At 62.2% G+C, this 56,973-nt stretch carries 55 protein-coding genes and 1 riboswitch (1 of these 56 running past the window's edge); of the genes, 36 read left to right on the plus strand and 19 right to left on the minus strand.

The features are described 5' to 3' along the window. The first annotated feature begins 213 nt into the window (after positions 1-213). Entirely contained in the window at positions 214-957 is a 744-nt protein-coding gene (locus tag M1D88_RS17250) for an ANTAR domain-containing protein (protein WP_458111960.1), read from the plus strand. Positions 958-978: 21 nt separating this feature from the next. Here M1D88_RS17250 and M1D88_RS17255 read toward each other — a convergent pair whose 3' ends face one another. Together M1D88_RS17255 and M1D88_RS17260 are read right to left on the minus strand one after the other, a co-directional pair. Beyond that, positions 979-1,530 carry a hypothetical protein gene (locus M1D88_RS17255; RefSeq protein ID WP_458111961.1) on the minus strand — a complete coding sequence of 184 codons (552 nt, stop codon included), beginning with the start codon at positions 1,528-1,530 and terminating at the stop codon, positions 979-981. Continuing rightward, on the minus strand, positions 1,527-2,756 hold the full coding sequence (locus M1D88_RS17260; RefSeq protein WP_458111962.1) for a serine/threonine-protein kinase: 1,230 nt from the start codon (positions 2,754-2,756) through the stop codon (positions 1,527-1,529). Before M1D88_RS17260 ends, M1D88_RS17255 begins: the two co-directional genes overlap by 4 nt. Positions 2,757-2,904: 148 nt before the next feature. Between M1D88_RS17260 and M1D88_RS17265 the strand changes: the two genes are divergently transcribed. After that, positions 2,905-4,011, plus strand: coding sequence for a S1C family serine protease (locus M1D88_RS17265; RefSeq protein ID WP_458111963.1), 1,107 nt, complete (start codon positions 2,905-2,907; stop codon positions 4,009-4,011). Between the two features lie 53 nt (positions 4,012-4,064). Here the strand turns inward: M1D88_RS17265 and M1D88_RS17270 are convergent, their stop codons facing one another. The 5 genes from M1D88_RS17270 to M1D88_RS17290 form a co-directional block, all read right to left on the minus strand. Further along, positions 4,065-4,847, minus strand: coding sequence for a response regulator transcription factor (locus tag M1D88_RS17270; protein WP_458111964.1), 783 nt, complete (start codon positions 4,845-4,847; stop codon positions 4,065-4,067). 213 nt (positions 4,848-5,060) lie between these two features. Next, complete coding sequence (locus M1D88_RS17275; protein WP_458111965.1) at positions 5,061-5,279, minus strand: hypothetical protein; 219 nt, start codon at positions 5,277-5,279, stop codon at positions 5,061-5,063. Positions 5,280-5,371: 92 nt separating this feature from the next. Next, positions 5,372-6,052 (minus strand): response regulator, encoded by a 681-nt coding sequence (locus tag M1D88_RS17280; RefSeq protein ID WP_458111966.1) that lies wholly within the window; start codon positions 6,050-6,052, stop codon positions 5,372-5,374. Next, complete coding sequence (locus M1D88_RS17285) at positions 6,045-7,436, minus strand: sensor histidine kinase (RefSeq protein ID WP_458111967.1); 1,392 nt, start codon at positions 7,434-7,436, stop codon at positions 6,045-6,047. The genes M1D88_RS17280 and M1D88_RS17285 overlap by 8 nt, the downstream gene beginning before the upstream one ends. 119 nt (positions 7,437-7,555) lie before the next feature. Beyond that, complete coding sequence (locus M1D88_RS17290) at positions 7,556-9,322, minus strand: S8 family serine peptidase (protein WP_458111968.1); 1,767 nt, start codon at positions 9,320-9,322, stop codon at positions 7,556-7,558. A 365-nt stretch (positions 9,323-9,687) separates the two neighbouring features. Here M1D88_RS17290 and M1D88_RS17295 point away from each other — a divergent pair, with 365 nt between their 5' ends. The 8 genes from M1D88_RS17295 to M1D88_RS17330 all read left to right on the plus strand — a co-directional run bounded on the left by M1D88_RS17295 (position 9,688) and on the right by M1D88_RS17330 (position 18,210). Further along, positions 9,688-11,343, plus strand: a complete 1,656-nt coding sequence (locus M1D88_RS17295) for a glycoside hydrolase family 13 protein (RefSeq protein WP_458111969.1) — start codon at positions 9,688-9,690, stop codon at positions 11,341-11,343. Between the two features lie 116 nt (positions 11,344-11,459). After that, on the plus strand, positions 11,460-12,488 hold the full coding sequence (locus tag M1D88_RS17300) for a LacI family DNA-binding transcriptional regulator (protein ID WP_458111970.1): 1,029 nt from the start codon (positions 11,460-11,462) through the stop codon (positions 12,486-12,488). An 86-nt stretch (positions 12,489-12,574) separates the two neighbouring features. After that, positions 12,575-13,810 (plus strand): sugar ABC transporter substrate-binding protein, encoded by a 1,236-nt coding sequence (locus tag M1D88_RS17305; protein WP_458111971.1) that lies wholly within the window; start codon positions 12,575-12,577, stop codon positions 13,808-13,810. A gap of 9 nt (positions 13,811-13,819) precedes the next feature. Next, entirely contained in the window at positions 13,820-14,800 is a 981-nt protein-coding gene (locus M1D88_RS17310; RefSeq protein ID WP_458111972.1) for a carbohydrate ABC transporter permease, read from the plus strand. 7 nt (positions 14,801-14,807) lie between these two features. Beyond that, positions 14,808-15,638, plus strand: coding sequence for a carbohydrate ABC transporter permease (locus tag M1D88_RS17315; RefSeq protein WP_458114564.1), 831 nt, complete (start codon positions 14,808-14,810; stop codon positions 15,636-15,638). A gap of 45 nt (positions 15,639-15,683) precedes the next feature. Continuing rightward, positions 15,684-16,475, plus strand: a complete 792-nt coding sequence (locus M1D88_RS17320) for a ThuA domain-containing protein (protein ID WP_458111973.1) — start codon at positions 15,684-15,686, stop codon at positions 16,473-16,475. Beyond that, complete coding sequence (locus M1D88_RS17325) at positions 16,472-17,617, plus strand: Gfo/Idh/MocA family protein (RefSeq protein ID WP_458111974.1); 1,146 nt, start codon at positions 16,472-16,474, stop codon at positions 17,615-17,617. The genes M1D88_RS17320 and M1D88_RS17325 overlap by 4 nt, the downstream gene beginning before the upstream one ends. A gap of 194 nt (positions 17,618-17,811) precedes the next feature. Beyond that, the gene (locus tag M1D88_RS17330; RefSeq protein ID WP_458111975.1) at positions 17,812-18,210 is read left to right on the plus strand and encodes a hypothetical protein; all 399 of its coding nucleotides are present in this window, start codon (positions 17,812-17,814) and stop codon (positions 18,208-18,210) included. A gap of 46 nt (positions 18,211-18,256) precedes the next feature. Here the strand turns inward: M1D88_RS17330 and M1D88_RS17335 are convergent, their stop codons facing one another. Continuing rightward, a complete protein-coding gene (locus tag M1D88_RS17335) occupies positions 18,257-20,410 on the minus strand; it encodes a transglycosylase domain-containing protein (protein WP_458111976.1) in 2,154 nt (717 codons plus the stop codon). Between the two features lie 188 nt (positions 20,411-20,598). Between M1D88_RS17335 and M1D88_RS17340 the strand changes: the two genes are divergently transcribed. From M1D88_RS17340 to M1D88_RS17355, 4 genes are all read left to right on the plus strand, one after another. Continuing rightward, on the plus strand, positions 20,599-21,363 hold the full coding sequence (locus M1D88_RS17340) for a phosphatase PAP2 family protein (protein WP_458111977.1): 765 nt from the start codon (positions 20,599-20,601) through the stop codon (positions 21,361-21,363). After that, on the plus strand, positions 21,323-21,517 hold the full coding sequence (locus M1D88_RS17345; RefSeq protein WP_458111978.1) for a hypothetical protein: 195 nt from the start codon (positions 21,323-21,325) through the stop codon (positions 21,515-21,517). The genes M1D88_RS17340 and M1D88_RS17345 overlap by 41 nt, the downstream gene beginning before the upstream one ends. Before the next feature lie 320 nt (positions 21,518-21,837). After that, the gene (locus tag M1D88_RS17350; RefSeq protein WP_458111979.1) at positions 21,838-22,557 is read left to right on the plus strand and encodes a GAF and ANTAR domain-containing protein; all 720 of its coding nucleotides are present in this window, start codon (positions 21,838-21,840) and stop codon (positions 22,555-22,557) included. 11 nt (positions 22,558-22,568) lie between these two features. Continuing rightward, positions 22,569-22,880 carry a hypothetical protein gene (locus M1D88_RS17355; RefSeq protein WP_458111980.1) on the plus strand — a complete coding sequence of 104 codons (312 nt, stop codon included), beginning with the start codon at positions 22,569-22,571 and terminating at the stop codon, positions 22,878-22,880. A 16-nt stretch (positions 22,881-22,896) separates the two neighbouring features. On the opposite strand, the gene M1D88_RS17360 is transcribed toward M1D88_RS17355, so the two are convergent. The 3 genes from M1D88_RS17360 to M1D88_RS17370 form a co-directional block, all read right to left on the minus strand. Further along, entirely contained in the window at positions 22,897-23,331 is a 435-nt protein-coding gene (locus M1D88_RS17360; protein ID WP_458111981.1) for a hypothetical protein, read from the minus strand. 132 nt (positions 23,332-23,463) lie between these two features. After that, positions 23,464-24,210, minus strand: coding sequence for a GAF and ANTAR domain-containing protein (locus tag M1D88_RS17365; RefSeq protein WP_458111982.1), 747 nt, complete (start codon positions 24,208-24,210; stop codon positions 23,464-23,466). Between the two features lie 151 nt (positions 24,211-24,361). Further along, on the minus strand, positions 24,362-25,153 hold the full coding sequence (locus M1D88_RS17370; RefSeq protein WP_458111983.1) for a ZIP family metal transporter: 792 nt from the start codon (positions 25,151-25,153) through the stop codon (positions 24,362-24,364). Between the two features lie 232 nt (positions 25,154-25,385). Between M1D88_RS17370 and M1D88_RS17375 the strand changes: the two genes are divergently transcribed. The 5 genes from M1D88_RS17375 to M1D88_RS17395 all read left to right on the plus strand — a co-directional run bounded on the left by M1D88_RS17375 (position 25,386) and on the right by M1D88_RS17395 (position 33,149). Beyond that, positions 25,386-28,946, plus strand: a complete 3,561-nt coding sequence (locus M1D88_RS17375; RefSeq protein ID WP_458111984.1) for a discoidin domain-containing protein — start codon at positions 25,386-25,388, stop codon at positions 28,944-28,946. Between the two features lie 158 nt (positions 28,947-29,104). Beyond that, the gene (locus tag M1D88_RS17380; RefSeq protein ID WP_458111985.1) at positions 29,105-30,190 is read left to right on the plus strand and encodes a LacI family DNA-binding transcriptional regulator; all 1,086 of its coding nucleotides are present in this window, start codon (positions 29,105-29,107) and stop codon (positions 30,188-30,190) included. 141 nt (positions 30,191-30,331) lie between these two features. Next, positions 30,332-31,477, plus strand: coding sequence for a Gfo/Idh/MocA family protein (locus M1D88_RS17385; RefSeq protein ID WP_458111986.1), 1,146 nt, complete (start codon positions 30,332-30,334; stop codon positions 31,475-31,477). After that, positions 31,474-32,409 (plus strand): DUF6807 domain-containing protein, encoded by a 936-nt coding sequence (locus M1D88_RS17390; RefSeq protein WP_458111987.1) that lies wholly within the window; start codon positions 31,474-31,476, stop codon positions 32,407-32,409. The genes M1D88_RS17385 and M1D88_RS17390 overlap by 4 nt, the downstream gene beginning before the upstream one ends. Continuing rightward, positions 32,406-33,149, plus strand: coding sequence for a cupin domain-containing protein (locus M1D88_RS17395; protein WP_458111988.1), 744 nt, complete (start codon positions 32,406-32,408; stop codon positions 33,147-33,149). The genes M1D88_RS17390 and M1D88_RS17395 overlap by 4 nt, the downstream gene beginning before the upstream one ends. A gap of 14 nt (positions 33,150-33,163) precedes the next feature. On the opposite strand, the gene M1D88_RS17400 is transcribed toward M1D88_RS17395, so the two are convergent. Further along, positions 33,164-34,336, minus strand: coding sequence for a pyridoxal phosphate-dependent aminotransferase (locus M1D88_RS17400; RefSeq protein WP_458111989.1), 1,173 nt, complete (start codon positions 34,334-34,336; stop codon positions 33,164-33,166). 50 nt (positions 34,337-34,386) lie between these two features. Next, positions 34,387-34,566 (minus strand): hypothetical protein, encoded by a 180-nt coding sequence (locus tag M1D88_RS17405; protein ID WP_458111990.1) that lies wholly within the window; start codon positions 34,564-34,566, stop codon positions 34,387-34,389. Between the two features lie 292 nt (positions 34,567-34,858). Here M1D88_RS17405 and M1D88_RS17410 point away from each other — a divergent pair, with 292 nt between their 5' ends. From M1D88_RS17410 to M1D88_RS17425, 4 genes are read left to right on the plus strand one after another with little or no spacing between them, the layout of a single operon-like run. Continuing rightward, positions 34,859-35,098 carry a hypothetical protein gene (locus M1D88_RS17410; protein ID WP_458111991.1) on the plus strand — a complete coding sequence of 80 codons (240 nt, stop codon included), beginning with the start codon at positions 34,859-34,861 and terminating at the stop codon, positions 35,096-35,098. Positions 35,099-35,125: 27 nt separating this feature from the next. After that, entirely contained in the window at positions 35,126-35,920 is a 795-nt protein-coding gene (locus M1D88_RS17415; RefSeq protein WP_458111992.1) for an ABC transporter permease, read from the plus strand. Then, complete coding sequence (locus M1D88_RS17420; RefSeq protein WP_458111993.1) at positions 35,913-36,746, plus strand: ABC transporter permease; 834 nt, start codon at positions 35,913-35,915, stop codon at positions 36,744-36,746. The genes M1D88_RS17415 and M1D88_RS17420 overlap by 8 nt, the downstream gene beginning before the upstream one ends. Further along, positions 36,747-37,730 (plus strand): ABC transporter ATP-binding protein, encoded by a 984-nt coding sequence (locus tag M1D88_RS17425; RefSeq protein WP_458111994.1) that lies wholly within the window; start codon positions 36,747-36,749, stop codon positions 37,728-37,730. It begins immediately after the preceding gene. A 24-nt stretch (positions 37,731-37,754) separates the two neighbouring features. On the opposite strand, the gene M1D88_RS17430 is transcribed toward M1D88_RS17425, so the two are convergent. Next, on the minus strand, positions 37,755-37,934 hold the full coding sequence (locus M1D88_RS17430) for a hypothetical protein (protein ID WP_458111995.1): 180 nt from the start codon (positions 37,932-37,934) through the stop codon (positions 37,755-37,757). Positions 37,935-38,104: 170 nt separating this feature from the next. Here M1D88_RS17430 and M1D88_RS17435 point away from each other — a divergent pair, with 170 nt between their 5' ends. The 3 genes from M1D88_RS17435 (at position 38,105) to M1D88_RS17445 (ending at position 40,379) form a co-directional block, all read left to right on the plus strand. Continuing rightward, positions 38,105-39,508 carry a dihydrolipoyl dehydrogenase family protein gene (locus M1D88_RS17435; protein WP_458111996.1) on the plus strand — a complete coding sequence of 468 codons (1,404 nt, stop codon included), beginning with the start codon at positions 38,105-38,107 and terminating at the stop codon, positions 39,506-39,508. 80 nt (positions 39,509-39,588) lie between these two features. Continuing rightward, the gene (locus tag M1D88_RS17440; RefSeq protein WP_458111997.1) at positions 39,589-40,065 is read left to right on the plus strand and encodes an SRPBCC family protein; all 477 of its coding nucleotides are present in this window, start codon (positions 39,589-39,591) and stop codon (positions 40,063-40,065) included. After that, positions 40,062-40,379, plus strand: coding sequence for an ArsR/SmtB family transcription factor (locus tag M1D88_RS17445; RefSeq protein ID WP_458111998.1), 318 nt, complete (start codon positions 40,062-40,064; stop codon positions 40,377-40,379). The genes M1D88_RS17440 and M1D88_RS17445 overlap by 4 nt, the downstream gene beginning before the upstream one ends. A 16-nt stretch (positions 40,380-40,395) precedes the next feature. Here M1D88_RS17445 and M1D88_RS17450 read toward each other — a convergent pair whose 3' ends face one another. Then, positions 40,396-41,502 (minus strand): LacI family DNA-binding transcriptional regulator, encoded by a 1,107-nt coding sequence (locus tag M1D88_RS17450; RefSeq protein ID WP_458111999.1) that lies wholly within the window; start codon positions 41,500-41,502, stop codon positions 40,396-40,398. 185 nt (positions 41,503-41,687) lie between these two features. On the opposite strand from M1D88_RS17450, the gene M1D88_RS17455 reads away from it, so the two are divergent. The 6 genes from M1D88_RS17455 to M1D88_RS17480 all read left to right on the plus strand — a co-directional run bounded on the left by M1D88_RS17455 (position 41,688) and on the right by M1D88_RS17480 (position 47,747). Further along, positions 41,688-42,557, plus strand: coding sequence for an ABC transporter substrate-binding protein (locus M1D88_RS17455; RefSeq protein WP_458112000.1), 870 nt, complete (start codon positions 41,688-41,690; stop codon positions 42,555-42,557). Between the two features lie 65 nt (positions 42,558-42,622). Then, positions 42,623-43,411 (plus strand): amino acid ABC transporter permease, encoded by a 789-nt coding sequence (locus tag M1D88_RS17460; protein ID WP_458112001.1) that lies wholly within the window; start codon positions 42,623-42,625, stop codon positions 43,409-43,411. Beyond that, complete coding sequence (locus M1D88_RS17465; RefSeq protein ID WP_458112002.1) at positions 43,408-44,178, plus strand: amino acid ABC transporter ATP-binding protein; 771 nt, start codon at positions 43,408-43,410, stop codon at positions 44,176-44,178. The genes M1D88_RS17460 and M1D88_RS17465 overlap by 4 nt, the downstream gene beginning before the upstream one ends. Beyond that, complete coding sequence (locus M1D88_RS17470; RefSeq protein WP_458112003.1) at positions 44,178-45,251, plus strand: Gfo/Idh/MocA family protein; 1,074 nt, start codon at positions 44,178-44,180, stop codon at positions 45,249-45,251. Before M1D88_RS17465 ends, M1D88_RS17470 begins: the two co-directional genes overlap by 1 nt. Positions 45,252-45,336: 85 nt before the next feature. Beyond that, entirely contained in the window at positions 45,337-46,461 is a 1,125-nt protein-coding gene (locus M1D88_RS17475; RefSeq protein WP_458112004.1) for an NAD(P)/FAD-dependent oxidoreductase, read from the plus strand. Between the two features lie 320 nt (positions 46,462-46,781). After that, positions 46,782-47,747, plus strand: coding sequence for a serine hydrolase (locus M1D88_RS17480; RefSeq protein WP_458112005.1), 966 nt, complete (start codon positions 46,782-46,784; stop codon positions 47,745-47,747). A gap of 53 nt (positions 47,748-47,800) precedes the next feature. On the opposite strand, the gene M1D88_RS17485 is transcribed toward M1D88_RS17480, so the two are convergent. Further along, entirely contained in the window at positions 47,801-48,745 is a 945-nt protein-coding gene (locus M1D88_RS17485; protein WP_458112006.1) for a phosphotransferase, read from the minus strand. A gap of 110 nt (positions 48,746-48,855) precedes the next feature. Here M1D88_RS17485 and M1D88_RS17490 point away from each other — a divergent pair, with 110 nt between their 5' ends. Beyond that, positions 48,856-49,104: an SCO4226 family nickel-binding protein gene (locus M1D88_RS17490; RefSeq protein ID WP_309107770.1), complete on the plus strand. Its 249-nt coding sequence runs from the start codon at positions 48,856-48,858 to the stop codon at positions 49,102-49,104. A 94-nt stretch (positions 49,105-49,198) separates the two neighbouring features. On the opposite strand, the gene M1D88_RS17495 is transcribed toward M1D88_RS17490, so the two are convergent. After that, on the minus strand, positions 49,199-50,038 hold the full coding sequence (locus M1D88_RS17495) for a LysM peptidoglycan-binding domain-containing protein (RefSeq protein ID WP_458112007.1): 840 nt from the start codon (positions 50,036-50,038) through the stop codon (positions 49,199-49,201). Positions 50,039-50,042: 4 nt separating this feature from the next. Then, a riboswitch (cyclic di-AMP (ydaO/yuaA leader) is annotated at positions 50,043-50,244 on the minus strand. A gap of 108 nt (positions 50,245-50,352) precedes the next feature. Further along, complete coding sequence (locus M1D88_RS17500; RefSeq protein WP_458112008.1) at positions 50,353-51,285, minus strand: threonine/serine dehydratase; 933 nt, start codon at positions 51,283-51,285, stop codon at positions 50,353-50,355. 707 nt (positions 51,286-51,992) lie between these two features. On the opposite strand from M1D88_RS17500, the gene M1D88_RS17505 reads away from it, so the two are divergent. From M1D88_RS17505 to M1D88_RS17515, 3 genes are read left to right on the plus strand one after another with little or no spacing between them, the layout of a single operon-like run. Beyond that, positions 51,993-52,460, plus strand: a complete 468-nt coding sequence (locus tag M1D88_RS17505) for a hypothetical protein (protein WP_458112009.1) — start codon at positions 51,993-51,995, stop codon at positions 52,458-52,460. A 35-nt stretch (positions 52,461-52,495) separates the two neighbouring features. Next, positions 52,496-53,032 carry a hypothetical protein gene (locus M1D88_RS17510; RefSeq protein ID WP_458112010.1) on the plus strand — a complete coding sequence of 179 codons (537 nt, stop codon included), beginning with the start codon at positions 52,496-52,498 and terminating at the stop codon, positions 53,030-53,032. Further along, positions 53,029-56,634 (plus strand): tandem-95 repeat protein, encoded by a 3,606-nt coding sequence (locus M1D88_RS17515; protein WP_458112011.1) that lies wholly within the window; start codon positions 53,029-53,031, stop codon positions 56,632-56,634. The genes M1D88_RS17510 and M1D88_RS17515 overlap by 4 nt, the downstream gene beginning before the upstream one ends. 14 nt (positions 56,635-56,648) lie before the next feature. Here the strand turns inward: M1D88_RS17515 and M1D88_RS17520 are convergent, their stop codons facing one another. After that, on the minus strand, positions 56,649-56,973 hold the 3' portion of the coding sequence (locus tag M1D88_RS17520) for a TetR/AcrR family transcriptional regulator (RefSeq protein WP_458112012.1). Its footprint extends 344 nt past the window's final position; the window shows 325 of its 669 coding nt (coding positions 345-669); the start codon falls outside the window, past its right edge; the stop codon is at positions 56,649-56,651.

A 56,973-nucleotide genomic window follows, 5' to 3' on the forward strand; every position in this document is an offset into this window, starting at 1 on the left:
TGCACCTGAGGAGCACTGATAAGCACTGACAGAACCGACGAGTCAGAGTCCCTGCCGTCTGGTGTATATAATTTCCCGGTACGGTTTAGCAGAAGGCCGTTGGGGAGTTCTTCGATCCGGCTCCTGCCGCCGATACCTTGTCCTCACTTTTTTCGGGGGCAGTATCTGCAGTGCCGGGTCGTTTTGACCTGAGCGAAACGGCATCAAACAATCGTGGCCAGCGAGTCGACCGCAGAATCTGCAACATCAATCACAGAGCACCTTCAGGAACTGGTACTCACCAGCTCAGATGTAGGGGATTTCCTTCACGAGCTTGCACGGGTATCCGCCCGCAGCCTGTCAGTAGACGGCGACGAGGTTCTGTGCGGCATTACCCTTCTCCGCCACCGCAAAGCCGCGACTGTTGCCAGCAGCAGCGAGCAGGCCCAGGCCATGGACGAGATCCAGTACTCGTATGGAGACGGTCCGTGCATGACCGCCTCCCGGGAGCAGCTGACAATTCATGTTCGGGACCTGGAGAAGGACCAGCGTTGGCCTCATTATTTCGAGACGGTCCTGGAGCAGGGTGTCCGTTCCATCCTCGCCGTTCCTTTCCGGTTGGAGGGAGACACAAGGGCCGCGCTCAACCTCTACTCGCACCGGCCCGGACGGTTTGAAGGGAAAGTGTCGAAGCTCGCGGAGGACTTCGTCAGCCAGACGTCCATGGCCCTGAGGCTGGCAGTACGCTTTGCCCACCACAGTGAAGCGGCAGCAAACCTCAAGGCCACCCTCGAATCCCGGACGGCCATCGACGTCGCGGTCGGGATCATCATGGCCCAGAACCGCTGCAGCCAGGCCGAGGCCTTCGAACTCCTCAAGGCAGCCTCCAGCGCCCGGAACGTAAAACTCCACGGTGTGGCGACCAGCATTGTTGATTCCCTGGGGCACGGCCACGTCAGGACCCATTTCGAAGCGTAGGCACGCCGTGTGGAATGGTTCCTAAGGGTCCTTGTTCTTCCCGCCAGGATCCAGTTTGCCCGCGCCAGGTTTCCCGTCATCAGGTTTTCCTGCATCGTTTTTGTCAGGGGAACCACTATCGCCGCCGTCCTTTTCGGGCGAACCGGCTTCCTCGGTCAGCGGGGCGGGCGCCGGCGGGAGAGGGGCTGTTGCGATGTCGGGAACTGCCGTTGCCGTCGGCCCGGGAGCAGGGGAAACCACATCAGTTGTTCCTGCCGCCTTCGCTGCGGCCACCGCAAGTGTCTGCAACTCGCTCCGGACGTCCTCCAACGCGCTGCTGATGCCCTGGTACCGTGCAAAAGTCATTTTGCCGTCACCGGCAGCCGCATCCAGATCCTTCTTGAACTGCTCCAGGAGCGCGAGAGCGCGGGCATAGTCGTTTCCTGCCGCAGCCTGCCGGACTTCCGGGAGGCGTGACTGCAGATCCCGGGCGGCGGCGACTGACAATTCAGGAGTCTGCGCGGAACATGCGGGGGCGAGAACCAACAAAGTGGCGACCATCAGGGCCGATGGCAGCTTATTCCAGCGGATCACGGGGTGAGGCTCCTTTCCAGATCAGCCATCTCGCGCTCCAGCGTCCCGGACAGGGCCGGTGAAGGGACTGGGGTAACCGGGGAGTTGGGCTGCTCTCCCCCACCCACGGCGGCTATTCCGGCACCGCCCGTCAGCACAGCGGAAAGGACCAGCGCCATCCGGAGCCTCCTGCTGCGGAGCCTTCCACCCTTCCTGAGGACAGATGATCGGGAAAAGGGGACTTGAGACACACTGGAGGCCACAGGCACTTCCGCAGCGACGGGGACTTTGGTGGTGACGGGGCCAGGCTCCGTCAGACCGATCGCCGTCGTAACAGCATCACCGCCAGCGGGGACGGCGTCAGGGCTCGAGAGAAAAGCGTCAGTGAGGGAAGCGTCTGAGAGTGAACTCAGGACCGAGCTGACCTCCCCGGCGGAAGGCCGGCCAGCCGGTTCCTTGCAGGTCATAGCCCCCAGCAGTTCCCGCCACTCCGAACTCAGGCCGCTCGGGATTGCGGGATCCCGCTGAAGCCTGACCACCGCAGATTCAATCGGGCTGCCGGGGAACTCTATGTGTCCGGTCAGGCATTCGAGAAGAACCAGCCCCAGGGAGTACACGTCGCTTTTCCCTGTCAATAACTCTCCGCGTGCCTGCTCCGGGCTCAGGTAAGCAGCAGTTCCCACGGTCCGCCCCGTTCCGGTAATTCTGTCCCCCTCCAGCACCCGGGCAATTCCGAAGTCGGTCAGCTTGGCGCTCACCCGACGGGCAGCAACGGTTCCATCCACTGCGGTCAACAGAACATTGCCGGGCTTCACGTCCCGGTGGACCACGCCCTGGTCATGGACGTAGTCAAGGGCTGAAGCGATGTCGGCCCCAATCCTGGCAGTGTCCGGCAGCGAAAGGGGTCCGGCCTGCAGCAGAGCCCGCAAATCACGGCCACCGACGAATTCCATCACCACAAATATCCGCGCGCCCAAGGGATCTGCAACGTCGGTTGCGGCGTCAAAGAGGGTCACCAGGCAGGGATGGTTGAAGGATGCCAACATTCTGATTTCGGCTTGCTGCCGGGCAAGCATCTCTGTATCTGCACTCTCCCGGTGGAAGAGTTTCACGGCCACTTCCCGGCCGAGGGCTTCGTCACGGGCCTTGTAGACGACAGCAGCGGCGCCTCGTCCCACCAGTTCAAATACCCGGTACCGCTCGGTCAAGAGCATCCCGGTCAGGCCGCTTTTTACCACTTCAGTCATGTTCACAGCTTTCGTTCAATTCAGCAGCCAGCCTCGTCGCCCCCAATTCATAAGCATACTGATTAATTGTTGCAGATCACCACTGTTCCCGCCCACCCCTGAGAGATACGGTTGACATCTGGAGAGAAAGAACTGGAAAGGCTGTCCAATGAGCCCCTTCCCGCGAGTGGCAACATCAATGTTTTTCCGCTCCTGCCTTGCCGGACTCGCCGCTTTGACCATCGCGTCGCTCTGCGCCTGCACAGGGATGGAGGGCAGTCCTGATCCAGGTCCCTCCTCCCCCGCCGTCACTGGCCAAACGCCTTCACCGTCTCCGTCTCCGGGAAGCAACCAACAAGGCAATCAGCAAGGCGGCCAGCACCTGGACATCACGCGAATTGTCGAAGAGCTGGCACCGTCCGTGGTCACGATCTTTGCCGGCGAGGGCGTGGGCAGCGGCGTGGTCTACGACGGAGAGGGACTCATTCTGACCAACGAACACGTCGTGCGGGGAAGCCCGGAGGTTGAGGTCGGTTTCGCTGATGGCCAAAGGGTACGAGGCGCTGTCAGGGCCGCTGATCCCATTTCCGATCTCGCCCTGGTCCAGACTGACCGCACGGGACTGCCCGTGCCGGAATTCCAGAAAGAGCTGCCGCGCGTAGGCGAGACGGCCGTAGTGATCGGCTCCCCCTTGGGATTTGAAAGTACTGTCACTGCGGGGATTATTTCGGGACTTCACCGCTCCATCCCCGGATCGGCAGCCAGCAGCCAGTCCCTGGTGGACCTCATCCAGACCGATGCGCCCATCAGCCCTGGTAACTCCGGGGGTGCAGTGGTCAATTCACGGGGGCAAGTAATAGGGATCAGTGAGGCTTATATCCCGCCGCAGGCAGGTGCTGTTGCCCTGGGCTTTGCGATTCCTGCAGCAACGGCAGTTGAAGTTGCCGAGCAGTTGAAGGAAACCGGGCGCGCTGAGCACGCTTTTATTGGCCTGACTCCCGGCCAGCTGACGCCCCAGATTGCCGAAAGGCTGGGCATCCAGGACATCAACGGCGTCCTGGTCATGTCCATAGCCAACGGCGGCCCAGCTGATGATGCGGGAATCGAACCCGGCGACGTACTCCTCAGCTTGGAGGGGAAAGAACTTTCTGCTCCCGAAGACCTGCTGGCAGCCCTTCGAGGCCTCGATCCTGGCCAGACAGTCACCGTTTCCTTCAACCGTGACAACCAGGGCCAGGAAGCTAAAGTCCAGCTCAGCGAGCGCCCTACTGAGTAAATGAGATCCACACGGGCCGGATCCCACTGCGGCTCAGCCTTGGAGTGAAGAGGCTAACGTGCGCGCCCTAGCCGGTAGCCGATTCCGCGGACAGTTTCCACCCAGCGGGGGGCACGGAAATCGTCTGCCAGCTGTTTGCGCAGATTTCCCATGTGCACTTCAATGGCATGTTCATCGGCAACTGAGACAGACGTTGCGCCGGCTGTTTCGTTCCGGACGCGCCGCACCAGGTCCGCCCTCGTCTGGACAAGGCGTCCGCCTTCCAGGATGGCCAGCAGGAGGTCGAACTGTGTACGGGTCAGATTCACGGCCCGGCCATCAATTTTCGCAGTCCGCCTGCCCTCATTCAGGATCAGTCCATTGTGCTCAAAACAGCCAGCGGGGAGGGCTTCTGCCGGCAAGGGCTCGGAAGCGGCCGGCAACTGTGCGGCCGGCACCAATGTGGCGGGTTGGGGTGGATGGAACCGCCGCGGCCGCCGGAGCATGGCGGCGATCCGTGCCCTCAGTTCCCTGGGCCGGAAAGGCGTGGTGAGATAGTCGTCGGCCCCGGCTTCGAAGCTCAGAAGGGCGTCTGCTTCGTCCAGGCGCCCCATGACGATGATCAGGTAGGCATCGCTGAACGTCCGGATTCGCCGCGATGCTTCGATTCCGTCAAAGTCGGGGAGCCCCAGATCGACAGTCACCACGGTGGGATTGTGCTGCCGGACAGCTTCAACGCCCTCCGCTCCAGTGGACGTCGCAAACACCGTGAAGCCCGATTGTTGCAAAACTTCCCTGAGCGAATGCCTGATGTCGTCGTCGTCCTCCACGACCACGGCAATGCCCCGCTCTTCCATTCACGCCCCCACGCTTTTTGATGCCCCAATACTACAAAAAACCGGTACCGCAACAGCCGTTTTCAACCATCAAGGATCTGAAGTCACTGATTATGCAGCAACTGCAGCTAGGGACAGCACGAACCCGCGCCGCTCCTTAAGAGCCACGATTTGTAAAGTCAGTTTAGTTGACGCTGGAGTAACAAAAGGACGTACGCCGGCCCGGCCCTGCGCCTACTCGGCCTTGATGCCGCGATTGTCCCGTTCGTCGAACTCTTCATCGAGGTCATAGTGCCTGAACTCGGTTTCCGGGTTGGGCCCGCCCTCGGCAACATATTCGTAGTCAAGCTGGCGCTGGATCTGGCTGTCGAGGACCTGCAGGTCCTTGTCCTTCACCACAGAGAGGTCCTCGGGGAAGGCATCCTCAGGCGTCAGATGCAGTTTTTCAGACATGGTGACCTCTCAGGCCGGGCAGTGGGGGAACCGGTAAAGCGGCGTCCCGGCCGCCTTCAGAATATGCCCCCCGGGGGTGTTGGGGTAGTCCATCATCCCAGCAGGCGGCGTTCATGCGCGAATGCCACCAACTGAAGCCGGGTTCGCAGCTCCAGCTTGTCCAACACACTCCGCAAATGGGTCTTGACCGTTGCCTCGGAAATGAAGAGGCTTCCGGCGATTTCAGCGTTTCCGAGACCCTTTGATGCAAGCAGGAAAACGTCCCTTTCCCGTGCGGAAAGCACCTCCAAAACCGAGAGATCCGGGCCGGCGCCAGGGAACGTCCGGGCGGCATGCTGAAAGAGATCATGGATTGAGCCCGGAGCAATCACTGAATATCCCGAGTACACGGTCCGGATCGCTGCGAGAAGGAACTCCGGCTCTGCGCTCTTCAAAAGGTAACCGCTCGCCCCGGCGTGGACGGCCTCCACTACGGCCTGATCCCGGTTGAACGTGGTCAGGGCGATGATCCTTGGCCGGGCCTCACCGAGCGCTCCGCCCTGTTCCATGATTCGCCGGGTAGCAGCCACACCATCGAGGACAGGCATGCGCAGGTCCATCAGCATGACGTCAGCACTCGTTTCAGCAGCCAGGGTGACAGCCTCTTCCCCGTCGCTGGCCTCGCCTGCCATCTCCATGTCCTGCTGGCTTTCGATCAGCATCCGAATACCCGAGCGGAAGAGCGGCTGATCGTCCACCAGAGCTACCCGGATGCGGCTGCCTGCATCAGGCACCAGAGGTGCCTTCCTGCAGGGAAGGGGACGACGACGCCGATCCAACCAGTGCGCCCACCGTTTCTTCCTGGTGTGGCGCAGTTTTGGGGTCAACATTTGCTTCCAGGGCAGTCTTTGCTTCCACAGCCTCCACCTGCTCCGGAGAGTCATCCGACCGCTTGCCGTAGGGAATGAAGACTGTGACACGGAACTGCTCACCATCTGGCCCCATAGTGATCCAGCCGCCAGCCAGGTGGGCCCTTTCCCGCATGCCAGGCAGGCCGCGGCCTACCCTCTGCTGAACTCCGCTCGTGCCTGCATTATCCGTGGGCAGCGCGGACGCCACATTCACTGCCAAACCAGGGCCGCTCCAATCGAAGTGCAATCTGACGGCGGTGCCCCTGCCGCCATGCTTAAGGGCGTTCGTTAGGCATTCCTGGACGATCCGGAAGACTGCCACTTGCTGCCCTGCCGTCAATTCAACCGGATCTCCTGACTGGCTCTGCTCGACGGCGAGGCTTCCCTGCTTCATTCTCTCCACCAGTGGTCCGACATCGCTGAGGCGGGGCTGGGGGGTGACCATCCCGTCGTCGTGGACTCCTTCGATGACCCTTTGGGCGTCCACCAGGGCGCTCCGTGCGGAAACGGCGATGTTCTCCAGAGCATTGAGCACGGCCTTCGGTTGGTCCTTGCTCAGATACCTCGTGCCATCCGCCTGGGCAGCAATCACAGCCAAAGAGTGGGCCAGGACATCGTGAAGATCCCGCGCTATGCGGGTGCGTTCCTGCTCAACGATGAGATCGACTTCTGTTTCCTTGAGGGTGGATTGCGCAAGGTTGCGCGCCCGGAACAGGCTGCCGCGCTCCTCGTAAAGAGCCAGAAGGAGACCCACAGACCCGAAGGCAGCGGCGATCAGGAAAAGTATCGAGAACAAATTCCCACCGTGAACCTGGAAATTAACCCTGTCTCCTAGGTAAAGCAGCTCAAACCAGCCCACCCCACGTCCGTACCGCCACGAGATCATCAGATACGTCATCATGACCACGAACGCCACATTCACCGCCGCCGCTACCACACGCATCCTCTTTGGTGCGGTCCACAGGATGAAAGCCAGTGGGATGAAGGCGCCCAGGTAAATCGGCCAGGTCTCGGAATAGAGCAAAGGAACGAAGTACAGCAGCTGGCCAATGAGCACGGCGCCGATAAGGCCCAGCGACAGATACGGCTTCACCACTGACACAGCAGTCGCTGCACTGAAGGCAACTAACGGGACGATCCCCACCCACGTAAGCATCGTCGAGAAGGACATACCTCGTCCTGACTCACCCACACACCAGAGTATGAAGAAGATGACGGCCGCCGCGGGGGCGCCCCATTGCCGCAGGACTTTCAGGAGTGGTTGCATGCCTGCCACACTATCCACCCTGAAGCCCCCAACCCGCGGTTTCCGTCAAAGCTCAGCCTTTAGGCCAGCAGATTCATCCGCCAAGCCAATCCCGGAGGATGGGGCAACGAGGCGAGCCCTCAGAATGCTCCCGTGGTGAAGGTCCAGCTGACGGTGGACAGAGGATTCCCGGCCAGGTCCCGAATGGCAGCTGCGCCGCCGGTGACAGTCACTGTGTACTTCGTTTTGGCAGCCAAGGAGGCCGAAGGATTGAGGATCCACTGATTGGTGGTTCCGTACCGGGAAACGCTGGCCGGGACGAGTGCTCCTGTCGCTGTGTTTTTCACGGTTACGGTGCCGGTCCCTGCTCCTTGAATGGCCTCGCTGAAGGTCACGGTGATGTTGTTGGCCCTCCGGACGAAGGTGGCCCCTGCGCCCGGCGTCCGGGAAGTGACAACGGGGGCCGGTCCGCTGGTAAAGGTCCATGACGTCGTGGCCAACGGGGTGCCTGCCCCATCCCGGATGCCGGCTGTTCCACCAATAAGGGTGGCTGTGTACTTTTGATCTGCGGCGAGATTGGCGGAGGGATCGAGGGTTGCCGTGCGGGTGGCGGCACTGTAGCTGACGGCTGCCGGAACCGTGGCGCCCGTGGCCGTCTTCAGGACGAAGGTGCCGCCGCTGACACCCTGGACATCGGTGCTGAAGGTGGCTGTGACGTTGGTTCCCGGTTGGACTGCCATGGCATTCTTCGCTGGTCCATAGGCAGTTACGGTAGGTGCCGGAGCAGGCGCGGGGGCCGGAGCTGGGGCCGGGTCTGAAAACAGGAGCCGGTTGGGAGTCCCTGCACCAGCCGCAGCCACTGCCCCTGGCGTAGCGGCAGAAAGGACCTTGGCCGAAATATCGGCGGGAGTCGAGGCGGGAGTGCGGGAGAGCAGAACGGCCGCGACCCCGGCAACATGCGGGGTTGCCATGGAAGTCCCGTTCATGGTGACAGAAGCCGTCGTCGAGCTGGATCCGGCGGATGTAATGCCCACGCCTGGAGCGTAAAGGTCAACGCACGACCCGTAGTTGGAGAAGGAAGCTTGACGGTCTGAAGAATCAGTGGCGGCAACCGTCAGGGCCTGGGGCGCCCGCGCGGGGGAACTGTTGCAGGCGTCCACGCTGGAATTTCCGGCCGCAACAACGGCGCTCACGCCGTCGTTGATGACTCCCTGCACGGCTGAGTCCAGCATAGAGCTGGCCGAGCCGCCGAGGCTCATATTCACCACAGCCGGCGTACCGGAAGCATGATGGGCGGCAACCCAGTCCAGCCCTGCGATGACATCAGAGTTGTAGCCGGAGCCTGCGCAATTGAGCACCCGGACCGGAACAACCGTGGCGGCCTTGGCAATTCCGTAGGTCTTGCCAGCGATAGTGCCGGCCACGTGAGTGCCATGCCCGTTGCAGTCACCGGAGCCTAGCCCGTCCGAAACCGCACTCCAGCCGGTGGCTACGCGGCCGCCAAAGTCGACGTGCGATGCCAGGACTCCTGAGTCCACAACGTAGGCGCTGACTCCGGCTCCTGCAGTCGAGTACGTGTAGCTTCCGGAGAGGGGCAGACTGCGCTGATCCGTCCGGTCCAATCCCCAGGGAGCTGGCTGTTGCGTCTCTTTGATGCTGACGGGGGCATCGATTTCCACCGCTTTGACCCGTGCTGACCGTTTCAGTGCCGCGGCCTGGCCCGCTGTGGCAGTGACGACGGCGCCGCGCGTGGCGGCGGAGAAAGTTCGGCCGACGCCGACACCTTGGGACCGGAGCGCCGCCGACTCCACGGCAACATCAGCTCCGGGAACGAACTGGACCAGATAGCGTCCGCTGTCCCCCGCGACCGGAGAATTTTGCGGAGCGGGCGAAGTCGCGGGAGCCAAGGACGTCGCTGCCGAAGCAGGACCCGCCGTCGTTAGTGCTGCCAGGGAGGTAAGAAGAACGGCAGTGAGAGTGCCGGCTACTGCTTTGCGGGGGAATCGGAGAGCGGAAATTTTGGGGTCCTTCTCAAAAGGGAGCCTGCTTGGCCTGATGAATATGGAGGAGGGAAGTGCTCATAGCGCTCTGGGGGCTATTCCAGAGTAGGCTTCGCTTTTGTCTCCTTCCGGATCCTTGCAGAAGCCTTGCAGGATCCTTGCAAGGGGACTGGCGATCCGTGCGCAAAGGTGGGAAAACACAGGCGAAAACCTGCGGAAAACCACCCGCGTCAGAGCCTCAAGGGGTGGGCCGGCCCCATAGGATGGTCCACATGAACGCCGAGTTCCACCAGACCGGTCTGAGTCCCGATGCCGATTGGTGGCGCCAGGCGGCCGTCTACCAGATCTACCCCCGCAGTTTTGCCGACTCCAACGCGGACGGTCTGGGCGACCTTCCCGGGATCACCGCGAAGGCCTCGTACCTGCAGTCATTAGGCATCGAGGCGGTCTGGCTGAGCCCCTTTTATCCCTCCGCTTTGGCCGATGGCGGTTATGACGTTGACGACTACCGGGACGTCGACCCCAGGTTGGGGACACTCGAAGACTTCGACGAGCTGCTTGCCGCCCTTCACCACGTGGGGATCCGCTTGATCGTGGATATTGTTCCGAACCACTCCTCCAACCGGCACGTCTGGTTCCGGGAAGCGCTCGCTACACCACCGGGTTCAGCGGCCCGCGAACGCTACATTTTCCGGGACGGAACCGGCCCCGACGGTTCCCAGCCGCCGTCGGACTGGCTCTCACATTTCGGCGGCAGCGCCTGGACCAAGGTGGCGGATGGCCAGTGGTATCTTCACCTCTTCAGCCCGGAGCAGCCGGACTTCAACTGGGACAATCCGGAGGTCCGGGAGGACTTCCTGGGAACGCTCCGCTTCTGGTCGGACCGGGGAGTGGACGGGTTCCGCGTCGATGTGGCCCACGGCATGGCCAAGGATCTGTCCGAACCGCTCAGGAGCAGGCCCACCTCGGACCCGCGTAGCACGCCCGACGACGGCACCGACCCCTTGTTTGACCGGGACGACGTCCATCGCATCTTCGCAGAGTGGCGCAAGGTGCTGAACGAGTACGATCCGCCGCGCGCAGCAGTCGCGGAAGCCTGGGCTCCCACTGCCCCTCGGCGCGCGCTCTATGCAAAGCCCACCGGCCTGGGCCAGGCCTTCAACTTCGATCTCCTCGAGGCCAACTGGGAGCCACAGACCTTCCGGACAATCATCACCACCAACCTTGCCGAAGCAGGACTGTCGGGCGCCTCCTCCACCTGGGTGCTTTCCAGTCACGACGTCGTCCGCCATCCCTCCCGCTACGGGCTCCCTCCCGGAGTGGACTTCCAGGCGTGGCTGCTCTCTGGCGGATCATCGCCTGCCGAGGACAGAAACGTGGGATTGGCACGGGCCCGAGCCGCAACGCTCCTGATGCTGGCCCTGCCAGGATCCTCCTACCTTTACCAAGGCGAGGAACTGGGTCTTTTCGAGGTTGCCGATCTCCCCGAAACCGTCCTGCAGGATCCCATCTGGGTCCGGACCGGCCACCGTGAAAAGGGCCGGGATGGCTGCAGGGTTCCCCTCCCGTGGACCGCCGACGCCCCCTTTTTCGGATTCAGCTCTACGCAACCGCACCTGCCCCAGCCAGCGTGGTTCGGTCCTTTTTCCGTGGCCTCTCAAGACGCTGATCCCGATTCCACCCTGCAGCTCTACCGCCGCGCGCTCCGGCTGCGCAGAAGGCTGCGGTCCGCTGAGACGCTCAGCTGGGTCGAGGGGCACCGCCCTGACGTCCTGCATTTCGTGCGCCCCGGAGGGTGGCACAGCATCACCAATTTCAGCCCTGAACCTGTCGCACTGCCCGAGGGAGACGTCGTCATCGCCAGCAGGCAGTTGGTCAATGGCACGCTTCCGGTGGATACGACTGCCTGGGTCATCGCTGATTCGTAAATTAACCATTGCGCTGTTCAAGTGATGCGTGCCATACTCTTTCTCGATGCGTATCGACGAAGCGTATCGATAAACCATATTCGCCGGAAGCACCTACACGGGAGGGGACAGAATCCATGCCAACCAGCAAGGATGTTGCCCTCGCCGCGGGAGTAGCCCAAAGTACTGTTTCTTACGTGCTGAGCGGTAAACGCCCAATTTCGGAAAAGACAAGAAAAAAGGTCGAGGCTGCAATTGAACAGCTCACCTACCACCCCAACGCCGGAGCCCGCGCACTCGCGAGCCGCCGGACCCGCGTCATCGGCCTGGTCATTCCCTTCATACCGGAATTGCATATGGCCTCCCTCATGGAATTTGTATCGTGCATCGCGTCAACCGCCAGGCAGCACGACCACGACATCCTCCTGGTGACGGAAGACGAGGGTGCAAACGGGCTCCGCCGCGTCGTCGGGCAGCAAATCTGTGACGGGCTGATCCTGATGCAGGTGGCGGGAGAGGACGAACGGCTTCCTGTTGCCCGGGCTTTAACGGTTCCGGTGGTACTCATTGGAATTCCACGAGATCCTTCCGGCCTCGTTTGCATCGACGCCGACTTTGAACTGGCGGGGCACTTGGCAGTCAACGATCTCGCCGCAGCCGGACATACAACCATAGGGGTCATCGCCTGGCAACCTGAGGTTGTGGAACGCCAGGTCAACTACGTCGACCGCTTCGTGCAGGGCACCAACCAGGCAGCGAAGGAGCTGGGAGTGAAGCTGGTCCACGTGGTTGGTGGAACCGATATCGGCACCATTTCCAAGTCGATGGATGAGGTGCTGGCCCAAACCACAGGACAGCCGGCATTCATCGCTCCCGAGGGAACAGTGCAGGAGATTCTGCTCCGGGTTCTCTCCGCCCGAGGACTGACGCCGGGAACCGACGTTTCCGTCATCGGCAGCGCATCACCGGCACTGGCGGAACTCCAACCCGTACCCTTGTCAACCATCGACCTCCGCCCCCGCGAAGTCTCCCGCCGGGCAGTGCAGATTATCTGCAATCTGCTCGAATCCGGTTCAGAGGGACCCCACGAATCCCTGGAGCTGGTGCCGCCCACGATCACGCACAGATCCAGCGTCATCCGCCCCGCCAAAGCCAAAGCAAGCTAGCCCAATCAACCCGCCATCTCCCCAGCCATTCCGTTTTGGGCATTATCGATACGCATCGACGAAACCACTATCAAGAAGGACAGACAATGAAGTCAGCATTCACCGGAAACAGGCCCCTTGCCACCGCCGTCACAGCACTGGTGGGCCTTCCACTCCTGCTCGCAGGATGTGGGGCCCCTTCTGGCTCCGCCGGTTCTGAAACTGTCACGGAAATCTCCGTGATGGACTACTACAACAATGAGCCGGACAAGTCGTTCATCGGCGACGCCCTGACCAGCTGTGCTGCAGAGGCCGGAGTCACGCTTAAGCGCGAGACAGTGCCCGGCAAATCCCTGATCTCCAAGGTTCTCCAGCAGTCTTCCTCTAAAACGCTGCCGGATGTCCTGATGCTGGACAACCCCGATCTTCAGCAGATCGCTGCAACCGGCGCCCTGGCGCCATTGTCCGACTTCAAGGTAAGCACTGAAGATTTCGCTCCCGGTGTGTTGAGTGCGGGAACTTACAAGGACAAGGTCTATGGCCTCGCCCCCACTGTCAACACCATTGCCCTTTTCTACAACAAGGACATCCTGGCCAAGGCAGGCGTCACCCCGCCTGCAACGTGGGATGAGCTGGAGGCGGCAGCCGCCAAGCTGACAGAGGGCGACCAATACGGCTTGGCCTTCAACGCCAACCCCACCTACGAGGGCACGTGGCAGTTCCTTCCCGTGATGTGGTCCAACGGCGGGGACGAGAAAAACATCAACACGCCGGAAACAACCCAGGCACTACAGCTGTGGACGGATCTGGTGAAGGATGGCTCAGTCTCCTCATCTGCCCTCAACTGGACCCAGGCCGACGTCAACGATCAGTTCCTGGCAGGTAAAGCAGCGATGATGGTCAATGGACCCTGGCAGATCCCCGCTCTCAGCAAGCAGCCCTCGCTGCAGTACGGCGTCGTGAAGATCCCTGTCCGCGAGGCCGGCCAGACGGCGGTGGCTCCGCTGGGCGGAGAAGTCTGGACTGTTCCCCAAACGGGCAACAAGGCACGCCAGGCCAAAGCCGCCGAGATCGTTTCGTGCTTGAACAACGACGAAAACCAGATGTCCATGGCTAAGGCCCGGAACACTATTCCTTCCAAGACCTCGCTGGCGGAGACCTTCGCAAAGGAAAACCCCAAGCTCGCAACGTTCACCGAACTCGTCAAGACAGCACGGGCGCGTACCGGGCAGCTCGGTGACGGATGGCCGGCCCAGGCAACCAAGATCTACACCGCGATCCAGGCTGCGTTGACCGGAAGCGCTTCTCCGGCGGACGCACTGAAGCAAGCCCAGGGCCAGTAAGAGGGAGTCATGTCACTAGCAGCTGACTTGTCGCCTTCGAAGGCGCAATCCAGGCAGCACCTGCCGGGCGTGGGTCAAGAACCCCCGGTTCCGCGCCGACGCAACCGCCATCGAAAAGAACGCCTCTTCCAGTGGCTCTTCCTGGTGCCGGCCGTTGTGTATATGGCCCTGTTCTTTGGCTACCCCGTGGTCAAGAACGTGATAATGAGCTTCCAGGACTACACCACGGCAACCTTCTTCACCGGAGAAGCGCCCTGGGTGGGCGTGCAGAACTACGTCACTGTACTGTCGTCGTCGTTGTTCTCAACGTCCCTCCTGAACACTGCGTTGTTCACCGTCGGATCCATCCTGGGGCAGTTCGTGATCGGCCTTGCCCTTGCCATCTTCTTTCAGCGCAAATTTCCACTCAACGGGATCCTCCGCTCACTGCTCCTGCTCCCGTGGCTGCTTCCGCTGATCGTGTCCAGCGCCGTTTGGCGCTGGATCCTGGACAAGGACAGCGGCGCGCTGAACCGCTTCCTCGGGGACCTGAACATTATCGAGACAGGTGTTCCCTGGCTGACCAGCACATCGCTGGCGCTGATCGCCGTCGTCGGCGTAAATATCTGGATCGGGATTCCGTTCAACCTGACCATTCTCTACGGCGGCCTGCAGGAAATTCCGGACGAACTCTATGAAGCGGGCTCCCTCGATGGAGCCACGGGCTGGAAGGCCTTCCGCTACATCACCTGGCCCATGCTCAAGCCGGTGGTCAGTGTGGTCCTGGTGCTCGGCGTCGTCTACACGCTCAAGGTGCTGGACATCATCCTGGGCCTGACCAACGGCGGTCCTGCCAACTCCACGCAGACCATTGCCACGCAGTCCTATGCCTTGTCCTTCCAGGAGTTCAAGTTCGGCGAAGGTGCAGCGCTGGGGAACGTCCTGGTGATCATTTCGCTGGTGTTTGCAGTCCTGTACCTCCGGGCGAGCAGGAGGGCAGTCGATGAGTAAGGAAACCATGACCCGGCCGATTCAAAAGAAGGCTGAGCCCCGCAGCTGGGGGAACACTGCCCTGGCCATCCTGTTCCTGGCCATCATGCTTTTCCCGGTGTACTGGATGATCAACGCGTCCTTGCAGCCGAACGGGGCCACGGTGGACACAACCTGGCTGCCCCTTAACCCGGATTTCACGGGCTATCTCACGGCAATCCGGGAGCAGGGGCCAAATCTTGTGACGAGCCTGGTCATCTCGCTCGGCAGTGTGCTGCTGAGCCTGGCCATCGCCGCACCGGCTGCCTACGCCCTGGCCTACTTCAAGGTCAAAGGCGCCGGGGTGGTACTGTTCGCCATCCTGATCAGCCAGATGATTCCCGGGATCGTCGTAGCCAATGCGCTCTACACGGCCTACAACGATCTGGGTTTGCTGAACTCCATCCCCGGACTGATCCTGGCGGACTCGGCCCATGGGATCCCGTTTGCCATCCTGATCATCCGGGCGTTCATGAACGGCCTGCCTTCATCGGTGATAGAAGCGGCAAAGGTAGACGGCGCCGGGCATCTGCGGGCATTCTTCTCGATTGTCATTCCACTGAGCCGCAATTCACTGATTACCGCGGGCCTCTTTACCTTCCTGTTCGCATGGAGCGATTTCCTCTTCGCCCTGACGCTCACCACCACCGAGGCAGTCCGGCCGGTAACACTGGGCATCTTCCAGTACATCGGCGCCTATGTGAACGACTGGAGTTCGGTGATGGCCACCGCCGTCCTGGCCTCCATCCCTGCCATCATCCTGCTCGTGGCGGCGCAGAAATACATCGCGGCGGGCACCTCCAGCGGAGCTGTTAAGTAGTTCCGACTCAAACCAACCCCACCCCCAACCAATCCAGGAGAGACTATGACCAGCAGCGCCAATGCCGCTGAAGCACCACAAATCCGCGTCACCGTGTGGGGTGAGAACCAGCACGAGAAGCACGACGAACTCGTGGCCCGCCTGTACCCAACGGGCATGCACGGAGCCGTCAAGGAGGGTATTGAGGAGAACCTCGGCAGCAGGGTGACCGTCCGCACAGCCACCCTGGATGACCCCGAACACGGCCTAACGGAAGAGGTTCTGGCCAACACTGACGTCCTCACCTGGTGGGGCCATATGTCCCACGCCGACGTCAGCGACGAAGTTGTTGAGCGCGTGCACCGCCATGTGCTCTCCGGGATGGGCTTGATCGTTCTGCATTCGGGCCACTGGTCCAAGATCTTCACCAAGCTCATGGGCACCTCCTGCACCCTGCGCTGGCGTTCCGAGCAGGACCGCGAACTCGTGTGGACTGTGGATCCCACCCACCCCATCGCCAAAGGTGTTCCGCACCCCATCGTGATTGACGAGCAGGAGATGTATGGCGAGTTCTTCGACATCCCCGCTCCGGAAGAACTTGTGTTTATCAGCTCCTTCAGCGGAGGGGAAGTGTTCCGCTCCGGCTGCACCTTCCGCCGTGGCCACGGCAAGATCTTCTACTTCAGCCCCGGCGACCAGGACTACCCGGTGTACCACCACAAGGACATCCGCCGCGTGATCTCCAATGCCGTGGAGTGGGCACTGACCGACCGCCCGGAACGTGTGTACCCGGAGCTGCTCCGCTACGAAACCAACGATTTCTTCAACGGCAAGAGCTACCAGGGAGCCAGGGCGTGAGCAACTCTTTTGCCACCATTCCCGACGACGGTACTCCCCTGCGCGTCGTCGTCGTCGGCGCCGGCGGTATGGGCCGCGCGTGGCTGAACGCTGTGGAGGAGTCCCCGCTCGTCGAACTCGCGGGAATCGTTGACCTCGACCTTGCGGCTGCCAGTGCCGGTGCCGCGGCAGTAGGCCGCCCTGTTCCCGTGGGAACGGGCACCGCCCGGTTAGCGGCCGACGTCGGCGCCCAGGCCGTCATCAACGTCACCGTCCCGGCCGCGCACCACCCGGTCACGACGGAGGCGCTGGCAGCAGGGCTGCCGGTCCTGGGCGAGAAACCGGTGGCTTCCACGCTGGCCCAGGGGATGTCCCTCGCGGCCGCTGCCGAGCTTTCCGGGCAGCTCTTTATGGTGAGCCAATCCCGCCGGTACAACCGCCAGCTTTTTGCCGCGAAGCGCCTCGCCTCCTCAATCGGGAACGTCGGTATTGTGTCGGCTGACTTCTTCAAAGCCCCCCGCTTCGGCGGATTCCGTGACGCCATGGAGCATCCACTCCTGCTGGACATGGCCATCCATCAATTCGACATGGCCCGGTTCCTGCTGGACGCGGATCCGGTGTCCGTTTTCTGCGAGGAGTACAACCCATCCTGGAGCTGGTACCGGGGTGATGCCGCGGCCACGGCTATCTTCGAGATGTCCGGCGGCGAACGTTTTGTCTTCACGGGCAGCTGGTGCAGCCCTGGACTTGAGACGTCCTGGAACGCCGCTTGGCGGATCAGCGGTGAGCATGGATCGGTGATCTGGGACGGGGACAACGAGCCCCTCGTGGAGTCGGCCGCTGCTTATGGTGAACCTGTTGGCGAGCTCGAAAGCGAGAATCCGGGCCAGGAGATCGCTGGCGCGCTGGTGGACTTCGTGTCCGCGCTCCGGTCGGGGGCCGCGCCCATGGGGCAGGTTCACCAGAACATCATGAGCCTGGCCATGGTGGAGTCTGCCGTTCAGAGTGCGTCCAGCGGTAAGAGGATCATGGTGGATGGGCTCTTGGAGGAGTCCTACGCCCAATGCGTCGCCGCCGAGCGCAATCCTGACGTCCTGGAGATTCTGCAATCGTGGCCGACGGTTCGGGCTGCACTGGCGGCGGAACCAAGCCGCTTGCCCTAGCGCCGGCGGTCCCAGGATTCTGCCAGCCTGGAACTTGAGGTGATTTTTTGGGAAATTGAGGCGATTTTTGATGTTGTCCGGCCATTCTGGGGTGCACAGCCGGAAACCCGGCGTCCGCGGTTACATCAACGGTCAAAACGTCATCAAGGAGCCCCAATGGATCCGATCGCAGACCTCAAGGGCCGGGTCACGCCATGAATTCCGGGCTGCTGTCCTTGGCTTCCTTCGGAGCCACTATGCCCGGCATGATCCTGTTGGGCCTCGGACAAACCATGGTGGTGCTTTGCCTGTGCTGTGACCTGGTAAGCATGCTCTCGGTACCCCGGTCTCACCGACGCTACATAGCCAACACCGTTTTCCGCACGTTGGCCGTGCCGTCGATTCTGGTCACCGGCGTGGGCGTCCTGATGGATGCGGCCTTCTGGGCATGGATGGACGTGGCGTTCGGGACGTTCATCATGGTGGCTCTAGTCTTCCGTCTTCACGCCAGCAAGGACGAAGACAACTGGTGGAAGGGCAAAGGCAAGAAGCTGGCCCATTGGTTCCGCGATCAGACGGCGACGCGGTTTGTACCGGCCCCGGCGGCCGGCTAACTGTGGTCCGAACCGCAAGTTTGCTTCCAGGGCACCAGGGTAGCTCTCAGGGCTTCATCATTGACGCCGGTGGGCCGGGGAACGGTGCCGCCGGGTAAAGTCCGGCAACCTGCAGCATGTAGTTCACCCATTGCGGGCCGGCGATCATATAGCCGTCAACCCGCTGATAGAACTTGCCGTTGATGGTCAGATTGTGGCCCGGCCGGCTCTGCCCTTCCAGGGTGTCCCCAAAGAATGATGCGGTGGAAAGTCCGGAGGTGTAGCCAGCCACCCAACTCGCACCGTTGTTGTTGGACGTTCCGGTCTTGGCAGCAGTGGGAACCTTGTCGTGGATCTTGGGGTTGATGTGTACACCGGATCCCACTTTCAAAACGTCCTGCAGAACTGCATTCACGCCGCGGGCAACCTCGGGTTTCACGGCGTCCCGGCAACTGGTTGATTGAGCCGGGAACTTTCGCCCGCTGGGATCCGTGACGTCCAGGATGGCGATCGGCGTGCAGTATTTGCCGTCGTTAGCGAAGGTCGCGAAGGCATTTGCCAAATGGAGCGGGGCAACCCCGATTGCTCCGAGGAGGTTGCCGAGTTGGTGCATGTTGACCGGAGCACCGTCCAGTCCGCTGTGGATTCCTACTGCATCCACCATCTTTTGGATGCCGCAGAAGTCCAGCTGGGTGGCCGACGCGAACGTCGCGGTGTTGATGGAGTTGTACAGCCCATAGTTGATGGGCATTTTCCGGTAGTACCCTTCATCGGCGTTCTGCAAGTCATCTGCGGTGCCCAGACCGGCATTCTTCTCGGCCGTGCTGTAGCCGCCGAGCACCTTCCCACAACTGGACCGCCACGGGAAATTAAGCGGATAGGTCCGCCGCGAGGCATCCACTTCGGCCGTGATCGATTTGCCCTCATTGAGCCACTGGGCGAACGTGAACGGCTTCATGGTAGATCCGGGCTGGAAGCCGCCGGCCCCGTTGAGGTCACCGCCGTTGGCGTCCTTGGCATCGACGTTGAAGTTCAGCTGGGTATCAAACTTTCCTTCCTGGGGAAGGAAAACTGTATTCTGGGCCATGGACAGGATTCTTCCGGTACCGGGTTGGACCGTTACCAGGGCAGCACCCCATTTATCAGGGTTGGGCCCTGCCGTGGCGTCCACCTGGGCCTGGGCGGGTCCCTGCAATCTGCTGTCCAAGGTGGTGATGATGGTCAGCCCGCCGCGGTAGAGGTGCCTTTCACGTTCGGAAATATCAGCGCCATACGCAGGGTCGTTGAGGATCAGGTGCGAGACATAGTCGCAGAAATACACGGCCATTTCCGCCCCGGCGCAGCCTTGCTTTGACGGAGTGATCTTAAGTTCGACGCCGGAGGCCACTGCCGCGTCATGCTCTGGCTGCTGAATCATCCGCTCTTCGAGCATTTTTCCCAGCACTTGGTTACGCCGCTGCAGCGCGTTTTCCGGGTTGACCGAGGGGTCGTAGAAACTGGGACTGTTGACCAGCCCTGCGAGCAACGCGGACTGTGGCAGATTGAGATCTTTGGCCGACGTGCTGAAGAAGTACCGCGATGCGGCTTCGATCCCGTAGGCATTGGCATTGAAGAAAACAATGTTCAGGTAGCCCTCGAGTATCTGGTCCTTGGTGAACTTCTTCTCAAGTTCAAGGGCCAGCTTCATCTCACGCAGCTTGTCACCAATTGTTTTCTGGCCGCTGAGGACTATTTCTTCGGTGTTGCCTTCGGAGAGGCGGGACTCGTTGAGGACGTTGGTGACATATTGCTGGGTAATCGTGGAAGCACCCTGGCGCCCCCCGCTGCTGAGGTTCGAACTCAATGCCCGCACAATGCCTTGAGGGTCAACACCCGCATGCTCGTGAAAACGGCTGTCCTCGATAGCAATAACGGCATTCTTCATATACGGCGAGATCTGATCCAACGGGACGCGTACGCGGTTCTCGGCATAGAACGTGGCAATGGGTTTACCGTCAGCAGTCAGAACCTTGGTGGATTGAGACGGGGCGTCTACATCCAGTTCGCCCGGGAGGTTGTTGAAGAAGGCAACGGAATTGCTCACAGTCGTTCCTGTGACGGCCACTGCGGGCACCACAAAACCAGCGGCAAGCACACCACACAGAACGCTCACCACCAAAAATCCGAGGACCCTTGCCAGGGCCGCACCAAGAGTCAGCTTTGGGCTATCTTTCAGCTCCATGGCTCTCCAGCTCAACGTGGTGAAACGTGTTTCCAGAATACGCCCGGCCGACCCGGCGTTCCAGAGGCCGCCCGCCGTGACAGGCTCCCCCACCATCCGCTCAGCGTCCTCCCACCTACACATGGAATAGTTCGGGTGGAATACTTGAACCCCCTCCTTTTCCTGCAGATCCATGCCAGAAAGAAGACATGAAGGAACCACGCCGTCCCGTGCCTTGCCTCCGCATGCCAGGTCAAAGCTGGTTGTTACTGGCAGCGTCCTTCGCACTCTTTGCGCTGACGCTGGGGCTGGGATACCTGGGGAAAACTTACGGATCCCCGGGACCGGACCTGGCAATGGATCAACTGCTCATTCCCGGGCGAAACCCTGTCCTCACAGGACTGTTCCTGACCTTTAATGCCGTCTTTTCCCCGCTGGGGAACATCATTATTCTTGCGCTCGCCTGCCTGCTCCTGGTGATTCTGAAGAAGCCGCTTGCTGCTATCGCACTCGGATCGCTGGTTTCCGTTGGGTGGTTGTCGTCTGAACTGGGGAAGATGGCCATCCTCCGGCTAAGGCCACCGGCGGACGCCACGCAGTCTCTGATCGCAGAAGCCGGCCACGACAGCTTCCCCAGCGGGCACACGGCGTTCGCAGCGGCGCTCGCCTGGGGTGCCGTACTCGTACTGGCGCAGACCCGGCATCAACGAACAGTCACTGCCGTCGCCGGCGCAGTTCTTGTCGTTGGCGTTGCATACTCCCGCCTGTATCTGGGCGTGCATTACCCCAGCGATGTTTTGGGCGCAGTACTCATGAGCACGGCGGCCATCCTGTGCTGGCTGCCCGTCTGGAACAGGCTGATCGAACCGCCATTGCGCAGGTCCTCCCTCATGGCCAGAATGGCTAACACTCCAACGAAGGAGGAGATGGCAGATGAGCAGGGACATCCAGATGGTTCTGGAAAAAGCCGATGAAGAGATGATTTTCCTGGGCCCGGATCATCCCTACTACGGGCTGCTGGCAGCTCTGGTCACCTCTGTGAGGAATGCCTGGCAGGAAGGCTACGACAGTGCCTCCGGGGGTCCCGCAGAGAACCCCTACGGTTTCAGGCCAAGAGGCCAGCTCTAAGCATCCGCTCTGACATGGCGGCCGTCAATGAGGCCTACATGACGGAAGCCCCTGCGCGAGCCTGTGATTCAAGCGCGGGGGCTTCCAAGCACTCCGGTCTTCGGGGGAAAGCGGAGGCTTAGAGAACAAAGTACAGCGTCTTCAGGCTGCAAAAGACCAAAAAATGCGTTCTTGATTCAACCTTGAGTCAGACTTATGGCGGTAGCGGTTTCCGGCGCTCCAGCGGGCATGAGGCTATGCTGGAAGAAGCTGGCTTGTGGGCTGGGGAACCCCGGGAAGGGGTCTGAGCCCACACCCCCGAACCCGACCAAGAGGCAATCATGTCCAAACAGCTTCCCCTCGACGAACTCTCTTCTGTCATCGCCCGGGTGAAGGGGCTCCTCCTTACCGAGGAGAAAGTTGAGCGCGCTGTACAGTTGCTCGCGGCCGCCGCAAAGCAGGCCATTCCGGGGACGCTGGGTGCAGGTATCTCCCTCCTTGATACGCAGGGCAGACGCACCAGCAGCGCCGCCACTGACAAGATTGTGGAACAGGCGGATACCGCACAATACGAGCTGGGGCAGGGACCCTGCCTGACCGCATGGGCTTCGGAAGCAACAATTCTCGTCGAGGACGTGCGGACGGAATCCCGCTGGCCGGAATGGTGCGCCGCAATGAAGGAGCTCCCCATCCGTTCAGTGTTGAGCACCCCGCTGGCAGCAGGCAAGGAATCACTCGGCGCGCTGAAAATCTACGCCGCCCAGCCCGGGATCTATGACGAGGAAACAAGCCGGCTACTTCAGCTGTTCGCCGGCCCCGCCGCCACCCTCCTGGCGAACGTCCAGAGTTCTGAAACGCCACGCCGCATCAGCGAATCGCTGGAAACCGCACTTTACAGCAGGGACACCATCGCGAGGGCAACAGGGATATTGATGGAGCGGCACGGGCTAAGCAGCGACGACGCAATGCGGAAACTCCTAAGCCGTGTCAGGGCAGATCGGACAACGCTCTTGAAAGAGTGCAGTCGGATCATTGCGGCTGTACCGGGACGCCGCGGGTAGAGGAGTCACCGATGGGGTTCGAGGCCCACGAAGAAGAACAGTGCCGGCTGCTCAGGAAGGCACTGAAATCCGCCGACATCACCCCGGCGGACCTATGGCTGACGTATTTCAGCATCGGTGGAGCGGTGGGTGAATACGAGGTCCACGCGTACCTGCAGGGACTCTTGTCCCTGCCCTTGCTGCAGCGCGACCTGCTGGCCTGCGCCGCCAACGAACTGATCGAAGAAGTTCCACCGCTGCCACGTGCCCCTTACGCTGAGGAGCTCGAGCCCAGCCACGGCGCCGGCAGCACCGGCACCAAGAACTCCAAGAGGAACACCTGAAACAGGCAGAAGGGCTTCAGTCAGGGATCTCCATCTGGAAGCCGCAATTGCATCTGAGGACGCGGGTTCGAAGGTAAACGTCCAGGAGCGCTTCAGGCTCCCGCTCCGTTTTCATGGCGGCATAGGCATTGCGGAGCTCGGAACCGGCCACGTGCATAGGTTCACCGCAGTGGATGTATTCCCCGCCAAACTGCAAAACGCCCAGCGATTTTGGAGGCCCGGGACGGTTGAGGATGGCCGCCACCTGCGGCACACCAGCAGCGTGCTCGTAGAAGCATTCACACTCCCCGCACGTGTAGGAAACCCTGACCAAGTCCCGTTCCCCTCCTTCGAGTGCTTCGATTGACTCGACGATCAGGAAACGATCGGTATGACATTGGGTGCACCACAGCCGCTGGCTGTAGGGATGGTGGGCGCCGCCTGGAATGAAGCGGTTGGAGATGGTCGACACTGACAGAACTCCTGCTGTATGGGAGGCCTGTGCCCACGCTGCTTGAGCGATGCTCCCGAGATCAGGCTAACGTCCTGCAGCCAATCCGACAAGCACGCGGCTGCGTCCACCGGATGCCCTTCGCAACCCGCCCTACTCGTCAAAGTGGGTGTGCACAGCCGAGCCCTCACTGATGGACGCAATGATCCCCGCGGCCACGTCCCGCAGCTTGATATTCCGGCTGTTCGAGGCTCTGTTCAGCATCTGTTGGGCGGCATCCTGGCTGCACCTGTTCTGGGCCATGATCGCTCCGACAGCTAGGTCAATAGTGGTGCGGGACTGCATTGCGGCCGCGAGGTCATTGCGCGCTTCTGTCAGTTGCGCTATCCGCAGGGCCAGCCGCAGGTTCTTCGAGATCCGCTCCGCAAAATCTTCGGCGTCAGCAATGTCCTCCCCGGAGAATCCATGGGCCTCCGGCGAGTACAGATTAAGCGCGGCCCTCGTTTCCCCTTCGAGGGGAAGCGGCACACCCAGAATGGACAGGATGCCCTGACCTCCCACGGCCCGGACATAGTCCGGCCAGCGCGATTCATCACGGAGATCGGGCACATGAATGGTGGTCATTTCCTTCATTGCAGTCAGGCACGGCCCCTCACCGAAGGTGTTCTGCAGCTCGTCCATGGCCCTTGCGCAATCATTGCTGCTGGCAATTGTCAGTGCCCGTTTCCGCCGGATTACAGTGATGCCACAGTAGACACTCAGGCCTGGCTTGGACAGGCTGTCCGCGGAGTAGGCCGCGAGCTCGTTAAGAAACTCCCCCACGTCTGAGCTGTCCAGCACCAGATCCTGGAGATGGAGTCCAATGTCCGCCGCTGTTTCCCTCTTGGCGTCACCTGCCATGGGACTGACCCCTCTCCACCTTGCCTCTACAGGTAGGCCTGGAATCGCCAGCGAGGCACAGGCAGGCGTTGGCCCCGCGCTGCTGAACGGTACTCTCCAGAATAGTCCTTTCGGGCGGGGCTGTGGGGTCCCAGGCACGCCGTCCTGATCATCAGGCCAGGGATAGAACGAAGGAAAGCACAAAGCCCGCGGCAGTGCCCAGGGCCACCGCAGGGCCGCCGTGCTCATAGGCCTCTGGCATCAGTGTGTCGGCGAGCGAAGCTATGACGGCACCGGCGGCGAACGCCAAAGGCAGTGAAATTGTTCTGGGGTCGCTTCCCGAAAGCGGCCCTGCGCCGAGTACGACTGCCAGCACCAATAGCACAGCACAGGCTGTCCACAGCCCGATGACCAGGCCTGAAGCTCTTCCCTGCGCCTTCATGGACGACGCCCCCACAAGGGCCTCCGGCAGGTTCGAAACAAAGATGGCCGCCAGCAAGGCCAGCCCGCCGGTCCCTTCCCCGAGCGAGATACCCAGGGCGACGTTCTCCGGAACCCCGTCCAGCGTCACCGCGGCAAGGAGGGCCATTCCGGCAGCGCCGCGGGTGGACGAAGGCGTGGGCGGACGGTCGGAAGCCGCAGCGTCCGTATCAAGTTTGGCACTCCCCTGGAACTCATCTGCGGGAGCCCCTCCGGCTCCTGGCTGGGCCCACCGGTCCAGCAGCGCACTGAGGCCTGTGAACACCGCAGCGCCGGCAAAAAGCCCAATGGCGGCCCGCTCTATTCCACCCCGTTCGTAGGCGTCTTCGAAGAGTTCAAATGTCAGGGCGGTGATGAGCGCGCCGGAGGCAAAAGAGAGGAGGATGGCGAGGAGCCGCTTGGGCATCTCGAACCTCACGCCGATGAAGGCCCCCACCAGCAGCGCGCTGGAGGCCACCGCGCCAAAGAGGATCGCCATCAACATTTTGCCAGTATGAATCCGGTCGGGTCCCCGAACAATAGGGCAGGACTATACCGCGGACTACATGCTTCAGCTCCCCCTGCATGTTGATGATCGAGTTTGTTCGTTCATGTTCGCATTCCTTGTGGGCCGCCGGTGGCGGTAATAGCGTCGGCGGGTAGCGGATCGGCTGGACGTCGCTGACGGATGACGGCCGCGCCCGATCAAGAACTCTCCAACGATGAAGGGCTGAACAATGACGTTTTCCGAAGGCCGGTTCCGGCGCTCGGCGGCAATGGCCGTCATGGCTGCAACAGCAGCGTCGGGACTGGTGGCTTTCTCCGGCAGTGAGGCTCCGGCAACTGCCGCCGAAACCGTGGGTACTCCTGTCACCATCACTCCCAACCCTGCCAGCAAGGGCAAGGCCTTCCAGGGTTGGGGGACCAGCCTCGTCTGGTTCGCCAACGCCACTGGCGGGTACCCGGAGGAGATCCGTGAAGAGCTGTACCAGAAGGTGTTTGGCGAGAATGGCTTGAACCTCAACATTGCCCGCTACAACGTGGGCGGAGGAAGCGCATCCGACGTCGCCAGTTACCTCAACGACGGCAGCGCCGTGGAGGGCTGGTGGAACCCGGTAACGGAAGCCACCGCAGAGAACCCCGTACTTTCGAATCTGTACCGACCTGACGGTTCAGTGGACGCAACGCAGGCAAACAAGCTCGCATTCCTGAACCAGTGGAACCCGGATGATCCTGCCTCCTACAACCGCGACGCCGACAAAACCCAGCGGTGGTGGGTGGAACGCCTCGCCGCCGACCAGCAGATCACCCATTGGGAAGCCTTCAGCAACTCGCCACCCTGGTTCATGACCAAAAGCGGGTACGTCTCAGGCCAGATCAGCACCAACAAGGGCGAGAACCTGTTGCCCCAGGCTGAGCAGAAGTTTGCCGCGTACATGAAGAAGTCCGTCGAACTTCTGGAGAAGGGAAGCGGCATCAAGGTGGACACCATTGACCCGTTCAACGAGCCGAACTCCGGCTACTGGTCAACGACCATCGATAGCGTCACCGGCAAGCCGCCCACTTCCTACACGCAGAAGCAGGAAGGGGCCCTGATCTACCCGCCCGCACAGGACCGTGTCACCAAACTGCTCGCGGGGGAGCTCGGCAAGGAGGGAACCACCACTGACGCTGTCATTTCCGCGATGGACGAGACAGATCCCACGAAGTTCATGAACAACTGGAACGCCTACAGCCAGCAGGCAAAGGACGCGGTCGCCCAGCTGAACGTCCACACCTATGGCACCAACGACCGGCGGCGCGTCCGGGACCTCGCGAAATCCACCCAGAAACCCCTGTGGATGAGTGAAGTAGGCGGTTCCTGGGGCGGCAACCCCGCCCTCGGCGACACCACCGGAGGCTGGGACCGCTCCAACATCAACAACGGCCTCGGCATCGCGGGCCGCATGGTCAACGATCTCCGCGAGCTTGAGCCGGAGGCCTGGGTCTTCTGGCAGCCGGTGGAGGACACCTACAAGCAGGAACACGGAAACGGCGGCTGGGGCTCCATTTACGTCGACTTCGATTGCAACTATGAAGGCCGTGTGGGCTCTTCCAACCGCCGGCTCAACGACGGCGACTCCGCCGAAGACGCCAAGTGCCGTGTCCTGACAAACCAGAAATACAACACCACCCGAAACTTCACGCACTACATCCGTCCCGGCGATTTCCTCATCGCCAACGACAACCCGGAGACCGCGAGCGCACTGCGGGCTGACGGCAGCGGTGCCACGCTGGTGCACTTCAATGACAACGCGGCCCCCGAGACGGTCACTATTGACCTCTCCAAGTTCGGCAGCATCGCCGACGGCGCCACTGTCACTCCGGTGATCACCACGAAGTCGCCCATTGAGGACATCGAACGCAACGCCCTGATCAAGGGTGCACCGGTATCCGTGGACCGTGCAGGAAAGAAAGCAACGCTGGAGATTCCCGCGGCTTCAGTAGTGACCTTCCTGGTGGATGGCGTCAGCGGCGTGGCTGAAGACGCCCCGGCCCTGAAAGACGGCCACACCTATCAGGTCGGCGGCGAGGCCAGCGGGAAGTACCTCACGGCTAAGGCGGACGCCACTGTTTCCATCCAGGACCTCGGAGCGAATGCCACGGAAATCGCGCCACAGCTGTGGACGTTCAACGCTGTGAAGGCCGACGACGAATACGCTCACGACCGGCGGTTTGTTGTCACCAACAAAGACGGCAAGGTGCTGACCGGCGATGGCGGGGTCCTGAACGGAAGCCAGTCGGGATCTGCCCGTCTGGCCAGCCTGAGTTTGGAGGAGGCCAAGGCCCAGCCCAAGGCACAGTGGATTGTGAGCACCGAAAACGGGAAGCAATGGACGCTCGTGAACGCTGCTGCGGCAATCGCGCTCCAGGTTTCGGGCAGCCAGACCGCTGCCGGCTCTTCCGTGGCCCTGGCCTCGTCCAGCGGATCCACGGCCACCGCCACCAGCAATGCGCACCAGACGTGGGGATTCGAGGACCTCGAGGACCTCGTGCTGCAGGGAACGCGGCGGGTTGACCTCAGCACTCCCCTTGGCGCTGCCCCCGCGTTGCCCGGCACCGTCGTTCCGCTGTACGAAAAGGGACCGGGAAGCCCCATCGCGGTCCAGTGGGAAGCAGTGGATCCGACAGTTTGGAACAAGCGCGGGACCGTGACTTTGCATGGATCAGGCGTTGACCGTTACGGCAAGACCTTTGACAACGCCGAGCTCGTGGTCACCGTCGGCAAGTACGTGGCCACCGACCCCGTCTCGCTGACGGTTGGGGTTGGATCGGCTGTCACAGAGGTCCAGGCCGCTGCTCCTACGCATGTTCCGGGCCAGATCGGTACCGGGACAGCCAGAAACAACCTTGCAGTGACGTGGGACTGGAGCACTTTGTCATCAGCTGCGCTGGAATCCACCGGGACGGTCACCGTCGCCGGTAAGGCGGCAACCGGCGTCGTCGGTTCCAAACCCCTTGACGCTGTCCTGACCGTCCTGGTGGTTGACCGGGTGGCCAGTACCCATATCTGCAAGGAGGACACCTCGACGACGGCGACCGCCAGCTACTCGGAAGCCTCCTATGCGCCGAAAAACACCTGCGACGGCAACACCACCACGCGGTGGTCCAACTGGGTGGGCGGCGGCCGGAATGCTGACAGCCTGAGCTACGCCTTCACCCGCAATTACACGGTGGATTCTGTCACTGTGACCCTTGCCGAGCACGCAGCCCAAAGCCTGAGTGTCCAGTTCCAGGACGCGCAGGGAGGCTGGCAGGGAACCTCGGCGGGGGTGATTACCGGCCTGACCACGACGTCCCCCGTGAAGGTGGTCTTCAACCCGGTCACCACCCGCGGGATCCGCGTCTCGCTGGCCACTCCCGGTTCATACACCAAGGTTGCCGAAGTAGCGATTTCCGGAACACGGCTGGCTGATGCGGGTGCCGCCGGACTTGGCCGTCTGCTCGTGGACCAAAAATCCGTTGTCGGCTTCGACGCCGGAACCACTGAATACAAGGTGCTGACGGCGTCGACGGCGGTTCCCACCGTTGCGGGCTATGCCCTGGACACGAACGCAAACGTATCAGTCGCTCAGGCCACAGTGCAGAATCCCCTTGCTACCGTCACGGTAAACGCGCCCAACGGCAAGCTCAAGGAGTACCGGGTGGCCTTCGTTACCGGCAAGCAGGCATGCCTGAACGGCGGCTGGGCCACCAACGTGGAACCTGGTTTCAAGGGTGAAGGAGAATGCATCAGCTACTTCGCCACTGAAAAGTAGGCCCGGCAGCATAACGGGAGCCCCGTCAGGACCATCCGGTTCCGGCGGGGTTCCCGTCGTTTTGGGCATCGTTGGCCACTCTGGTCCCCGGTCCCGGGCTATCCTGACACCAAGCGAAAATCAGACAAACTCAGACATCCTGCTGCGGAGGCATTGCTGTGGAAACTGACAGGACCGCGGGTGGCGAGGCTCCGGCCAAACCTGCCACGATCTATGAGGTGGCGCGCCTGGCCGGCGTTTCACATCAAACCGTGTCCAGGCATCTGCGGGGCAGCGGAGGACTCAAACCCGCCACCGTTTCCAAAGTCCAGCAGGCCATCCTCGAGCTGAACTACAGCCCGAACATGGCTGCACGTTCCCTGAGGACACGGCTGGTCTACCGGATCGTCATCATCGTTCCGGAAGCCACTCAATTTGTCCCGGTGAGGATGCTCAACGGCGCTGCGGCAGCTGCCCATGAGGCTGGCTACCTGGTGGATGTGATCGCGCTTGAAGGCATCGCGGACACCCGCTCAAGCCGCCTCCTGGGACTCCTCGGGAGCGAGCAACTGGCGGGAGTCCTGTCATTTGTCCCATTAGGCGGCATGCAGCAGCACCTCGACGCCGCACACTCCGGCCTTCCCGTTGTGGTGGCCGGAGAATATGACGACAAGATGCGGGCACGCGGCACTCTTGCCGACGGCGCCGCGGCAGCCCAGATCGTGGAGCACCTCGCCTCACTGGGTCACCGCCGGTTTTTTCACGTAGCTGGACCGGAACAATGGCCCTCCGCCAGGAACAGGCGGGCCGTCTACCGCGAGGCGATCGCCCGGCTGGGCCTGGCCGCTGTTGGTGAATCCCAAGGGGACTGGTCCGCCGCCTCGGGCTACCAGGCCGGACTCACACTCCCGATGGACACTGGCGTTACGGCGGTGTTCGCAGCCAACGACCAGATGGCAACCGGCCTGATGCGGGCCCTTCATGAACGTGGCCTCAAGGTGCCTGGGGACATCAGCGTCTGTGGCTGGGACGACCTCCCCGAATCCCGTTATCTGGTTCCCTCACTCACCACGGTGAGCATGGACCTTGAAGGCCAGGGCCGGCAGGCAATGAGCGAACTCGTGGGCATCATCCAAGGGAACACGGCCAGCCAGCCTCGGGTTCCGCCGTCGCCTGATGACACCAGGCCGGGCCTGATCGAACTGGAGATCCGCGAGTCCACGGCAGCTCCCCACCCCACACAACTGGCAGCCTTCGGAGACTAGGTTCCGGGACTGCTGTAACTTTCCATGGCTCCATTGACAGCAAAAGTGATCGATAACATAATCATTTGTTATCGATCACTTTTGTGCGCCGGGTCACAGAACCAGCAGGGCCGCCAAAGGACAAGCCAAGGAGCAAAGCACATGTGGAATCCGCAGGGGGGCCCGTTGCGCGTAGGAATCATTGGGACGGGAGGCATTGCCCACGCGCATGCCGATGCCCTGTCGACGCAGGAGAACGTTGAGCTTGCCGTGGCAGTTGATCTTGATCCTGGCCGGTCCCAGGAATTCGCCGCTAAATGGAGCATGCAGAGGACGGCGCCCGACCTCCGCACAGCTGCGGCCAATGGAGGGCTGGACCTCGTAGTCATCTGCACTCCCCCGGCAAGCCACATGGGCCTTGCCCTGGAGGCCCTCGCCATGGACCTCCATGTGGTCATCGAAAAACCTCCCGCTCTTTCACTGGAACAAATGAACACCCTGATAAAGGCGGAGGCAGCGTCCGGCGGATCTGTCAGCTGCGTCTTCCAGCACCGGTTCGGCTCCGGCGCCCAGCGCGTTGTGGCCCTGCAAGAGGCCGGCTGGCTGGGCCGGCCGCTCGTGGGAACCTGCAACACATTGTGGTTCAGGAACCAGGCGTACTTTGATGTGCCCTGGCGGGGACTATGGGATGTGGAAGGCGGCGGCCCCACCATGGGGCACGGAATCCACCAGTTCGATCTGCTGGTGCACCTTTTCGGCCCCTGGCAGGAAGTCACAGCCTTCGCCTCCAAGCTTGCAAGGAAGACGGACACCGAGGATGTGTCCGCGGGTGTGGTCCGCTTCGAGTCGGGAGCAATTGTCACCATCATGAACTCGGTGATTTCCCCGCGCGAAACCTCCCAGCTTCGGCTGGACTTTGAGCACGCCACCCTGGAGCTGGAGCATCTGTACGGCTACGACAACGATCACTGGACGCTGACGCCGGCACCCGGATCGGAGGAACTCGCCGAATTGTGGGAGTCCGCTGAAACCAACATCCCCAGCGGACACAGCGCGCAGTACAGCGTGGTTCTGGACCAGCTCAAAGCCGGAGAAGTACCGCCGGTCTCGCTGGCCGGGGCGTACCCCACCATGGAACTGGCCGCCGCGATCTACGCCTCCAGCATCACGGGAAAAACAATCCGCAAAGGTGAAATCAATGAAGGGCACGCGTTTTTCACCCGGATGGACGGCCACCTGGAACCGTGGACGCAGCAGGCCCCCGAAGCGTCCGGGGAAGTTGCCGAAAAAGAAAGCGCAAACGTATGAGCGTCGGGATTGAATGGGAGGACAGCGGCAAGGCAATAGCGGTACGCATCGACGGCGTCGAAATTGCCGGCTATACCTACGTTCCGGACGACGCCCAGCAGGAATCACCGCGGCCCGGTTTCCAGACACTGCGGACGCTCGCCGGCGACGCACTTAGTGTTTTCCGCCCCCACGACCACACCTGGCACAAGAGCCTCGCTTGGTCGCTGCCGCACCTGGGCGAAGACAACTTCTGGGGCGGCCCCAGTTATCGCCGGGGCAAGGATTATCAGTGGTTGCCCAACAACGGTTCCATGGAACACCAAGACATTCTTGAAGCGGGCAGGATTGAGGGCCGCTTCCGTTTCAGCCATTCGCTCGCATGGTGGACCCAGGCCCGGGAACACGTGGTTGATGAGCTTCGCACGTTTGAAATCTCGGAGTCCCCGGATGACGATTCCTGGGCCATTGCCTTCGAAACGTCCATGCAGAACGTGTCCGGCCATGACATCAGGATCGGCTCACCCACCACCGAGGGACGGGAGAATGCGGGTTACGGGGGCCTCTTCTGGCGCGGACCGCGGGATTTCACCGGCGGCCGGATCCTGGGGCCGGACGGGCTCTCCGGAGAAGAACTGCGCGGGGGCCGTGGAGAATGGCTCGCCTTCGTGGGGCAGCATGACGGAACGTGCAACCACTCCACCGTGATGATGGTGGACGATCACCGCAACGAGCAGCATCCACCCGAGTGGTTCACGCGCAGCGAGCCCTTTGCCTGCATGGGGCCGGCACCGTTCTTCAGTGAAGAGGTCCTCTTCAGCAGCGGAGCCACTTTGACCAACCGCTACTCCTTCGTCGCGGCCAACGGCGAGTCCACCGAAGAAAGGCTTGCCGACCTGGCGGAAGCCGGGCGGCAGGCATTGCAAAACCTGAAAGTGGGCAGCCGGCGATGAGCATTGTGCAGGAACTGCCGTTTTTCCCTGGTGGGACCGCAGTGACACGGCTCGCCGTCTATGACTCGGCTGCTGCAGATGGGGTCTGCGGCGGTTCGCCCCATCTGCACACCGCATCCACGGAGGCCTACCTGGTCATCGGCGGGACGGGACAGGTGGAGACTCTCAGCAGCGACGGTTATGCAGCCCACGAACTGACCGCCGGCAACCTGCTGTGGTTCAGCCCCGGAACTGTTCACCGGCTCATCAACGGCGGAAACCTGGACATTCTGGTGGTGATGCAAAACTCGGGGCTCCCGGAGGCCGGAGACGCCGTGCTCACCTTTGAGCCGGACGTCCTCGCAGACCCGGAGCGATACCGGCGACTAGCCGCCTTGCCGTCGCCGGCAGCCGGTGCCGAGGTGGTGGCGGCAGCTGCCATCGCCCGGCGAGACGCCGCCTTGGCCGGCTATGCGGAGCTAAGGGCCGACGTCGAGCGCCGCGGCTATGCCGCTTTGGAGGAATTCCACAAGGCCGCCGTTAATGTGGTGCGGAGGCGGGTTCCGGAGTGGCGGAAGCTGTGGGCCGATAAGGTCCTGGCTGAGGTCCACGAAACAGACACCTGGCTCACTGACCTGGAGCAAGGTGAGGGCCCACACCTTGCGAAGGCATCCGTGGCCCGGGCCAATCCCAGGAGCGCAGAGCGGCTCTTTGGAATGTGCGGGCGGCTGCAGACCTGGGCGCCAGGAATGCCTGCCTGACAGCGCCAGGACGGCTAGACCCGTCCACCCGCTTCGCGCATCGCCGCCCTGAAACGATCACCCACCAACTTAATCCTTTCCACGGGCTCGTTACTGAACACCAGCCGAAGGTGGCGGTTGGCAACTTCTCCGCCCCAGCCCGTCATGGCCGTAGCTGCCACACCGTGGCGCAACAGGACGCGCGAAAGGTCACCGGGGTCAACACCGTGTTCCACGGTATCCAGGATCTGGGACCAGCCGCCGGCTGCCGGGATCATGGCAAAACCGTCGAGGGCCGTGGTGAGGGCATTGCGCCGCCGCTGCCACTCCTCAACGCAATGCCCCAGACCGCCGTCGCCGTCGTTCAATGCGGCAATCAAGCCGGCTTGGGCGATGCCGCCTGGCGTAATGCCGTTATAGATGTGGACGACGGCGAGATCCGACATGACCTCCGCGGGCGCCACGATCCAGCCGATCCGCCAACCGATCATCCGCTGCTCGATGGAGGCCGCGCCAATGATTATTGTCCGCTCCCGCATTCCGGGGTACGTTACCGGACTCAGGACTGGCTGACCGTCGTAGACAACCCCTTCCATGAAGGACCAATAAATCAGCCACAGGTCCCGATCAACACACAAGCGAGTAATGGCCCTCCACTCATCTTCGTTTAGTCGGTAGCCCGAAGGGAAGGATGGATTCTGGAGGAAAACGGCCCGCGTCCCTGGCGAGACGGCGGCCTCCAAGGCCTCAAGATCCAGCCGCCACGCGCCGCCAGACACCCTCATCGGCACCAGGCGCGGCACGCCGCCGGCGAGATGCACTCGATTCAGCATGCCGGCGTAAGTCGGGTCCGTCAGGAGTATTTCATCGCCTGGATCGGTCACCGCCAGGAGCGCATCGAGCAGGCAGTCACCGTCGCTGGACGTCAGGATCACTTCCGACGACGGGTCATAAGTGATGCCGGTCCGCCCGGCTATTTGCGCGGCTACTGCCTGTTTGGCAGCAAGCTGTCCGGTAAAGGGAAGGTATGAGTTGGCGGAATCCAATCCAGCTGCCGCCCGGGTTGCCTCTATTGCCGCAAGGGGTGGCAGGAGGTCAGTGTCAAGATTTTCCAGTCTGAGGATGTCGGGGTCGTCCCCTGCCGCCGCGGCCACTGTATCGATACTGAATCCGGCCACATGCTGCAGCCGACTGGGCCGGGATCTCATCGGGTTGCCTCGTTTCGGAACAGGGACCCGGCCGCACGCAGTCGGCAGGACTACAAGCGGATTGTGGAATACGGCCGGCTGGGGAGGTTCCCCGCCGTCCATGGACGCACGGATGGCTCCACGGGAGTGTGCCCACGGCCGTCGCGGATCACCAGGACGACCGTGCCGATCATGGCCGCAAAGGAAACCAGGCCGAGGAAGATGAGTACCACGGCCATTGCCACAGACATTTTCATGCACCTCGTGGCTCCAATTTTACGGCCGCGGTTCCGGCCCGGTCGAGGGCTCCCCGAGCACTTACGGCGTGTCAGGCGAGGCATCAGAGGGCCGTTGACGCTCTCTGCCTAATATGGTCTCGGTTGAGCAGTGGCCACCCCGTTTCTTTGAGGATTGCCATGACCTGCAAACTGAAGGACGCCGGATCGGCTCACCGCGGGTTCCTCTGCTGCTGCCAAATGCACCAGCGGAATATCCAGCGCCGCTGCCCCTGTCTTGGGCCTATTTTGAGGCGAGGACGGTGAGATGCGCAGGGAATTCGTTCCGGGCACTGCCGTTCTGGGCGGTGTCCTGCTCTTCTGGGTAGCAGCAGTGCTCGGGAACCTGTCCTTCCTCAGCGCGCCCAGGCCGCCCTTGTCCACTCTTGCCTGGCTGATCTTTGTCTATGCAGCCGTCGCCATCACGCCCATCGCTGGAGGACTGGCAGCAGCGGACCTCGTTCGCCGATGGCAGCTGAACCGGAACGAGGAGACCCGAGAGGGCTAGGAACGCCGCGCGAAGTAGACTCAACCGGTGAACGCGTATTGGGAGCTGGCCAAGTCATCCTTCCGGCGCCACTCCACTTACCGCCTGGCTGCTGTCTCCGGCGCATTCACCAATTCAGTTTTCGGCCTGATCCGCGCATCGCTGCTCCTCTCAGCCATTTCGACGGCGGGAGGATCGATCGGGGGCTACTCCCCTGTCGAGGCGGCAACATATGTGTGGCTGGGCCAGGCCCTCCTGTCACCCTTGGGGCTCTTCGGCCGGGCCGAAGTTGCTGACAGGGTCAAAAGCGGGGATATCGCCGTCGACCTTACCCGCTCGGTCAATCTGACGGCGTCCTACTGGGCACAGGATCTGGGCAGGGCAGCCTTCGACGTCCTTCCCCGCGGACTGCCGCCCCTTCTCATTGGGGCCATTGTCACGGGGTTGTCGCTCCCCACTACAGCCGGTCCCTACGTGCTCGGCTTCATCTCCATCCTTGCCGCGATGACCCTGAACTTCCTGGGCTTTTTCATCATCAACCTGTTGGCGTTCTGGGTAGTGGAAATCCGAGGCTACTGGATGCTGTACCTGGTCCTCATGCAGCTGCTGTCCGGATTCCTGGTTCCCGTGACCTGGTTCCCGCAATGGATGCTCCACTTTGCCCGTGCCACTCCCTTCCCGTCGATGCTGCAGACGCCGGTGGACATCCTTGCCGGCAGGACCGACGGCGTGCAAAGTCTTGCGTTGGTGGGCATCCAGCTCCTCTGGCTGGCAGTGCTGCTGGCCGGCACGCAGATCATGATCCGGTTCGGTGCCCGGAAGCTGGTGGTGCAAGGTGGCTGATGGTGAAGCCCTGGACAGCACCAGGGTCTCGAACGCCAAACTCCTTCGGCTGCTGATTTCAGCCCGGCTGCGCTCCCAGACCGCCTACCGCGGAAGCTTTGCCGCTGATGTTACGGGCCAGGTGGTGCTGGCGCTTACGGAGTTCGTTGAGCTGTATGCGATCCTGCATAACGTTCCGACCTTCGGCGGCCTGACCTTCGCCCAGGCTTTGCTGGTTTTTGCCTTCGCGTCGATCGGCTTCTCTATCGGCGATCTGCTGCTGGGCGAGACCGACTCTATGAGCGATGCCATCCGGATGGGAAAGCTGGAGGTGCTCCTGACCCGGCCGCTTCCGGTGCTGCTGCAGCTCATGACGTCTGACTTCCAGCTGCGGCGCGTCGGCCGGCTGGCCTTCGCATTGCTGGCAATGGCGGCCGCATTGTTCCTGACGGACATTGATTGGGATCCGGGAAAAGTGCTGCTGTTCATGATCACCCCGCTGGCCGGTGCCGCGATTTTCGGTGCGCTTTTCGTGGGCGCGGGGGCGGTGCAATTCTGGCTTGTGGACGGGCGCCAGCTTGGAAACGCCTTCACCTACGGGGGCCGCTACGTGGCGTCCATGCCGGGCGCCGCCCTGTTCCTCCCCATGCAGGTCTTTTTTACGTTCGTTGTCCCGGCCACGCTGGTGGCCTACGCCCCGAGCCTGGTCCTGCTGGAGCTGGAGGGCCCTGCTGGAATCCCAGGCTGGACGGGCTGGCTGGGACTGCCGGCCGCCGTCGTGCTCTGGGGGCTCATGCTGCTGCTGTGGCGGGCAGCCATCAAAAAGTACACCGGAGCAGGAGGCTGAATGATTATCGAGGCAGAGCAACTGTGCCGGAACTTTACCGTTACGGAAGCCGGTGAGGGCCGGGGCTGGAACCGGCTGAGGCGCCGTTCCCGGACAGTCCACGCCGTGAGGGACGTGAGCTTCACTGTGGAGCGGGGTGAGGCTGTGGGCTACATCGGCGCCAATGGTGCGGGGAAATCCACCACCATCAAAATGCTCACGGGCATCCTGGTACCGTCATCAGGCAGGGTCACCGTTTGCGGGCTGCAGCCGGTGCCGCAGCGGCAGGCCTTGGCCCGCAAGATCGGCGTCGTGTTCGGTCAGCGCTCGCAGCTTTGGTGGGATTTGCCCCTTAAGGACTCGTTCCCCATCCTGGGCGCGATGCACCGCCAGTCTGAAAGCCGATGGCGGCCGCGCTTTAAGGAGCTCTCTGAACACATGGCGATCAGGCCTTTTCTCAGCACGCCAGTGCGGCAGCTTTCGCTCGGACAACGGATGCGGGGAGAGGTTGCAGCCGCGTTACTGCACCGGCCCGAGCTGGTGATCCTGGACGAACCCACCATCGGCCTTGACATGATCAGCAAGGAAAGCCTCCGCCGCTTCCTGGACTTTGAGCGCCGTGAACACGGCACCACCCTGCTGCTGACCACCCACGACATGAGTGACGTCCAGCGTCTCTGCCAGCGGATTCTGGTAGTGGACGACGGCGCTATCGCCTTTGACGGGCCTCTCACCGGCCTTTCAGACGTGGCGGAAGCGCGGCGGACCATGGTGGTGGATCTCATCGCGCCGCTGGATGGTGCAGACCTCGTCCTGCCCACAGGTGCAGTACACCTGGGAGCTGAGGCGGAGGGGATCCGGCACCGCATCGTGTTTGATCCGCGTCAGCTCTCTGCCGCGGTCCTGCTGGCGGCAGTCTCAGCAACTGCAGAGGTGGCCGATCTGTCGTTGCACGAGCCTGGCATCGAGGATCTGGTCCGCCAGCTGTACACGTCCTCGAGGTAGTTGGGGTGCACGTCCGCTCGGGAATCAGCGGCCCATGCCCATCGCGCACATCTCCGAAAACACATCTTCCCTGTTCCGATCGAGCAGGTCGCCATTGAACAGGGGCCTTTCTTTCTTCATCCCCTTCCGCTTGCCCATAAACGAAAACACTTCCTCGAACCTGCTGCTCACTGAGATCATCTCTTCCCGTCCCTTCTTTGCCATACTTCGAGGCTAGGGTGGTTTGCGGACAGGATCTGTCCTTAAGGCGCGCCCATGGTGGCACTCAGGACAGCTGTTGTCCGCATGCTTGCCACGCCTGCCGTGGGGCCAAAGTTCCGAGCGCTCCGGTACCGTGTAAACCAGCCGAGGCCAGCCGATTCAAGGAGCAGCTCATGGACTACACGTACGATGTCGTCGTCATCGGCGGTGGGCCGGCCGGGATGGCTGCGGCCGAACGCGCTGCGGAACTGGGCGCCAAAACCGCCGTCGTCGAGCGTTCTGCACTGGGCGGAACCTGTCTCAACTCAGGCTGTGTACCCACGCGCGTGCTGGCCAAGACTGCCCGGTTGTATCGCGAAGTCAGAACAGCTTTTGACTACGGAATCGTGGTCCAGGAGCCCGCAGTTGACTGGAGGAAGACGGTCACCCGCGTCCAGGACACCGTGCAGCGCGTCCTCCAGGCCAAGCAATACGACGCCATGATGGAACGACTCAGCATCGACCGCTTCTCCGGACAGGCGATGTTTACGGGAGAGCACACAGTCGACGTCGACGGGCAGGAACTCAGCGCACGCTCCTTCATTCTCTGTGTCGGTGGGGCAGCGAGGCGGCTTCCCATTGCGGGCGCGGAACTCTCCGTTCTCCCCGATGAAGTACTGGCTCTGACGGAGCTTCCTGGAAGATTGGCCATCATCGGCGGCGGCCATACAGGCGCGCAACTAACCACCATCTTCAACGCTCTTGGGTCTGAGGTTCTGCTCCTCGACGTCGCTCAGCGCCTGCTGTTGACCGAGGACCACGACGTCGCCGCTTTTGTGGGGCAGAGCTTCCTTTCGAAGGGGATCCGGGTGGAGACGGGAATCCAAGGAATCGAAGGGATTACCAGGACATCAGCCAACGGAAGTCTCGGCATCACCTGGACGAAGAATGGAGAAGCGTTCACCGCAGATGTTGACGCCGTGATCATGGCAGCCGGCTGGCCGGCCAACATCCCCGGACTGGGCCTGGAAGCCGCCGGGGTGGAGACTGAGCGGTCCTTCATCCCGGTGGACGACTACCTGCGCACCAACGTTCCGCACATCTTTGTGGCCGGGGACGCCAACGGCACCAGCATGCTGGTGCAGGCCGCAGTCTTTGAAGGTGAAACGGCGGCGAGCAATGCGGTTTTGGGCGCCAACCGGACCACTCCCCACCATCTTTTGCCCGAGGGAGGATTTACCGACCCTGACTATGCGGGGGTCGGCCTTACCGAGGAGCAGGCCCGGAAGCGGGACTCCGAGTGCCGCTCCGTTACCGTTCCATATGCGGCGGTGGAGCGTCCGATCATCGATGATCGTGAAACCGGCTTCCTGAAGCTCGTTACAGACCGGCATCGGGAATTGATCCTCGGTGCTCACGCTGTTGGCGAGAACGCCGTGGAAGTTATCCAAGCTGTTGCGTCCGCCATGGCCTCGGGCACCGACCTTGCCACCCTGGCTCGGGTCAAGTTCGCTTACCCCACCTACAGCGCCATTATTGGCCGGGCAGCCCGGGTTGCGTCACGGGAGCAGGCCTCCCACGAGCCCATAGGCACATGAACTGCAACCCCAGGGTTGCTTTATTGATGGTGCGGTGCAACCATATGGTTGCAGTACATCATCGAAAGGAGACAGGAATCATGGCCACAACCACAAACCAGCCCTCCGTCATCGACGCGGACGAACTCACTGTCAGGCGCACCATTTCCATCGAAGCACCAATCGAAAAAGTCTGGGCTGCCATCACTGAGCCAGAGCACATCGCGAAATGGTTTGGCCAGTCTGCAGTGCTTGACGGCGCCGCCGTCGGCGCCAGCGGCGTCTTCTCCTTCGAGGGCCACGGCGACGTCCCTGTGCGGATCGAAGAGCTGGACGCGCCACGGATGATCGCCTACCGCTGGAGCAATGAGCAGGCCGATCCCCACGCACCAATCGACCCCAGCCGCTCCACGCTGTTCCGCTTCACTCTTGAACCGCACCAGGGCGGCACGCAGCTGACAGTGGTCGAATCGGGCTTTGAAACCCACACCGACCCCTCCTCTGCGATGGAAAGCCACCGCGGAGGCTGGGACGCCGAGCTGGACGAGTTGGTCGCTTACCTCGAGGGCGGCTCGTGACCACAAGTACCCTCGTTCCGGTGTTCGCCGCCCTCGGAGACGAAACCCGGTGGAGTATCCTGGCGGCCCTTGGCGAGGGCGACGCATCTGCGTCGGCCCTCGCCGGGAGCCTGCCGGTCACCCGCCAGGCAATCGCCAAACACCTTGCTGTGCTGCAGGAGGCCGGACTGGTCCAGTCCGTACGCGTCGGCCGCGAACTCCGCTATCGGGTGCTCGGCTCACAGCTCAGTGAGACGGCACGGCGCCTCGACAGCATCGGCAATGAGTGGGACCGCCGCCTCGCTGCCATCAAGCGGATCGCAGAGGGACTGTAAGAAGCAGGCCTCTCAGTCAGGAGACTGCCGCGGCAGACTCCCGCTTCCGCTTCCGCTCGGACACTGGGGCGGCAATGGATCCACGATGCTTGAGCGTTGCCTGAAATACGGGCAGCTCAAGGACTTTCCCCGGCTGCCTGATCAGGCGGATCAAAGCCTCGGCAGCGGAGGCACCAATGTCATAGACGGGTTGCGAGATCACGGTCAGCGGCGGCGTGGTGAGCTTGGTCCAAGCGAAATCGTCGTACATCAGAAACGAGACATCCTGCGGGATGCGCAGGCCCAACTCCTGGATGGCCTCTACAACACCCAACGCCACCAGGCCATCGGAGGCGATCATCGCCGTCGCCGGTTCCGGCATGAGCAGCAATTCGCGTGCAACCGCCTTGATGGAGTCGGCATCCCCGGCATTCAACCGCACCAGTTCTTCGCAAGGATCCAGTCCGGCCGCCAGAAGCGCCTGGTTCATGCCTTCGATCCGCTCAGTGATCTGTGAGGATGCAAGCTCCATGCCATGCCGGTATGGTCCCTGAATTTCCAACGTGGAGATGAAGGCGATACGGCGGTGTCCTGACTCGATGAGGTAGGCCGTGGATTCGCGCGCAACCGGCGTCATATCCGCAGCAACCACCGGCACGTCCAACCCTGGCGCCTTCCGGTCAAAGAGAACCAGCGGCCTGCCGGCGTCGTGCACGCGCCGCAGATGTTCGTACTCCGCCGAGGACGCGGGCGCGACGATCAGCCCGTCCACACGCTTTTCCAGCAAGACCCGCACGGCGTCCACCTCAGCCATGTGATCTTCGCCGGTATTGATCAGGATGACGTCGAACCCGGCGGCCTTCGCCGTGTCCGAGATCCCCCGCATCGCCAAGCCGAAATGCGGGTTCTCGATGTCTCCCACCACAACGCCGATGGTGTTCGATTTTCCCGTGTTCATGGTGCGGGCTAGCTCATTTGGGCGGTAGTTAAGCTCTTCCGCCGCAGCCAGCACGCGCTCGCGGACGTCATCGCTGACTGCCCCATAGTTTCCCAACGCCCGGGCGGCCTGGGCCTTCGAAACCTGCGCAGCCTTCGCGACATCCGCCACTGTGGTGTCGCGCTGCCGGGAGGAAGAATTTTTCATTACTGCCTTTCCGAAACCTCTTGACGAGGGTTTATGAGATGACTTACAGTCGAAAACAAGCCCATGTGAGTCCGGTCTCAATCGTAAGCACTGAGACCGGACTCCACAAGGGATTCCGCAGGAAAATCTGACTACCGCAAAAACTGCGGGCTCCCCAACTCACACCCCCGATAGGAAAAAATAACGTGTTCAAAGGAAACAGCCGCCGCAAAGGCGGAATCGTAGCTTCGGCCCTCGCCGCTGTCCTTGCCCTGTCCGCTTGTGGCGGCTCAGGCACCCCCGCTGCGGCTCCAGCTGACAACCCGTACGGCCTGATCGAACCCGGCACCATCCGCGTGGCCAGCCTCGGAGACTCCAAGCCGTACACCTTCACGGACGGCCAGGGCCAGTTCACCGGGTTCGACGTCGAACTCTTCAAGGACGTGGCGAACCGTGCCGGTGTGGACAATGTGGTGTTCACCGGCCAGGACTTCTCCGGTCTGCTCGCCGCCGTCGCCAACGGCCAGTTCGACGTCGGCGTTGCCGCCATCGGCATCACGGACAAACGCAAGGAGACTGTCGACTTCAGCGACGGGTACCTGGCTGGCTACCTGACGGTCATCACCACCAAGACCTCCGGCATCGAAGACGAGAACGATCTCGGCGGCAAGCGGCTCGGCGTGGTCCAGGGCACCCTTCAGGAAGCATACGCGGTGAAGAATTTCACCGATGCCAACCTGGTGCGCTTCCCCGACAACAACTCAGCTATTTCTGCAGTGAACAGCGGCTCAGCTGACGCCCACTTCCTGGACTACGAGGCAGCCAAGGCCTACCAGGAGCAGTACGGTCTGGTCAGCGCCGCCGATATCCCCTCCTTCGACGCACCGGCGGGTTTTGCCATCGCCAAAGGCAAGACCGAATTCAAGGAAGCCCTGAACAAGGGACTTGCCGAAGCCATGGAGGACGGCACCTGGAAGAAGCTCTACGAGAAGTGGTTCCCCGGCTCCCCCATGCCGGAACAGTACCTGCCCAAGGCGGAGCAGACTTCCAGCCCGACGGCGACCGCCACTAAGTAAGCAGCCCGGGCGGGCCGACTGGCCCGCCCGGTTCCCATCCTTCGCTACTAGCACTGAGAGCAACCATGGACTGGCTCAACACCATCATCCGCACGTTCTTCGACTTCGGGGCAATGGCCGAAGTCCTGCCCCAACTCCTCGGCGTTGGACTCATGAACACCCTGATCATCTCCATTGCAGCTACGGCCATCGGCCTGGTACTCGGAATGATCGTGGCAGTCATGGGGATATCGCCGTCGAAATGGCTGCGCATCCCCGCCCGGATCTACACGGACCTGTTCCGCGGACTTCCGGCCATCCTCACCATCCTGCTGATCGGCCAGGGCTTCGCCCGGTTCAGCCAATCGGTCTTCGGACCCTCCCCCTACCCGCTCGGCATCATCGCCCTGAGCCTGATCGCCAGCGCCTACATCGGCGAGATCTTCCGCGCCGGCATCCAAAGCGTGGACAAAGGGCAAGGCGAGGCGTGCCGCGCCCTGGGCATGAGCTACGCCAAGTCCATGGCCCTGGTGGTCGTTCCGCAGGGCATCCGCCGCGTCCTGCCAGCCCTCGTCAACCAATTCATCGCCATCGTCAAGGACTCGTCCCTGGTCTACTTCCTGGGCCTGCTCGTCAGCGAACGCGAACTGTTCCGCGTCGGCCAGGACGCCGCAGTTCTGTCCGGCAACCTCTCGCCCCTGGTAATGGCCGGGATCTTCTACCTCATCATCACGGTGCCCCTGACGCACCTCGTGAACTACTTTGACAACCGGTTCCGTACCGGACGCCGCCTGCCTGCCCCGCCCAGCAGCGGGCTGAAGGAAGTCAAGGAACTCGACTCGGCATCGCCCCTCATCACCGGGAGCAACACATGAGCACCAGCACCAATATCCCAGCACAGGAGATCCACACATTCCACGGCTCCAGCCTGGAACTGAGGAACCTCACCATGGCCTACGGCGACATCGAAGTCCTCCGTAACGTCAGCCTGTCTGTGGCTCCCGGCACCACCACCTGCATCATCGGGCCCTCCGGTTCAGGCAAGTCAACCCTGCTGCGTGGAGTCAACCGCCTGCACGAACCCAAGAGCGGAGATGTCCTGCTGGCGGGCAAGAGCGCCTTGGCCGTGCAGCCGGACACCCTCCGCCGCCGCATCGGCATGGTCTTCCAGCACTTCAACCTCTTCCCGGATCACACCGCGCTTGAAAATGTCGCTCTGGCACTCTGGAGCGTCAAGGGCATGTCCAAAGCCGAGGCCAGGAAAAGGGCACACCGGAGCCTCGCCGAGGTAGGGCTGGCAGAAAAGGCCGACCATCGACCTCGAGACCTTTCCGGGGGACAGCAGCAGCGTGTCGCCATCGCACGGGCACTGGCCATGGAACCGGAAGTCATGCTCTTCGATGAAGCCACCAGCGCGCTGGACCCTGAACTCGTGAAGGGCGTTCTGAACCTCATGGCCGGACTTGGACGCCGCGGCATGACCATGCTGGTGGTCACCCACGAGATGGGCTTCGCCCGAAAGGTGGCTGACCAAGTGGTGTTCATGGACGAGGGCGAAGTCGTGGAAGTCGGCACCCCTGCCGACCTCTTCGACCACCCCAAGAGCGAACGCCTTCAGCGCTTCCTCTCCGAGGTGCTGTAATGACGGACCAAGGGGTGAATAGGGACCTGCACGGTGATCCTGTCCGCACCGCCGTCGTCGGTTTTGGAATTTCGGGACGCGTCTTCCACGCCCCGCTAATTGCCGCCGATCCCCGGTACTCGCTGGACTTTATTGTCACGGCCGATCCCGAACGCTCCCGTCAAGCGAAAAGCAGCTATCCCGCTGCCGACGTCGTCACAACAGCGGAGGAGCTGTTCGACCGGGCCGGGGCTGTGGACCTGATTGTCCTTGCGACGCCGCCCGTTACACACTTTGATCTGGCGGTGAAGGCTATCAACCGTGGACTGGACGTGGTGGTGGACAAGCCTTTTGTGCCCAACTCAGCACAAGGCGAGGAGCTTATCTCCCGGGCTGCAGAGGCAGGGGTGCGGCTCACCGTCTTCCAGAACAGGCGCTGGGACGCCGACTTCCTCACTGTCCGAAAGCTCCTGGACACGGGATCGCTGGGTGAAGTACGCACCTTCGAATCCCGCTTTGAATGGTGGCGCCCCGAAGGATTCGGCAACTGGCGGGATACGACTCCCATTAGCGACGGCGGCGGCATCCTGCATGATCTCGGCGCGCACCTGATCGACCAGGCCATCCAGCTTTTTGGCCCCGTGGAGGAGAGCTATGGCGAAACTTCCATACACGGACAGGGCTCCGGCTCGGGGGCTGAGGGTGCAGATCAGGAGGCCTTTGTGTCATTACTGCACCAGTCCGGCGTCCGGTCCCGCCATTGGATGAACGGGGCTGCAGCCCAGGTCGGCGCCCGTTTCCATATTCTGGGGACCAAGGCCGGCTACACCAAGTGGGGCCTGGACGGGCAGGAACCTGCGTTGGACGCGGGCGTTCGTCCCACCGATCCGCACTATGGGGTGGAACCCCAAAGCACGTGGGGCCGGCTTGGCATTGACGGCTCCGAGGAGCTGGTGCGGCCGGAACGCGGCGCTTATCCCGAGTTCTACCAGGTCCTGGGCGATGCGCTTATGGGTCAGGGACCGTTGCCTGTAGACCCAGCCGAATCAGTGCAAGCACTCCGGATCATCGAGAAAATCCACTCCCAGAGCTAGCCCCACACACCTTTGCTTCCCTGGCATTCCTTAGCCGGGCAGCTGCCCCCTGATTATTTCCTAGCCTCAAGAAAGAGAGCCCGTTATGTCATCCGTTGTTTCCGCCAAGCACGTTGCCGTTATCGGCGGCGGAATCCTCGGCGTTTCCTCGGCAGTGCATCTGCTGCGGGCCGGTGCGGCCGTCACCCTCATTACCGAAAGCCAGCTGTGCAGCGAGGCGACCGGACGGTCCCTCTCCTGGCTGAATTCCGCTGGGGAACGCTCCCGTCCGTACCATGAGCTGCGGATGGCCGGCGTCGACCGCTACCGTACCCTGTTTGCCGCAGACCCCCACCGGGAGTGGCTGCAGTTCGGCGGCGGGCTCATGTGGAATGTCGAAGGCAAGTCCGGAGTCACCGAGGCCAGGCACGTCTACGAGAAGTCGATCGGCTACGACTCCAAGCTGCTCGAACCGGCCGCCGTCGGCACTGTCACGCCGGGGATAGATGCTTCCGCTATTCCGGAGAACGCCATCTTCAATCCTGGTGAGGGCTGGGTCAGCCTTCCCGATCTGGTGGACTTCCTCATGGGCGAATTCCACGAACGCGGAGGCCAGCTGGTCACCAACGCCGGAAAAGCGTCGGTGGTTCTCACCGACGGTGTGGCCAGCGGCGTAACCACGGCCGACGGCGAGACCTACGGTTCCGACACCGTTCTGGTTGCGTGCGGAGCGGCAACGCCCGCGGTCGTGGCGCCGCTCGGCGTCGAGATCCCCAACGCTTCGCCGATCGCGATGCTGGTTGTGACCAAGCCCGTAGAGCACTCCCTTTCAGCAGTGCTGAATACCCCGCGGGCCGCAGTCCGTCCCAACCCTGGCGGCACGCTGGCCCTCGATCACGACTGGTACGAGGAACAGATCACTGAGTTCCCGGACGGCAGCTTCACCATCCCGGATGAAGTGGTGCAGGAGTTGGCCGATGAAGCCTCCAGGCTGGTAGCCGGAAACCCTGAGCTGAAGCCTGCGTCCTGGAAGATCGGCCGTAAACCGATTCCGGGCGACGGCGAGCCGGTGTTCGGTGAACTCGAGAAGGCCCCCGGCTGCTTCGTGGCCTTCACCCATTCCGGAGCGACCCTTGGCCTGATTGCCGGAGAGCTGATGGCCGAGGAGATCATGTCGGGCAAGAAACACCCGATGCTGGCGACGTTCCGCCCCGGGCGTTTCAACAAATAGGTCTCAACAAATAAGCAGGGTCTCAGCAATAGACAGGAGTGCCGCCCGCATCCGATGCATTGGGGGGATGCGTGCGGCACTCCCATTTGTTCAAAGGCGGCCCTTCCCCGCTTGAACGGCCCGGGGCGGGGCCGTCGGTGTGGGGCAGGGCCGTCGGTGTGGGGCAGGGCCGTCGGAGCGGGGCAGGGCCGAAGCCTCTCCATGGACAATGGCTGAAGGCGGGGCTACATTCGGTGCAGTAGACGCCTCGCGCCGACGTCTACGACGAATCCGCTGATGCAGCCAGGCGGTCCCTGCTGGCTGGCGTGGAGGGATCCGGGATGACTTCATCAGACCCAGCAAGTACAAGCGGCAAGCGGCCTGGGGTGGTGCTTCGCTTAGCAGCGACGCGCTTGGTGGCGATCTGGACGGTAACGGCCGTCATCATCCTGGCCACCCTGATCTTTGCCCCGCTTCGCTCGGCTCCGGACGGTCCTGATCTCCTTCCGCGGGCAAGCCAGACGGACGCCCGAGATTTTGCCGACGTCGGTTACCTGCTCCCCCGGGAACCGAAGCCGCAAGGGCATCCGCCCCCGGGTATGACAGAGGAATTGGATGATGAGATTCTGCGAATCCTCGCTGCAAACGGGGATTTCAGGATCGGCATCGCGTTGGGAAACGTGGGCAGTGGGGAAGTGCGTCTGTACGGGGATGTTTCCCCTTATCTCGCAGCCAGCACGGCCAAGGTCCTCACAGCCGTCGCCTACTATCACTTCGTGGAAACGGGAGATCTGAAGCTGGACGAGCCGCTCGGCAATTACACGGCCGCGTTCCAGCTGGAGGCCATGATCAATTCCAGCAACAACGATTCATGGCTGCTTCTCATGAAAGCTATCGGCTTTCCCCGGCTCATCGAATATGCCTCCTCCATCGGTATCAGCTACGACCCCACACAAAACCTCCTGACGCCAATGGAGACGGCCACCTTGTTGATGAGGCTGTATTCAGGAGACCTCATCAATGCAGGACACACTGCCCAACTGCTGGCCTATATGCAGGAGACCAACAATGAAGAACTCATACCGCCGGCAGTTCCTGCCGGTGTGACCGTCCATCACAAGTACGGCATCCTGGGCGAGTACATGCACGACGTCGCTGTCCTCAGCTCGGGCGGTACCGCCTATTCATTGGCGATCTACACAGCGAACCCGTTCGGCAGGCAAGGCAGAATCGATGTCATTCAAGAGTTGACGCGCCAGATTTGCTTTGCCATGTTTCTCCCGCGGGATACCTCAAGCGGCTTTTGATTGCGTATTGTCCAGATCCTCCAGCAGCAGGGGCGGGTCTTTCCAGCACAGGCTTACCTGACGCAGGCACGCTGTTGGAGCCAGGCGATCACAGCGTCGCCTTGCTGCTGCTGGAATGCACGGATAGTGGGAAGTCCGGCGGGCGGCGGCTGACGGGCAGCATCAATAAAATACGCTCCAAGTCCGGACAGGACCCGGTCAACGCTGCCTGGCTGAACCTGGGAAAAGACCGGATGGGAATACAGCACCGACTCAACATCGAAGTCTGCATCAAACACCCGCGCATTGATCAAAAGTGACAGCGCGTCGATCCAACCGGCACCGATGCAAGCCCACGGCCAATCGACCAGGACAGCCGTGTTGTTGTCCGTGATCAGGATGTTGTCGGCCCGGACGTCCCCATGCACCAGGCTGTTGCCACGGAGATCCTTGAGGCCCTGTGTGGCCAGTGTTTCGAGGGCATCCAGGTGCTCCAGGATCCAGGGGTCGCAGCCTTCGGGCTCCTCGCCCGCCACACGTGCCCATCCTCCGAACGCCTCACGAAGCTCATGTTCAAGGAACGGCAGATGCGCCAAGGATTGCGGGACGGGAGTGCTGGCCAGTTCCAGCAGCGCATTCAAAACAACGGTCAGTTCGGCCGAGGACCACGGAACACGCGGAGCACGTCCTTCGATATCAGCCAGGATGAGGGCAACCCACTCACCGTCGTCGAACGTCCCGATCAACGCGGGTGACGGTACCTCTGGAGGCAAGCCGGCGGTATTTGCCGCTTCTTTCCGATGAATCGATGGGGAATGCTCGTTCAGGGCCGCGCCAACTGCCTTAACAAAGGCCCTCTGACCCGAAGCGGTTCGTACCCTGTCGGCAGTACCCGGGGAGAATCCACCCCGCTGGCTGCTCCATTCCTGTACGGGAGTTTCCAGGATCTCTTCGATGCCGGCCCTCACGTGTTCCGGCAGATCGGGCCAGCTGATGCGGGTACTCCAATCGGGTTGCATTGGCCCATTATTCCCCACGACAAGCCTATTGACCGTGTGAGGCCAGAGGCCTAGCGTCTCCCTTAACTCCACACTGCAAACCATGCAGACCGTAGCTAAGGAGAGGAACTATGCCGGAATATATGGATGTTCACCACAACATGAAAGGGCTGACCAGGGAGGACCTCCAGGCAGCTCATGCAGCTGATCTGGCCATCCAGGCCGAGGAAAACGTCAATTTCAAGAACGCATGGGCGGACCCGAAAGACGGAGTCATCTACTGCCTCTCAGAGGCCCCGTCAGCCGAAGCAGTCCAGCGGATCCACGAACGCACAGGTCACCGCGCGGACGAAGTTCATGAGTTGCCGCTGAAAGTGTGACTGACGGCGAGGCAGCTAAAGCTCAGAAAGCGGCAGATACCGGTTGTCCCGGCACCTGCCGCTTTCCTTTGCCCTGCGCTTCTGGAAGGCCGGACTAGGCAACCCGCACAAATGAGTAGCCCGAGAGCCAGGACAACGGATGAACAAGTGTTGCGTTGACATAGTTCATGCCGCTGCTGACGACTTGTCCGTTGCCGGCGTAGATCCCGATGTGCCCGGAGCTGATCACCAAGTCGCCGGGAGCGGGAGTTCCAACCACCGTTCCGTACTGGAAGAACTGCGTCGGGGCGAGGTCACCTACGCTCTTGCCGATGGAGCGGAGGGCACGTTCCACCAGAATGGTGCAGTCCTGGGTGGCGCCAATCTGGCCATAGGCGGCAGCCAGCAAAGCTGCCCCCGTGCCGCTGGCGGCCGCGGGAGCAGGCGCAGGCGCAGGAGCCGGTGCGGGCGCGGGCGCTGGAGCCGCGACGGGCTTGATGGAGGTAGATGCCAGGGACAGGGTGGGCGCAGCCGCCGACCCTGCTCCCGGAATCTGGATCTGGTTGCCGGGATAGATGATGGACGTCACCGCCAGGTTGTTGGCGGCGAGGACCGAGTTCAGGGTTACGCCGTAGCTTGCCGAAATGGCTCCGAGAGTGTCGCCGGAGACAACCGTGTGAACCTTTCCTGCGGCCGGGGCAACAGCTGCTGCCTGCACCGGTGCCGTTGCCTGGGCAGCGGTTGCGGCAGTGGCCCCGGTGGAGCCATCCGGTGCCTGGGCTCCAGCATGGGCGGGAGCCCCGACACCGAAAAGAAGGCCTGATACGGCGGCGATGATGAGGGCCGGCCTGCCCAGCCCTATAGCGTGGGACTTAGCCGAGGTCGACAACCCGCTCATGACGGTTGAGCCGGTAGGGGTGGCACGGTGGCGCGCCAAAATGGACTTTTGTGACATGGTGTTTTTGCCTCTCCCATGCCTGCGGGGTGAGCTGTCGGGTTCGGATGGGAGTTCACCCGGCCGGTCCACACCGCCGTGGGGCGGGGCGAAGCGACTTAACCCCTAGGACCTGACAAGAGGTCCGAGTGGAATCGTGGTTCCCCCGTCCCTGCCGCTGAAAAATGCGGACGAATCCCCGTCAGCGGCAGGGTTCGGCATACTGACGCGGGAATGCCCCGGCTGGAGCCGGGGGCACCACAAGAGAGTAACTTCTACTTCTGCCAGAAGTCACGTTTCGGTAACAAAACTTTTCGGCGCGTTACATATGCGTGCTAAACGGTGGCGGGGTCTGTATTGGAGCCACAGAGAACGACGGCGACCCGCTCACCTTCGGAAGGGACATAGGCACCGGACTGGAGGGCGGCGAAGGCAGCCGCGGCGCCATGCTCTACGACGACGCGGTAGTTGTCCCACAACCAAGAGCGAGCGGTAACGATGTCGTCGTCGGAAACCAGAAGGCTTGCTACGCCGGTACGGGACGCCACGGCGAAGGCGATCTCTCCGATCCGGCGTGCTCCCAGGGAGTCAGCTGCTATCCCCGAGACAGCAACATCAACAGGCTCTCCTGCCCTGAGTGCCGCGGAAAGAGTGGGGGCTGTGTACGGCTCGACGGCGAGCACCTTTGCCCGGCCTTCCACGGCTGCCGCCACCCCCGCCATGAGGCCTCCACCGCCCACCGCGATCACAACAGTGTCCACACCCTGGAGTTGTTCCAGCAGTTCAGAACCGACAGTGCCGGCCCCAGCGGCGATCTCCGGCTGGTCGTAGGCGTGGCAATAAACGGCCCCGGTCTCTTCCACATATTTTATGGCGGCCTCGTAGGCTTCGGCGTATTCGGTTCCGCCCTGGATCACGCTTGCTCCGCTGGCCACGAGTTTTCTGACCTTTACCGCCGGTGCGCTCTCCGGCACATATACAGACGCGGGGACTCCGAGCTGCTGGGCAGCATATGCGTTGGCAAGGCCAGCATTCCCACCGGAGGCGACGACGATGCCCACGTCAGGATTCAGCTCTCCCCGTTCATGGGAGGCAAGGATGCGGTTGAAGGCACCCCTGGCCTTAAATGTTCCTGTGTGCTGCATGAACTCGCACTTGAGCCACACCTCGCCCGGGAACATTCCGGAGTCAAGTTGGATCAGCGGCGTGCGGCGGACCCTTCCGGCTATTCTGGTGGCGGCTTCCTCAACGTCTGCGCGGCTGATCATGCTGACAATCGTATGGGCACACAGTAGATTCAAGCGCAGATGAGTGAGTGGATCGACCACAGTAGGGGATTCCCGTGGCAGAAGACTTCCCGCGTCGGAGCCAACGTTCTGGGTGGTGTTTTGCGGGCTGATCCAACAGCTGCTGCACCTTGCTCTGACTTTTTTCGCGGCGGCCATGCCTGGCGCGGGTTCGTCGCAGCACGGACATGAGCGCCTGGACCCGCAGTTGCCTGCGGTTCCCGCCGGACCTGCATCCTCACATTCCGGGGAACTGATGGTGGACGCCCATGTGGCAGCAGCGCTTTTGGCGGCGCTTTTTTGTCCAGGCTCCAGTCCCATGCCATGGTCCTGGAGGATCGTGACGGAGGTTGACGTGAGGGTTTGCGCAGGATTTCCACGACCTAAAGCAAGCTCAGTCAAACTTTCCTCAAGATTCTCCGCGCCTTCACAGATCTTCAAGTTTCGCATTTCTCCGCTGTTAGCGTGTCTCTTGTCGAGGCACCCGATCGACAAGATGGACATGAGGCGCTGGGGGCGCCGCAGCAGGTGAAGGCGCTTTCACGTCCCAAACCCGCGGAACCATGACCGGTTGAACACATCACCTGCCAGGCCTCACTCACGAACTTTTCAGCGATCCCGTCCTCCGGGAGCTGCAATTCTCGCGAGCCTTCCCAACATTCAGCTCTCATCACCCTTGGAGTTCCCTCATGCGCAAAAACTCGAAAAAAACTGCGGCCGTTGCAGCCATCGTCCTCCTTTCCGGAGCCGGCGCGGCCTATGCCTTCTGGTCCACGGGTGGCTCTGGAACGGGTACCGCCGCCACGTCCACCAACGTCCCTATCACGGCCGTGCAGACCAGCTTCATTTCGGGCTTACAGCCCGGCGGCGCTGCACAAACGCTGAGCGGAAATTTCACGAACGGCAACACCAGCCCTGTGTATGTTTCGAGCGTCACCGCCAGCATCTCCAGCGTCACCGTCAACGGGGTGGCAGCCGTTGGCTGCGACGCCTCCGACTACACCATCGCCAATGCCGCCATGACTGTGGGCACCGAGGTTCCGGCCGGCACGGCTAAGGGCGCTTGGACCGGAGCCACCATCGCCTTCAACAACAAGGCCACCAACCAGGATGCATGCAAAGGCGCCACGGTGAATTTCGCCTACGCCATCAGCTAACACCCTTTATCGTTCCGCTAATCCCAGGAGTTCCGATGACTGTCACCATGAGGAGGAACTGCACCTTCCGCAGCCGCCTGTTTCTTGCTCCGGCGACAGTCCTCGTCCTGGTCCTGACCACGGTGTTGTCGGTCGCGGGTGCAGCAGGCGCCTTATGGCTCGCCTCCGGGTCGGGGTCCGGAACGGGGACGACGGCGGTCACAGCCTCCGCTCTGGCCCTCACTCCGGGAGCGTCGGCGTCGGGCGTCCTGTATCCGGGTGGGAACGCCGACGTGCTCCTGACCATCAGCAATCCCAACACTGCGGCTGTGCATCTTGCCGCCCTCACCTTGGATCCTGACCAGGGAGCGGGCGGCTATGCCGTAGATCCCGGCCACTCCGGATGTACCCTGACAGCCCTGGCTTTTTCCAGCCAGTCAAACGGCGGTGCCGGTTGGACGGTGCCAGGCGCAGCAGGGGCGTCCAACGGAACCCTCGCTGTGACACTGGCGAACGGGTTGACGATGTCCGCCGACGCCAATAACGCTTGCCAAGGCGCCAGGTTCACAGTGTTCCTGGAGGCGCAGCCGTGAGGTTTAACCGCTGGAGACGGCTGCACTGGGTCATCTGTTTGCTGCTGGCTACCAGCCTGGCAGCGGGGGCCGCTTGGGCATACTGGAGCGCAGAGTCCCTCCCGGGAGGGGGTGGAGGGGCAACAGCAGCGTCCGTCAACCGAGGCACGGTGCCGACTGCCGTCGTCGTCGGCCATTCCGTCACCCTCAATTGGGGCGCAACAACCCTGACCACGGGAACGCCGGTGAGTGGTTATCTCGTGAAGCGCTATTCGGGAACCAGCGAACAGACTGTCCTGGCGGGCTGCGCCGGCACCATCACGGTCTTGACCTGTACGGAAACCGGTGTCCCCGCGGGGATCTGGACCTACTCGGTCACCGCCTTGTTCGCGGCGAACTGGGCGGGTGCGGAGAGTGACCGCAGCGCTGCGGTCACAGTCCAGAACGGCGCTCCCACCGCCGCTGCCGACAACTATGCCCTCACCGAAGATTCACCATTGAGCGTCACTTCCGGAGCTGTGCTGGCCAACGACGCCGATCCGGAAGCTGATGCACTCTCTGCTGTATTGGTCACCGGGCCTGCCCACGGCACGATTGCGCTCAGCGCCGACGGGACGTTCACTTACACGCCGGAGGCTAACTTCAACGGCACTGACACCTTCCGCTATAAGGCCAACGACGGCGGCTCAGATTCCAACGTCGCCAGCGTCACCCTGACGGTCGGTGCGGTTAACGACGCTCCCGCGAACATCATCCCGGCCGCCCAGCAGACCCCGAAGAACACGAGCCGGGTGTTCTCCTCCGCCAACAACAACCCCGTGTCAGTCAGCGACGCCGATGCTGCGGGCTCCACCGTGCAAGTGAAACTGACAGCGGCCTCCGGCGCCGTGACACTGCCTGTTCTCACCGGTCTGACGTTCTCAGCCGGCGACGGTACCTCGGACGGCACCATGACGTTCACTGGCCCGATTGCCACCATCAACAGCAGGCTGTCCGGGCTCACTTTTGTTCCCGCAAGCAACTTCACCGGCGCAGCCAGCCTGCAGATCGTCACCAGCGACCTTGGCAACACCGGCACCGGCGGAGCCCTCTCCGCCACCGGCAGCGTCACCATCAACGTCAGTGCACTGGGGATTTTCGCCGTCAACCAGGATGTGGGAGCACCCCTTCTTGCCGGCTCCAGTTCTTACTCGGGCGGCACGTACACGGTTGCCGGGAGCGGCTCCGGCATCTGGAACAGCTCGGACCAGTTCCAGTTCCTCTCCCGGCCAATGACCGGCGACGGCAGACTCACAGCCAAGGTCGTCTCGCAGAACCAGTCCCCTGTAACCGTTGGCCCGGCCAAGGCAGGAGTGATGTTCAGGCAGACAACGGCCGCCGGCAGCATCCACGCAATGATGGACGTCATGAAGTCCAACGGTTCCGAATTCCACTGGCGGCTGGCCACTGACGGAGCGTCAGGAGCCACCACCGTAACGGCCGGAATCGCCGCTCCGTATTGGGTACGGATCACCAGGATCGGCAAACTGGTCATCGGTGAGAGGTCGGCCAACGGCGTTACCTGGGTTCAACAGGGCGCGTCCCAGACGGTCACCATGGGCTCGGCCATTCAGGCCGGACTCGCCGTGTCTGCCGTCAGCAACGTGAGTGTCAATACGGCTGTCTTCGACAACGTGTCCCTGACAACGCCACCATCAGCGGTTGGTGGCAGCTACACCACCAATGAGGACACCGCCATTTCCGCCAGCGCTCCTGGCGTTTTGGCCGACGATTCAGATCCTGAAAGCAATTCCCTGACCGCAGTCCTCGTCTCGGGAACGCCAGGCCTGACGCTCAACAGCGACGGTTCGTTCAACTACCTACCGCCGGCAAACTTCAGCGGCGTGGCCTCGTTCACGTACAAGGCGAACGACGGCGTCTTCGACTCCAATACGGTGACCGTGAACATCATCGTGAACCCGTCCAACGAGGCGCCCAGCTTCATCATGGGCGCGGATCAGACCGTTCCCAGCAACTCCGGCAGCCAACTGCTTCCCTCCTGGGCCACTTCGATCTCAACCGGCGCCGGCGAATCCGGGCAAACGGCCAGCTTCACGGCAACCAACAACAACCCCGCGCTGTTCACTGTCCAGCCCTCGGTCAGTGGCACTGGCACCCTCAGCTATACGTCGGCGCCCCAGGCTGCAGGAGTCGCGACCGTGATTTTGAGCCTTCAAGACAACGGAGGTACTGCATTCGGCGGATCGGACACCAGCCCCGTGCAGACGTTCACCATCAGCGTCGGGGCAGCCCCGCTTCTCGCTACCACCGGCACGGGCCTTGCCTACACGGAAAACGGGAGCAGTTTCCTCGATTCCGCAATCACCATCAGCGACGCCGACAGCCCCACCCTCACGTCGGCGGACGTCACCCTAACCACCAACTACGTCAATGGCCAGGACGCGCTCGCCTTCACCAACCGGGCTGGAATCACCGGCACGTGGACCGCTGCCTCAGGCGCCCTTGCCCTCTCCGGAACTGCGAGCGTTGCAGATTATCAGGCGGCACTTCGCTCCATCACGTATTCGAACAGCAGCAACAACCCATCAACCGCACCGCGCACAGTCTCATTCACTGCCAGCGACGGGATCTTCACCAGCATCCCCGCCACCAGAACAGTCTCGGTTACTTCGGTCAACGACGCACCCGGCAATACGGTGCCGGCAAGCCAAACGACGTTCCAGAACACCCCGGAAGTGTTCACTATCAGCAACGGCAATGCCATCTCCACAGCCGATCCCGACGCCTCCTCGGCTCAGGTGCAGCTGATAAGTACCAACGGCACCAGCACGCTCTCAGGCACTGCTGGCCTGACCTTCACAACCGGCGACGGAACTGCCGATGCCACCATGAGCTTCACCGGCACAATCACCGCCATCAACACCGCACTCGCAGGGCTGCGCTTTGCTCCTCAATCCAACTTCACAGGCACCGCCACGCTGCAGATGCTGACCAGCGACCTCGGAAGCACCGGCAGCGGAGGAGTCCTCACGGACAACGACACCTTCAACATCATGGTCACTCCCGGCATCTTCACGGACATCATCAACGTGGGCGCGGGAACGGCCGGCCCGACGTCGTCGACGTATTCAGCGGGGACGTACACAGAGGTGGGCAACGGGGCTGACATCTGGCAGCAGGATCAGTTCCATTACCTCTACAAATTCTGGACCGGCGACGGGACGATCATCGCCAGGGTCACCTCGTTGAGCACCTCCCACAAGGGCGCTAAGGCCGCCGTGATGTTCCGCGAAAGCGTCAACACCGACAGCAAGCACGCCATGATGGCTCTGCAACCCCCTACAGGCGGTGGCGCTGAATGGGCTTACCGGAGCAGCGGCACGCAGACAAACTACACGTCGACGGCGGGCATAAAGCCCACGTACTGGATCAAGCTGGTGCGCTCCGGGGACACCTTTACCGGTTTCACGGCGCCGGACGCGTCCGGGACCCCGGGTACCTGGACGCAGCGCGGCACGCAATCCATCCCCATGCCGGGCACCATCCTGGTGGGTCTGGCGACGTTGTCGCACAGCGCAACGCTGACTACCACCGCCACCTATGACAACGTCATGGTTCAGTAGTTTGGTGGCTGTAGTTACGTCGCAGCTGAATCGGGTGACAGGCCGATGTCCGCTGGGGCGCCCAGCGCGATGAGCCGTTCCCGGATCCCGCTCCGCGCAAGTAAGTATCCGCGCGATGTCCGGTGCAGCAGGGAAGTCATGTTCGCGGCATCGAGCATCGCCCCGATCTCGAACGCGAGCACCTCGGCGGCGTTGCTCCCGCCTGCTAAGCCGGGCAATTCCGGCTCAGCTTCCCGCACGGCACGCCTCAGGAACGCCAGCCATTCCTCATCGATCCGCGCGAGAAGTTCCCGGGCGGCGTCGTCCTTTGCCGAAGCGTCGGCCGCGACGGCACGGAAA

Source organism: Arthrobacter sp. R1-13 (assembly GCF_054161475.1).

Bases quoted from the DNA above. Each gene is read 5' to 3' on its own strand.
- M1D88_RS17485 (WP_458112006.1), bottom strand. From the start codon at position 48,745: ATGCAACCCGATTGGAGTACCCGCATCAGCTGGCCCGATCTGCCGGAA.
- M1D88_RS17400 (WP_458111989.1), bottom strand. From the start codon at position 34,336: ATGAGATCCCGGCCCAGTCGGCTGCAGCATGTGGCCGGATTCAGTATC.
- M1D88_RS17260 (WP_458111962.1), bottom strand. From the start codon at position 2,756: ATGACTGAAGTGGTAAAAAGCGGCCTGACCGGGATGCTCTTGACCGAG.
- M1D88_RS17490 (WP_309107770.1), top strand. From the start codon at position 48,856: ATGCCGGAATATATGGATGTTCACCACAACATGAAAGGGCTGACCAGG.
- M1D88_RS17270 (WP_458111964.1), bottom strand. From the start codon at position 4,847: ATGGAAGAGCGGGGCATTGCCGTGGTCGTGGAGGACGACGACGACATC.
- M1D88_RS17295 (WP_458111969.1), top strand. From the start codon at position 9,688: ATGAACGCCGAGTTCCACCAGACCGGTCTGAGTCCCGATGCCGATTGG.
- M1D88_RS17335 (WP_458111976.1), bottom strand. From the start codon at position 20,410: ATGGAGCTGAAAGATAGCCCAAAGCTGACTCTTGGTGCGGCCCTGGCA.
- M1D88_RS17355 (WP_458111980.1), top strand. From the start codon at position 22,569: ATGGGGTTCGAGGCCCACGAAGAAGAACAGTGCCGGCTGCTCAGGAAG.
- M1D88_RS17465 (WP_458112002.1), top strand. From the start codon at position 43,408: ATGAGCACCAGCACCAATATCCCAGCACAGGAGATCCACACATTCCAC.
- M1D88_RS17345 (WP_458111978.1), top strand. From the start codon at position 21,323: ATGAGCAGGGACATCCAGATGGTTCTGGAAAAAGCCGATGAAGAGATG.
- M1D88_RS17305 (WP_458111971.1), top strand. From the start codon at position 12,575: ATGAAGTCAGCATTCACCGGAAACAGGCCCCTTGCCACCGCCGTCACA.
- M1D88_RS17395 (WP_458111988.1), top strand. From the start codon at position 32,406: ATGAGCATTGTGCAGGAACTGCCGTTTTTCCCTGGTGGGACCGCAGTG.
- M1D88_RS17390 (WP_458111987.1), top strand. From the start codon at position 31,474: ATGAGCGTCGGGATTGAATGGGAGGACAGCGGCAAGGCAATAGCGGTA.
- M1D88_RS17265 (WP_458111963.1), top strand. From the start codon at position 2,905: ATGAGCCCCTTCCCGCGAGTGGCAACATCAATGTTTTTCCGCTCCTGC.
- M1D88_RS17510 (WP_458112010.1), top strand. From the start codon at position 52,496: ATGACTGTCACCATGAGGAGGAACTGCACCTTCCGCAGCCGCCTGTTT.
- M1D88_RS17430 (WP_458111995.1), bottom strand. From the start codon at position 37,934: ATGGCAAAGAAGGGACGGGAAGAGATGATCTCAGTGAGCAGCAGGTTC.
- M1D88_RS17320 (WP_458111973.1), top strand. From the start codon at position 15,684: ATGACCAGCAGCGCCAATGCCGCTGAAGCACCACAAATCCGCGTCACC.
- M1D88_RS17315 (WP_458114564.1), top strand. From the start codon at position 14,808: ATGACCCGGCCGATTCAAAAGAAGGCTGAGCCCCGCAGCTGGGGGAAC.
- M1D88_RS17375 (WP_458111984.1), top strand. From the start codon at position 25,386: ATGACGTTTTCCGAAGGCCGGTTCCGGCGCTCGGCGGCAATGGCCGTC.
- M1D88_RS17460 (WP_458112001.1), top strand. From the start codon at position 42,623: ATGGACTGGCTCAACACCATCATCCGCACGTTCTTCGACTTCGGGGCA.
- M1D88_RS17285 (WP_458111967.1), bottom strand. From the start codon at position 7,436: ATGCAACCACTCCTGAAAGTCCTGCGGCAATGGGGCGCCCCCGCGGCG.
- M1D88_RS17410 (WP_458111991.1), top strand. From the start codon at position 34,859: ATGCGCAGGGAATTCGTTCCGGGCACTGCCGTTCTGGGCGGTGTCCTG.
- M1D88_RS17385 (WP_458111986.1), top strand. From the start codon at position 30,332: ATGTGGAATCCGCAGGGGGGCCCGTTGCGCGTAGGAATCATTGGGACG.
- M1D88_RS17340 (WP_458111977.1), top strand. From the start codon at position 20,599: ATGAAGGAACCACGCCGTCCCGTGCCTTGCCTCCGCATGCCAGGTCAA.
- M1D88_RS17505 (WP_458112009.1), top strand. From the start codon at position 51,993: ATGCGCAAAAACTCGAAAAAAACTGCGGCCGTTGCAGCCATCGTCCTC.
- M1D88_RS17480 (WP_458112005.1), top strand. From the start codon at position 46,782: ATGACTTCATCAGACCCAGCAAGTACAAGCGGCAAGCGGCCTGGGGTG.
- M1D88_RS17500 (WP_458112008.1), bottom strand. From the start codon at position 51,285: ATGATCAGCCGCGCAGACGTTGAGGAAGCCGCCACCAGAATAGCCGGA.
- M1D88_RS17495 (WP_458112007.1), bottom strand. From the start codon at position 50,038: ATGTCACAAAAGTCCATTTTGGCGCGCCACCGTGCCACCCCTACCGGC.
- M1D88_RS17365 (WP_458111982.1), bottom strand. From the start codon at position 24,210: ATGGCAGGTGACGCCAAGAGGGAAACAGCGGCGGACATTGGACTCCAT.
- M1D88_RS17330 (WP_458111975.1), top strand. From the start codon at position 17,812: ATGAATTCCGGGCTGCTGTCCTTGGCTTCCTTCGGAGCCACTATGCCC.
- M1D88_RS17300 (WP_458111970.1), top strand. From the start codon at position 11,460: ATGCCAACCAGCAAGGATGTTGCCCTCGCCGCGGGAGTAGCCCAAAGT.
- M1D88_RS17440 (WP_458111997.1), top strand. From the start codon at position 39,589: ATGGCCACAACCACAAACCAGCCCTCCGTCATCGACGCGGACGAACTC.
- M1D88_RS17310 (WP_458111972.1), top strand. From the start codon at position 13,820: ATGTCACTAGCAGCTGACTTGTCGCCTTCGAAGGCGCAATCCAGGCAG.
- M1D88_RS17370 (WP_458111983.1), bottom strand. From the start codon at position 25,153: ATGTTGATGGCGATCCTCTTTGGCGCGGTGGCCTCCAGCGCGCTGCTG.
- M1D88_RS17405 (WP_458111990.1), bottom strand. From the start codon at position 34,566: ATGTCTGTGGCAATGGCCGTGGTACTCATCTTCCTCGGCCTGGTTTCC.
- M1D88_RS17470 (WP_458112003.1), top strand. From the start codon at position 44,178: ATGACGGACCAAGGGGTGAATAGGGACCTGCACGGTGATCCTGTCCGC.
- M1D88_RS17425 (WP_458111994.1), top strand. From the start codon at position 36,747: ATGATTATCGAGGCAGAGCAACTGTGCCGGAACTTTACCGTTACGGAA.
- M1D88_RS17350 (WP_458111979.1), top strand. From the start codon at position 21,838: ATGTCCAAACAGCTTCCCCTCGACGAACTCTCTTCTGTCATCGCCCGG.
- M1D88_RS17435 (WP_458111996.1), top strand. From the start codon at position 38,105: ATGGACTACACGTACGATGTCGTCGTCATCGGCGGTGGGCCGGCCGGG.
- M1D88_RS17275 (WP_458111965.1), bottom strand. From the start codon at position 5,279: ATGTCTGAAAAACTGCATCTGACGCCTGAGGATGCCTTCCCCGAGGAC.
- M1D88_RS17450 (WP_458111999.1), bottom strand. From the start codon at position 41,502: ATGAAAAATTCTTCCTCCCGGCAGCGCGACACCACAGTGGCGGATGTC.
- M1D88_RS17475 (WP_458112004.1), top strand. From the start codon at position 45,337: ATGTCATCCGTTGTTTCCGCCAAGCACGTTGCCGTTATCGGCGGCGGA.